We start from the raw sequence: 55,318 nt of genomic DNA, 5'->3' as shown, positions 1-55,318 counted from the left end.
CCGCGCCGAAGCTCTTCTGGTAGTCGGCGAACGCGTCGGCGGCGCCGTCACCCGCGTTGGGGTTGTTGTCGTTCGTGTCCGCGGCCTTGGTGGCCTCGAAACACCCCAGGTCGGTCGGGTGGATGTTGGCGAAGTCGTAGATCAGGTAGTCCAGCTTCCCGGCGACGCCGGTGTCCTGGATCGTCTTGGGGTAGTACGCGTTCGCGTAGACCGACCACTGGTCGTAGTAGGCGACCTTGATGCCGCCACTGGTGGCGGGCGCGCCGGTGGAGTTGGTGGTCGCGGCGTTGGCCGCGGCACCGCCGGTCAGCGCGAGACCGGCGCCGAGCAGCAGGGAGGCGGTGGTGCCGGCCGCGATGGCGGCCAGGCTCTTGGGACGGCGTCGGCGGCCGCCCTGCGGAGCCGGGGTCCCGGCCCTTTCAATGCGTGAGCGCAGCATGGGTGCGTGACTCCTGGTTGTGGGGGTACCCGCCGTCCCGGGGGCGCGCGTCCGGGGTGGGGCCGGACGACCGGGACATGACAGGCATGGGTGGGGAATCGAGCGGATCAGACCATGACGGACTACCGGGATGTGCCGAACCGGCGCCGGCAGCACGAGGCCGCCGACGCCGGTTCAGGGGCTCCCTGCACCTGGGCAATAAAAATGGACTAGACCAACTCGCCCGTCAAGGGGTGCTGTTGGGCCTTGAGCCCCGCTTAAGGTTCCGCACCCGCGCTGAGCTGGGCGGCCGGGTCCCGACTCAATAGCGGACGGCGTTGGCCACCTCGGCCTTGACCGTGCCGGACAGGTCCCGGTTGGCGTGCCCGGTGGCCTGGGCACTCTGCCCGGCGGCCACGTCCTGGACGGTCACCGCGGTCGCGTCCAGCACCTTGCCGGACTCGTCCGTGAAGTCCAGCTGGATCACGTACCGGTACGACTGCTGCCCGTGGTTGGTGACGGTCAGCGACACCTGCGGCTTGCCGTCCGAACCGGTGCTCACCGCCCCGACCGCGACGTCCCCCTTGGCGTCCAGCCCGCCCTTGATCCCGGCGACGGCCGAGGAGGCCGCCGACACCGCCGCCGAGGCCTGCGCCTCCGCCGAGGCGATCGCCGCACCCGCCCCGCCGGCCACCGAGGCCAGCGCCGAGGCGGCGGAGGCGGCGGCGCTCGCACCCCGCACCACCGCGGCCGCCGCCCCGGAGGCCACACTGCTCGCACTCTGGCCGGAGGAGCAGCCCGCGAGCACCGCCGCGCCGACCACCGCGGCGACCAACACCCCTGCCACCGCCCGCCGTTGGCGGCGCAGCGGCGGTGCGTCCAGGTCCTGGGCGGTGGCCCTCGGCGGGGTACAGGCCCTCGCGCGGGTGAGCGGCTGGCGGTCCATGCGGTCCCTCGTTTCCGGTCGGCGCCGGGCTGCCCGGCACACCTCCCGGCCCACCCTCCGAGGGCGGGCGGGCCTCCGCCAGCAGGGCTGCTGCCTCCGGGTGAACCGGCCTGCGGGACCCGCCCCCGCGAGGGGCCCTACGAGAGCCCCGAGCCCTCCTGCTCGTCCGCCTCCACCGCGGCCCGCTCCTCGCGCAGCCGCACCTGGTGCCGGCGCCGGGCGACCGCGCCGTACGCCCCGGCGGCACTCGCCACGAAGGCCACCAGCCCGACCCACGGCCGGTCGAAGACGTGGCCGGTCAGGTGGTCCAGCGAGTACCGGCCGGCACCGGCCAGGCCGATCGCCAGCCCGGTCGCGCCGAGGAAGGCCGGGTACTCGTAGCCGCCGGACATCGCGAAGAAGCCGGCCGGGGCGTGCACCGACACCGCGCCCGCCATCGTCCCGGCCACCACCGCGCCGGCCGCCGGGGTGGCCAGCCCGGCCACCAGCAGCGCCCCGCCGCCCGCCTCGCCGAGGCCGGCCGCGAGCGCGCTCTCCCGGGCCGGGTGGAAGCCCATGTGCTCCATGGCCTGGGTGGTGCCCTCCAGGCCGCCGCCCCCGAACCAGCCGAACAGCTTCTGGGTGCCGTGCGCGATCAGCACCCCGCCGACCGCGCCGCGCAGGGCCAGCAGGCCCAGGTCCTTACGGTTCAGGCACATGTCGCATCCTCGCTTCCGCGGCGGGCTGGTCCCGCTCGCTGGCAGTCCTGCCTCCATAGCAACCGAGAGCGCCCGTCCCTTCGAGCCGGGACCGCCATCCGGGCGAATTCGCCCCTGACCAGGAATGGAACGGCCGCCGGGGAGATTCACGCCACGCCCGGCCGCGGGGCGTGGCGCCCCGGCCGCCCGGGGCCGCGCGGTCATGCTGGGCCCATGTTCGTCTTCAACCTGGGCAGCGCCTTCATCACCTTCTTCGCCGTGGTCGGTCCGCCGAAGACCCTGCTGGCCTTCGCCCGGCTGGCCGGGACCAGGAGCAACCTGGAGCTGCGGCGGCTGGCGGCGCTGAGCACGGCCATCTCGGCGGTGATCGGCCTGGTGCTCGGCTTCGGGGCCGACGAGCTGACCACCCTGTTCCACATCAGCGACCAGTCGCTGCAGCTCGCGGGCGGGGCGATCTTCTTCGTGTACGCCGTCGCACTGGTCTTCGGCGTCCACCTCGGCTCGGACGGCGAGGAGGACGAGCACCTCGCGAACCCGCTGGTGGACGGCATCCGCGAACTGCTGCTGCCGTACATCGCCAGCCCGCTCGCCATCACGGCCGTCCTGGTCGCCTCGCTCAACCAGGACAACTGGGGCTGGAAGGCCGCCGTCTCCGGGGCGTACGTGGCCGTCGCGGTGATCAACTACCTCTGCGTGGCGGTGCTCGCCCCGCTGATGCGGCGCACCCACCGCACCTCGCTGGAGGTGCTGTCCCGGCTGCTCGGGCTGCTGCTGGCGGCGGTCGGCGTCGAGCTGTTCCTGGAGGGCCTGGCCGGGCTCGGGGTGCACCTGCCGACGGGGCACTGAACCCGGCCAGACCCTCAGCCCCCTCCCCCTGCTGAGCCCCCGCTCAGCCCGCCGCGAGCCGGGACAGCACCCCGCCGATCCGCTCGCGCACCAGCGGGTCGGCGACCAGCCCGTCCGGGCCGACCGCGCCGCGCTCCAGCGGCAGCCGGACGCAGGCCTCGTCCAGCACCGCCGCACCGGTGTAGCCGAGGACGGTGCGCAGGGTGGCCTCGGCCCCCAGGCCGCGGCCCGGGCCGGCGGCGTTGATCCAGCCGGTCGGCTTGTCCGAGATCTCGACCCCGCCGACCGTCCAATCCAGCAGGTTCTTGAACGCGCCCGGCAGCGTCCCGGCGTACTCAGGGGTGCAGACCAGCAGCGCGTCGGCCGCCCCGATCGCGGCCCGCAGCCCGGCCACCGGCTCCGGCAGCGGGTCGGTGTCGTGGTCCGGGTTGAAGTGCGGCAGCCCGGCCAGGCCCTCGTAGTAGGCGGCCCGCAGGCCCGGGGTGGCGGCCGCCACCGCGGCCGCGGTGCGCAGCACCGTCTCGTTGGTGGAACCGGCCCGCAGGCTCCCGGGCAGCAGCAGGATGTGGCGCTCGTTCGGCATGCCGGGCAACCTACCCCTTGACGTCCGCGTCAGGGCCGGCCGGCCACGGTGCCGCGACCCGACCGCAGCCCGACCGCGGCCCGGCGGCGCTCAGTGCGGCACCACCGGCCGCCAGGGCACCGGGCTGGAGAGGATCATCGAGCTGGACGGCTGGCCGTAGCCGCCGAGCCGGTCGCACACCGCCTCGAACTCGGCCATCGTCGACACCGCGACCAGCAGCACGCAGCACGCCCCGCCGGTGACCCGGTGCAGCTGGACCACCTCCGGCCAGGTCGGCACCTCCGGGTCGCGCAGCACGCAGCGCGGGCCGTAGCACTGGATCTGGACCAGCGCGGTGATCGGCAGCCCGGCCCGGGTGAGGTCCACGTGGGCGTGGTAGCCGCTGATCACGCCCTCGGACTCCAGCCGGCGGACCCGTTCGGCCACCGCGGGTGCGGACAGGCTCACCCGGCGGGAGAGTTCGTTGTACGAGAGCCGGGCGTCGGCCTGGAGCTCGGCGAGCAGACGGCGGTCGACGGCGTCCAAGGCGGCCTCCCGGGTGGTCGGGATCAAGGGATTTCCATTCGTAAAGCGAATCGGCGGAACGCCTCGCGAACGACAGCTCCGAAGGCGGTTGTGATGCCCGTCGACCATTCAAGCGGGGGGCACCGCCGCCGCACAATGGGCACCCGGTGGAACCCGGCAGTCCGGCTGGTCCACCGGACCGGGCGACGCGGCCCGGAGGATCTGGAGGGATCGGGATGGGGCACGACACGGTGGAGACGCCCAACCTGTCGTTCGGCCGGGGCGGAGCGCCCGGCCGGGGCACCCCGTACGCCGAGTACGTACGCCTGGAGGAACTGCACGGCCTGCAGCACCCGCGCAGCAAGGAGCCGGCCGAGCTGTCGTTCATCGTCACCACCCAGGTGATGGAGCTGCTGTTCGACCTGCTGCGGCACGAGTGGACGCTCGCCCGGCAGGCGCTGCGCGAGGACGACCTGGCCGCCGCCCTGGCCGCGCTGCGCCGGGGCACCCACGTCCAGGACGTGCTGGTGGAGTCCTGGGACCTGCTGGCCACCATGACCCCGCACGAGTTCAACTCCTTCCGCTCGCTGTTCGGCGAGGCCTCCGGCTTCCAGTCCGCCGCCTTCCTGCGGCTGGAGTTCCTGCTCGGCAACAAGAACGCCGCGCTGCTGGCGATGTACGACGGGATGCCCGACACCCGGGCCGAGCTGACCGAGGCACTGCGCTCCCCCGGCCTTTACGACGAGGCGCTGGCGCTGCTGGCGCGCCGCGGCCTGGCCCCGCACCCGGCCCCCTCCGAGCAGCGCTACCAGCCGTCCGCGGAGGTCGAGGCGGCCTGGCGGCGGGTGTACACGGAGCCGGAGCTCGCCGCGCTCCGGCCGCTCGGCGAGGCCCTGCTGGACGTGGCCGAACGGGTCACCCGGTGGCGCCAGCGCCACCTCTCGGCGGTCAAGCGGACCATGGGCGGCAAGCCCGGCTCGGGCGGCTCCAGCGGGCTGACCTGGCTGCGCAAGTCGGCCGAGCAGGACGTCTTCCCGGAGCTGTGGACGATCCGGGACGGGCTGTGACGGGCACAACGGGTACGGAACGGGACGGGCAGAGGATGACGAGGGAGGGACGGGCAATGACCACGCGCGAGGACTGCGCGGCGCTGGACGCCGCCGACCCGCTGGCGGCGTTCCGCAAGGAGTTCGCCCTGCCGGACGGGGTGGTCTACCTGGACGGCAACTCGCTGGGCGCGCTGCCGGCGCGCACGCCCGAGCGGGTGCGCCGGGTGGTCGAGGAGGAGTGGGGCCGGGAGCTGATCCGCAGCTGGAACGACGCCGGCTGGTTCGAGCAGCCGTACCGGCTGGGGCGGCGGATCGCGCCGCTGGTCGGCGCCGCTCCGGCGGAGGTGGTCGTCTGCGACACCACCTCGGTCAACCTGTTCAAGGTGCTGTCGGCCGCACTGCGGCTGCGCCCGGGCCGGCGCACGGTGCTCGGCGACGCCGAGGCCTTCCCGACCGACCTGTACATCGCCGAGGGCGTGACCGGCCTGGTCGAGGGCGCGCGCAGCGCGCTGATCCGCCCCGAGGAGCTGGACCGGCACCTGGACGGGGACGTCGCCGCGGTCGTCCTCTCGCACGTCGACTACCGCACCGGCGAGCTGCTGGACATGCCCGGGATCACCGCCCGGGTGCACGCCGCGGGCGCCCTGATGATCTGGGACGTGTGCCACTCCGTGGGCGCGCTGCCGGTCGGACTCGACGCCGCCGGCGCCGACTTCGCGATCGGCTGCACCTACAAGTACCTGAACGGCGGCCCCGGCTCGCCGGCCTTCCTGTACGTCGCCGAGCGGCACCTGGCGGCCGGCCCGCTCCAACCGCTCAGCGGCTGGTTCGGCCACGCCCGGCCGTTCGCCTTCGAGCCCGGGTACGAGCCGAGGCCGGGCATCGGCCGGTTCCTGACCAGCTCGCCCTCGCTGCTCGGCCAGGCCGCCCTCGGCGCCTCGCTGGACATCTGGGAGCGGGTCGACCTGGCGGAGGTGCGGGCGAAGAGCCTGGCACTGACCGACCTGTTCGTCTCGCTGACCGAGGACCTGGACGGCGTCGAGGTGGCGACCCCGCGCGAGCACGCCCGGCGCGGCAGCCAGGTCGCGCTGCGGCACGCCGACGGCTACCCGGTGGTGCAGGCGCTGATCGAGCGCGGGGTGATCGGCGACTTCCGCGCGCCGGACCTGATGCGCTTCGGCTTCACGCCGCTCTACCTGTCGTACACCGAGGTCTGGGACGCGGCCCGGCAGTTGGCCGAGGTGCTGGAGAGCGGCGAGTGGCGGGCGGAGCGCTTCTCCCGCCGGGGCGAGGTGACGTAGCCGGCCGGGAGGACCGGCCCCCGGAGCGGCGGCACGACCCGGGGGCCGCCGTGACGCAGCTCATGCCCGGGCCGAGTTCGACCTCCGTCGTCCTTGGGGATGCTCAAGACTGACGGACGTCACACCCTGGGGAGGCGTGCGTGAACCTCGAACTCGGCCCGCTCAAGCCCGAACCGGCCCCGCTGCTGCTGGGCCTGGCACTGCTCTTCCTGCTGATGTGGGCGCTCGGCCGCCGTCTGCTCCCGCGGATCGAACGGGTGCAGTCCGAACGCTGGGAGGCCACCGAGGGCCGCGCCGAACGCGCCGAGGCCCTGCTCGCCGAGGCCGAGGCCACCCGGGAGGCCCGGCTGCTGGAGCTGGCCGAGGCACGGCACGAGGCGGCCCGGATCCGGGAGGAGTACGCCGAGCGCGGCGCGGCGGCGATGGTCGCGGCCCGCGCGGAGGGCATCCGCGCCCGGGACGAACTGCTCACCGCCGGCCGCGCCCGGATCGCCGCCGACCGGGCCGAGGCGGCCCGCGTGCTGCGGCAGGACGTCGGCGAGCTGGCCGTCGCCCTGGCCGGCCGGGTGATCGGCGAACCGGTGCACGCCGTCGCCGCGCGACGTCGGACGGTGGAGCGCTTCTTCGAGGCGAACTAGCCTTGCCGGAGCGTCAGTTCGTCATCTCCTGGACCAGCCCGCGGTAGACCGCGTAGGCCGGCTTGGGCGTGTAGTCGTCGCGCAGCAGGCCGAAGCGCGGGAACAGCCCGGCACCCGCGCTGTCCGCGTCGCGCAGCGCGAAGAACGCGTAACCGGTGACGTGGAGTTCGGCGGCGAGCCCGGCGACCGTCCGGACCACCTCCGCCACCACCTCGGCCTGCCGCGCCTCGCTCCGCCCGGGGCCGGTGGGCCAGCCGTTCTCGCAGATCCGCAGCGGGACGTCCGGCCCGATCCCGGCCCGGGGCAGCGCGTCCCGGCGGAAGCCGGTGAGCACCGCCCGTACCGCGTCGGCGAGTTGGGACGGCTGGACGGGGCGGAAGACGTCCGGGAAGAAGTCCAGGCCGACGTAGTCCAGGGCGCGGTGGAAGCGCTCGTCGGCGAGCTCCCCGAGCTCGGTCCAGAAGGTGTCCGCGGGGTCGAAGGAGGGCACCGCGTTGAAGCCGACGGCCAGCCGGTCGAATCCGTGGGCCAGCGCCTCCTCCTTGGCCGCGACCACGCCCTCGACCAGCGCCCGGCGGACGTTCGGGATGCTGCCGTCCACGGGCGGGAGGTCCAGGTTGGGCTCCTCGCAGATCTGGAGCAGGGCGAGGCGGTGCCCCTCGGTCCGGACCGTCCGCCGGACGAAGTCCAGCCAGCCCGCCAACTCCCCGCTCCGCTCCCGGTACTGGACCACCAGGTCGAGCCGGCGGCCCTCGACGGCGTACCGCTCGGGCCGCTCGGGGGTGTGCTCGCCGCCCGGGTATGAGCGGTAGGCGCGGACCAGGAACTCCCCCGCACCGCCCTGGAGTTCGCGCAGGGCGGCGGTGATCAGGGCCGGGTCGTCGGGGCGGGCGGGGGTGATCACGCCGGTGTCGTCGCCCGCCAGCCCGCCGGGATAGATGCCGAAGGTGAAGGTCATGCCGCCACCGTAGCGGATATTTTTGGTGTCACCACAAGTTTTCAGTGACACCATGATTGGCGGATAGGATCCGGCCATGGGACTTCGCGAACTCAAGAAGCAGCAGACCCGGGATCTGCTCTCCGACACCGCCATGGGCCTGTTCGCCGAGCGCGGCTTCGACCGGGTCACGGTGGTCGAGGTGGCCCGGGCCGCCGGGGTCTCGCCGAACACGGTCTTCAACTACTTCCCGACCAAGGAGGACCTGTTCTTCGACCGCCAGGAGGAGGTGGTCGCCCACCTGGCCGAGGTGGTCCGGCACCGCCCCCCGGGCAGTTCGGCCGTGGACGCCGTCCGGGCCGACCTGCTGGCGGCCTTCGCGAGCGGCGAGCCGACGGTCGGGCTGAACCCGGGGATCGCGGCGTTCTGGCGGATCGTCGAGGACAGCGCCGCCCTGCGGGCCCGACTGCTGGAGCTCGGCGAACGGGCCGAGGCGGCGCTGGCGGCCGCCCTGGCCGAGGAATCGGGCGCCGCACCGGAGGACCCGCTCCCCCGGGTCGTGGCCGGAGCCGTCGCGGGGGCCCACCGGGCGGTGCTCGGCGAGATCCGGCGGGCCATGGTGGCCGGGGAGCCGGCCGAGGCGGTACGGACCCGGGTCGAGGCGGCGGTGCGGCACGCCTTCGGCCTGCTCGCCTCAGGCCTCGCCCACTACCCGGCCGAGCGGTAGGCGGGCGGACCGGGGGAACGCCCGCGGCGCCGGGGACGGGAACGGCGCAGGCCGCCCGGTCGGGGTCGACTCGGGCGGCCTGCGCCGCTGTCCGGCTGATCAGTTCGTCAGTTCGTCAGTTCGCCAGCCGTACGGTCCGTCAGCTGTGGCGGCCGCGGCGGCGGGCGGCCAGTACGGCCAGACCGCCGAGGCCGAGCAGGCCGACGCCCGCCAGGCCGAAGACCACCGGAGCGTTGCCCGCACCGGTGGAGGGCAGCTCACCGCCACCGGGGTGCTGGCTGGTCGGCGCCTTGGTCGGGTGGTGACTGGTCGGGCCCGGACCGGCGCTCGACGTCGTCGCACTGGCCGACGGCGAGGTCGGCGCCGGAGAGGTCGGCGCGGGGGACGTCGGGCTCGGCGAGGTCGGGGACGGGGACGTCGGCGACGGTGATGTGGGAGACGGCGAGGTCGGCGACGGAGACGTCGGGCTCGGCGAGGTCGGCGAGGTCGGCGAGGGGGACGTGGGCGAGGGGGACGGCGTCGGCGAGGTCGGCGACGGGCTGGGCGTCACGGCGCAGTCCGGCAGGTCGCCGTCGAACGGGTAGCTGTGGATCTCGTAGCCGCCGGTACCGGTGTGGACCAGGTTGCCCGCCAGGTACACCCGGCCGTTCATGCCCGGCTGGGCGATGGTCGTGGTGCCGCCCGGGTTGCCGGCCATGACCGAGCCCTGGAACTGGGCGCTGCCGAGGATCTGCGCCGAGGTCGCGGTCGGGAAGTTGTACATCAGCTTCGAGCGCATGTCGGTGGTCTGGTCCCCGGCCAGGCCGGTACCGGTGTAGGTGTTGATGATCGGACTGTCCCCGAGCATGTTCACCACGACGGTGGCGCCGGCCGGGATGTTGTTGAAGACCAGGCCGATCTGCCCGCCGGACGGCGAGGCGAGGTTCTGGGTGACGTTGAAGACCTGCTTCATGCTGGTCCCGTCACCGGTGAAGGTCGCCTGGCTCGGGGAGATGTCGACGGTGCCGGTCGCGGTGGCCCGGCCGACGCAGTCGGAGACCTCCTCGATCTGGGTCAGCACCGACTGGTAGGGCGCGGCCGCGTTCGGGTCCTGGATCGACTCGCCGGTGGGGTCGATGTTCACGGTGCCGGTGACGGAGCCCGCGTGGCGCAGGTTGCCGAAGGCCGGGCCGTGCGAGTCGCTGCCGCCGATCAGGATCGCGTTGCCGGTCAGCACGTCGACGTTGCCGCCGGTGGTCACGAAGTCGCTGCCGTTCGGCGGCACCACGCGCGAGCCGACGCCGACGACGCCCATGTTGTAGATGCCGCCGCCGTTCTTGTCGACGGTCAGGTTCCCCAGCGTGACGATCTTGCCCTCGGCCTCCGCGGCGCGGCCGGTCACCGTGTAGTCGCCGCCGGTGAAGACGTTGATGGTGGCGTCGCGGCCGGGGAAGTCGCCGTTGTTGGGCGGCGGCCAGGTGGCGGGGCAGTCGGGCCCCGAGCAGGCGCCCAGCGGCGGGGCCAGCGGAGCGGCGGAACCGACCGTCAGCACCGCGGCCAGCGGCAGCGCGGTGAGGGCGGTCGCCACCGCCACCCGGACGGCCCGGCGCCGTCGTGTGGCCGGTGTTCTCACGGCGGTCGTTCTGTGATCCGGCGAACCGGTGGCCTGACCCATCGACAATTCCTCCGTGCATGAGAAAAGGACAGGCCAGGACGACCTGCCATGTTCCGTGCCATCTGCTGGCGATCTCACAGATCCGGGACATCCAACCCCAAAACGGACCATCCGCACTTTACAGACCCTCAGATCGGATCCGAAATTCATCCGTACGGAGCAGCGCTTCCTCGGGCGGGTGCCGACGGACGGCAAGGCCCTAGGTTGGAGGCATGACCACCGAGGCCCAGGAACAGAGCGCGCCGCTCGTCGCCGTCGCGTCCGCCGACGCCGTACTGCGGCACCCCGAGGCGGGCGAGCACCTGCTGACCGCCATGGAGCGGGAGCGCGCCGCGCGCTTCCGGCACGAGTCCGGGCGGACCGACTTCACCGCCGGCCACGTCCTGGTCCGGCTCTGCGCCGCCCGGCTGCTCGACGTGCCGGTGGCCGGCCTCGTCCTCGCCCAGCAGTGCCCGGACTGCGGGCTCGCCGACCACGGCAAGCCCTACCTGCCGGACCACCCCGGGGTGCACGTGAGCCTGTCGCACACCCGGGGCGTGGTCGCGGCCGGCGCCGGGTTCCAGCCGGTCGGGGTCGACGTCGAGCTGTCCACCCGGGGCGGCTCTCTGCGCTCGGTCGCCCGCCGGGTGCTCGCCCCGGCCGAGCTCGCCCTGGTCGAGGCCGACCCGGAGCCGGAGCGGGCGTTCCTGCGGCTCTGGGTGCGCAAGGAGTCGCTGATCAAGATCGGGCGGGCCACCCTGGACACCCTCGGCCGGGTCGACCTCTCCGCCCTGCCGCTGGCCGTCCCGCCGGGCGCCCCGCTGCGCAGCCGGTACGAGGACCTGCACCTGCTCGACTGGACCGACCCTGAGCACGCCGCCGCCGTCGCGGCCGTCAGCACCGCCCCGCCCCGGATCGTGGAGCTCACGGCGGCCGGCTGAGCGAACGGGGCTGGACGCCGGCGGCGGGCTCCGGCGCCCACCCGCACGGTGGGCCGGTGAATAAGCGGTGTTAGCGTGCCTGGTCGTGGGCCCGCCGATCGCGTGCGCCCCGCCCCCAGCCGACCAGCTGCCCACCGGAATTCAAGAGGGTGCCCCGCCATGGCCAAGTTCCTGCTGAGCCTGCACGTCCTCGTGTCGGTCCTGTTCATAGGCCCGGTCGCGGTGGCCGTCAGCATGTTCCCGCGCCGGGCGAAGGCCGCGCTGGCGGGCGGACCGGACCGGGCCTCCGACGCCGGCGTGCTGCGGGTGCTGCATCGGATCACCCAGGTCTACGCGCTGCTCGGGGTCGCGGTGCCGGTGCTGGGCATCGGCCTGGCCCAGGTGATGGACGTGCTCGGGCAGTCCTGGGTGATCGTCTCGATGGTGCTGACCGCGATCGCCGCGCTCTCCCTCCTGCTCTTCGTGCTGCCCGGCCAGCAGGCCGCCGTGGACGCGCTCGAACTCGACCCGTCGGACGAGCGGCACGCCAAGGCCGTCGGCGGCCTGAAGCTGCTGCCGATGACCGCCGGGGTGTTCAACCTGCTGTGGGCCGTGGTCGTGGTGCTCATGGTCATCCGCCCGGGGTCCAGCACCGGCGTCTGAGCCCCGGATCCCTTGGGCTCTGATCCCCCAGCCCTGATCCCCCGGGCCCCGGGCTCCTTGTCGCCTGGTCCCCCGCGCCCCCTCCCGCCGACCGTGGTGGTTCGAGTACCGTCCTGGGCCATGACGATCATGGCGGGCATGGGCAGCCCGACGGGAACCGGCGTCGGTCCGCTGCTGCGCGGCTGGCGGGTACGACGGCAACTCAGCCAGCTGCAACTGGCACTGCGGGCGGACTCCTCGGCCCGCCACCTCAGCTTCGTCGAGAACGGCCGCTCCCGCCCCAGCCGGGAGCTGGTGCTGCGGCTGGCCGAGGAGCTGGACGTCCCGGTGCGCGAGCGCAACGCCCTGCTGCTGGCGGCCGGTTACGCCCCGCACTACCCCGAGACACCGCTGGACGACCCGTCGATGGCCGCGCTGCGCGGCGGGCTGGAGCGGCTGCTGGCCGCCCACGACCCGTACCCGGCGGTCGTGGTCGACGGGTCCTTCCGGGTGCTGGCGGCCAACCGCTCGCTCGGACTGCTCCTGGACGGCGTCGCCCCGCACCTGCTGGAGCCGCCGTTCAACGCGATCCGGATCACCCTGCACCCCGACGGGCTCGCGCCGCGCATCGTCAACCTGCGGCAGTGGCGGCGGCACCTGCTGGAGCGGATGGAGCGGCAGCTGGAGCTGGTCCGCGCCGAGCCGCTGCGCCGGCTGTACGAGGAGGTCCGCGGCTACCCCGAACCGGCCGGCGACCCGGCGGACGAGCCGGCCGACGGCCGGGTGGACGGGCCGGCCGCGTACGGGTCCCCGTTCGCGCTGCCGCTGCGGATCCGGTACGAGGAGCGGGTGCTCTCCTTCCTCTCCACCATCGCGACCTTCAACACGCCGCTGGACGTCACCGTCTCCGAGCTGGCCATGGAGACCTTCCTGCCGGCCGACGCGGAGACGGTGCGGTTCCTGCAGTCCGTGGTCGGCCCCGAGCGTCAGGTCGTGCCCGACACGCCTTAGCCCTGCTGCCTGGCCCGGCGCCGCAGGGCGGTGAACTGGAGGACGGCGAACAGGGCCACCGCCGCGGCCTGCACCGGGATCCAGACGAACCCGGCGGTGGTCGGCTCCAGCCACACCTCCATCGCGACCAGGCTGAGCACCACCCAGGCCAGGTTGACGCCGATCACCGCCCGCACCCCCGGCCCCGGCGGCTGCCGCCGGGCGGCCAGCGCGCCGACCGCGAGGGCGTACCCGAGGAGGAGCAGCCCGACCTCGACCAGGGTGGTGCGGCCCGCGCCGAGCAGCTCGCCGAGCGGACCGGAGAAGGCCAGGTAGGCCAGGCCGTTGCCGCCGGTCACCAGGGCGTCCAGGGTCAGGGCGCCGCGCACCGTCCACGGGGAGAGAGCGGAACCTGGCCGGGCGGGGCTGAGGGTGTTCGCGTGGGCGGACATGGCGGATCGCCTCCTGTCGGGGGTGGGCCCCGGGACCGTGGCGGCCGCACCGGGTGCCCCCACCCTGCCCGGCCCGGCGGCGGGCGTCGATTACCCCGCAGGTAAGGGCGGGCGCCCGCACGGGCACGGTCGTCGGGCTACGGCCGCCGGGCCACGGGCAACGCGGGCTACGGCCGCTGGGCCACGAGCAGTCGGGCTACGGCCGCCGGGGCGGCTGCCGGAGCAGGACGCCCGCCCGCTTCACCGCGCGGGCGGTGATGGTGGTCTCCGCCCTGGTGACGCCGAGCGGTCCGAGGGTGTCGGTGAGGAAGCGGTACAGCTCGCCGTGGTCCGGGCAGAACACCGTGGCCAGCAGGTTGGCCGGGCCGCTGGTGGCGAACACCCCGTGCACCCGCGGGTGGCGGGCCAGCACCGTGCCGACCTCGGCGATCCGGCCGGGCGGTACGTCCAGCCAGAGGTTGGCGTCCACGGCCAGGCCGAGCAGCCGCGGGTCCACGGTGGCATGGGTGCGCAGCAGCCCGGCCCCGTCCAGCCGGTGCAGCCGGCGGCGCACCGTGGACTCGGGCGCGCCCACGGCCGCGGCCAATACGGCGTGGGACTGCCGGGCGTCCTCGCCGAGCCGCTCCAGCAGCGTGCGGTCGAGATCGTCCAGCGGCGGGGGCGCGGCGGGGCGCGGGACGGCGGACCGGGCGAGCGCGGCGGCCTCCTCCCCGGTCAGGTACCCGGCCCGCCACTGCCCGGCGTCGGCGAAGGCGTGCAGCACCGCGTGGGTGGTGGTCTCGGTGACGGCGCCGGTCGCGGGCAGCTGCCCGTACAGCAGCCGGTCGCGGGAGCCGGCGTCGGTGAGCACCACGGCCCCGACCTCGTGGCCGCCGAGCATCACGTCGACGAACGGCACGTCGGGGCGGTCGGCGAGGGCCCGCGCGATGGCGTCCACCCGGCCGCTCAGCACCCGGACCCGCAGCAGCAGCGCGCCCACGGCGGCGTCCTCGACGTCCGGCAGCCGGACCACCCGCAGCACCCCGGCCTGCCGCATCCGGCCCAGCCGGCGGGTGACCGTCCGGGCGGAGACGCCCAGCACCTCGGCGATCCGGCCGGGCTCGGCCCGTCCGTCCACCTGGAGGGCGCACACCAGGCGGCGGTCGAGGGCGTCCAGCACGCTGTCCGGATCGGCGGTGGAGAGGTCCATGGTGTCCGATCCCCGCCACTTCCGGCGGCTGCTGCGTCCTCTTCGGCAGCCCCGACGGTACTCCTTGTCCCGGGCGGCCGGAGCGGACACCGGCCCGGAGCGAGGAGGAGTCACCGTGACGGACGGGCTGTGGAGGCTGGCGGAGGGCGTGGAGGCCGCAGTGCGCGAGGTCGGTGCGGGGCTGGCGGCACGCCGGTCCGCCGAGCCGGTCACGGCGCGGACCGTCGAGGAGGCGGCGGCCCGCTTCGCCGAGCTGGACGGCCCGGCGGCCGCCGCCCTGCGGGAGCGGCTGACGGCGCTGCGCCCCCGGGCCGGCTGGGTGTCCGAGGAACTGGACGGCCCGGTGCCCGCCGAAGGCGAGTGGTGGCTGTGCGACGCGACCGACGGCGCGGTGCAGTACCTGCTCGGGCAGCCGCACTGGGCGGTGACCGCCACGCTGGTGCGGGACGGCGCGGCGGTGCTGGCCGTGGTGCACGCCCCGGAGCAGGACGGCCGCACCTACCGGGCGGTGCTCGGCGGCGGGGCCGAGCTGGACGGGCGGCCGATCGCGCCCCTGGAACGGGAGTTGGCCGTCACCGTCGCCGCCACCAGCCAGCCGCCCCGGGTGGCCGCCGACCCGGTGGCGCTGCGCCGGGCCGGCGAGTCGCTGTCCGCGATGGCGGGCGCCGTCCTGGCGGTGCGCAACCTCGGCCCGACCGCGCTCCAGGTGGCCCAGGTCGGCTCCGGGCACCTGGCGCTGTTCTGGGAGTACGGCCTGGACGCGGGCAACCTGCTGCCCGGCGCGCTGATCGCGCGCGAGGCGGGCGCCACGGTGACGGACGCCGCCGGGGCGGCCTGGACGGCCGGCTCCGACGGCTTCCTCGCCGCCGCGCCCGGGCTGCACGCCAGGGCGCTGGAGGTGCTGCGGACGGTGCGGTGATCAGCCCCTCGGCTCGGGCCCCGCTTCGGACCCCGGTTCGGACCCCGGTTCGGGTCGCGGTTCCGGTCGCGGTTCCGGTCGCGGTTCGGGGCCCGGTCCGAGTCCGAAGAGGGCGGCCGCGTTGTCGTGGCAGACCGCCCGCAGCCACTCCTCCCCCAGCCCCAGCCCGGCCAGCGCCTCCAGCTGGTGGACGTACCGGTAGGGGATGTTGGGGAAGTCGCTGCCGAGCAGGACGCGCTCCCGCAGCCCGCGCAGGCGCGGCAGTTCCGCGCGCGGGAACGGGACGTCGGCCTCGGCGAAGTCGGTGAACGCGATGGTGGTGTCCAGCCGGACGGCCGGGTGGCGCTCGGCCAGGTCGAGGAAGTCGCGGTACTCGGGCATCCCGAGGTGGGCGACCACCAGGACCAGGCCGGGGTGCCGCTCCAGCACCGCGCCGATCGGGCCGGGGCCGGTGAACTTGCCCGGCACCGGCCCGGACCCGCAGTGGGTGACCACCGGGGTGCCGGTCTCGGCGAGCAGCCCCCAGACCCCGTCCAGCAGCGGGTCCGCCGGGTCGTAGCCGCCGACCTGGAGGTGCGCCTTGAACACCCGGGCGCCGTCCTCGATCGCCCGGGCCACGTAGCCGGGCGCCCCGGGCTCGGGGAAGAAGGTCGCGGTGTGCAGGCACTCCGGGGTGCGGGCGGCGAAGTCGGCGGCCCAGCCGTTCAGCCAGCCGGCCATGCCGGGCTTGTGCGGGTAGAGCATGGACGTGAACGCCCGGACGCCGAAGTCCCGCAGCCGCCGGACCCGTTGCTCCTCGGCCTCGCGGTAGGTGATCGGCCACGGGCGGTTCACCAGCGGACCGGCCGCGTCGAAGTACGCCCACACCTTGTCGAGGACGTTCTTCGGCATGAAGTGGGTGTGCACGTCGATCAGCCCCGGCAGGCCGAGGCCCTGCCAGAACGCCCGGACGCCCTCCGCCTCCCGGTCGCTCACGCGATCACCGGGCGGGCGCGGTCGATGATCGCCCCGGTGTCGACGCCGGACGGCAGGGTGCCGAAGGCCGCGCCGTGGTCGCCGCCGAGCCGGCTCGCGCAGAACGCGTCGGCGACCGCCGGGCTGCCGTACCGGACCAGCAGCGAGCCCTGGAGGGCCAGCGCCATCGACTCGACCAGCCGGCGGGTGCGGTACTCCAGGTCCCCCGGGTCGGTCAGCTCCTTGCGCAGCGCGGCGACGGCCGCGTCCAGCCGGCGGTCCGCGCCGGCGGCGGCGTCGAGTTCGCCGAGGAAGGCCTCGACGGTCTCCGGGCGCTTGGCCATGGCGCGCAGCGCGTCCAGGGCGGCGACGTTGCCGGAGCCCTCCCAGATCGACACCAGCGGCGCCTCCCGGTAGAGCCGGGGCATCCCGGACTCCTCCACGTAGCCGTTGCCGCCCAGGCACTCCAGCGCCTCGGCGGCGTGCGCCGGACCGCGCTTGCACACCCAGTACTTGGCCACCGCGAGGCCCAACCGCCGGACCAGCGCGTCGGTTTCGTCGCCGGCCAGGGCGCGGTCGGTGGCCCGGGCGAGCCGCATCGCGACGATCGTGGCCGCCTCGGACTCCACCACCAGGTCGGCGAGCACGTTGCGCATCAGCGGCTGGTCGACCAGCGCCTTGCCGAACGCCCGCCGGTGCAGGGCGTGGTGCACCGCCCGGGTGGCGCCGTAGCGCATGCCGGAGGCCGCGCCGACGGTGCAGTCCAAGCGGGTCATGTTGACCATCTCGATGATGGTCGGGACGCCCCGGCCCTCCTCGCCGACCAGCCAGCCGACCGCGCCGTCGTACTCCAGCTCGGCGGAGGCGTTGGACTTGTTGCCGAGCTTGTCCTTGAGCCGCATCAGCTGCAGGCGGTTGCGGCCGCCGTCCGGCAGGACGCGCGGCAGCGCGAAGCAGCTGAGGCCGCCCGGGGCCTGGGCGAGGGTCAGGAAGAGGTCGGACATCGGCGCCGAGGTGAACCACTTGTGGCCGGTGAGCCGGTAGGTGCCGTCGGCCTGCGGGGTGGCGGTGGTGGTGTTGGTGCGGACGTCCGAGCCGCCCTGCTTCTCGGTCATCGACATGCCGGCGATCAGCCCGCGCTTGGTACGCGGCTCGCGCAGCCCGTAGTCGTACTCCCGGGCGGCCAGCAGCGGCTCCAACTCGGCGGCCAGGGCAGGGTTGGCGCGCAGGGCCGGGACGGCGGCGTAGGTCATCGAGATCGGGCAGGTGTGGCCGGCCTCGACCTGGCCCCAGACGAAGAACCGGGCGGCGCGGGCGGAGTGGGCGCCGGGGCGCTCGTCGCGCCAGGGGGCGGCGTGCAGGCCGTACCCGACGGCGGTGCGCATCAGCTCGTGCCAGGCCGGGTGGAACTCGACCTCGTCGATCCGGTGGCCGAAGCGGTCGTGGGTGCGCAGCACCGGCGGGTTCTCGTTGGCCAGCCGGGCCCACTCGGCGGCCTGCTCGGAGCCGGCCAGCCGGCCCAGCTCGCGCAGCTCGGGCTCGGCCCAGCCGGCGTCGGCCCGCTGGAGGGCGGCGAGCAGGGTGGGGTCGGCGGCGGTGTCGTGTCCGTACGGCAGGGGCACCTGGTTGGTGACCTCATGCGTCGCTGTCATCGCGTCCTCCCAGGGCACGCAGGGTGAAGGAGACCAGGGCGGGGACCACCGTGGTCTTGTCGCTCTGTTCGGGCTCGGCGGCTCCGGTCCCGGCGGCTCCGGTCTCGGCCGCTCCGGGTGTGGCAGCTGCCCCGGACGCGACTGTTCCGGGTACGGCTGTTCCGGGTGCGGCGGCGAGCGGGCCGGCCAGGGCCTCGCCGACCGCGCCGACCAGGGCGGCGGCGGTCAGCACCGGATCCTGCTCGGGGAGTTCGCCGCTCGCCACGGCGGCGGCGATCTCGGTGGCGATCACGTCCCGGAACGCCCGCCGGAACACCAGTCGCTCCTCGTCCACGACCGCGTCGGCCGGCTCGACCAGCAGCGCGTACGCCAGCCGGGGCGCGCGCAGGGCGCGGGCGGCGAAGGTCTCGACCACGGCGGCGATCCGCCGCCTCGGGGTGTCCTGGCGGGCGACGGCGGCGTTGACCGCGTCGATCTCGTGCGTGACCACCCGGCGGAACAGCTGCACCGAGAGCTCGGCCTTGCCGCTGAAGTGCTGGTAGAGGCTGCCGGTGGCGATCCCGGCGCGGTCCGCCACGGCGGCCATCGTGCAGCCGCCGTAGCCGCGCTCGGCGAGCAGGCCGACCGCCGACTGGAGCACCGCTTCGCGCTGGGCGTCCAGGCGGGCTTGTACGGCGGGCGTGCGTCGGTAGGCCATGCAAGCATTGAAGCACTGATTCACTGCTTCGGGGAGGAGCTGGGGCGGCCCGACCTTCCCGCCGGCGGGGCGCGGGGGACGTGCGGGCGCGGGAGGCGCGGGACGACGCGAGGAGGCCGCCCCGGGTTCCGGGACGGCCTCCTCCTCGTGCGTGGTGGTGCGGCTTGCCGCGCGCGAGCGCTACAGCGGGCGGCGCTCCTGCTCCAGCCGCTGGCCCTCGACGTCCAGCGGGCCGAAGTCCGAGCCCGGCTGCGGCGTCTTGGCGAGCGAGCGGGCGGCGTTCGCGTCGCCCAGACCGGCCCACTCCAGCACCTTGGCGGTGGCCTCCGCCGACTGCGCGGCGGGCAGCTGCTCGATCTTCGAGCCGTGGTTGCCGCCGGGCACGGTGTAGACGTAGCTGTCCTCGCTGCCCCGGCCGAGGTGGAACGGCTTGGCACCCCACGGGTCGTTGCCGCCGTAGACGTACATGATCCGCTCACCCTCGCGCTTCACCCAGCGGTCGATGTCGGGCATCGCGTTCGGGTTGAAGACGGTCGGGATCTCCTTCGGCACGTAGCTGCGGACCGAGTAGAGCTCCTTGTAGTCGTAGTGCAGCACGTCCTTCAGGTGCGAGACGTCGAAGAACGGCGCACCCAGCTCGGTCGCGGCCTGGTAGTAGTACGCGGTGTACTTCGCCAGCGACTGGTCGCTGTTGCCGGTGATGCCGGACTGCGAGTCGAACCAGGTGTACAGCTCGTCGTCGGTCGCGGTCGCGGCGACCGGGACCTTGGCGCAGTCGGCCTCCAGGCTGTACTGCCAGAAGCCCCAGACCACGTCCAGCACGCCGGCCTCGTACGCGCGGTCCGGGGAGCCGAGGGTGTTGAAGGTGGAGCCGGACGCCTTGTTGTCGGCGACGTAGCGGGGCACCAGGCGGTCACGGCGCACCAGCAGCTCGCGCTGGGCCGCGTTCAGCCTCGCCCGGCACTCGGGGGTGCCGACGGTCCGGAAGAAGTCGCTGTACGCCTGGTAGTCGTTGACGTTCGTGTTGTTCGGCGCGACGTAGGCGATCGTGCCGGCCACGTCGTCCGGGTAGAAGCGGCGGAAGTAGGTGGAGGACATGCCGCCCTTGCTGGCGCCGGTGGACAGCCACTCCTCCTGGTAGATCCGCTTGAGCGCGGTCACCAGCCGGTGCGAGTCCGCGGCGCCCTGGCGGATGCCGGCCTTCGACCAGTCCGCCGGCTCCGGGCGGGAGGGGGTGAAGAACCGGTACTCGATGGACACCTGGTTGCCGTCCACCAGCCGGGTCGGCTCGGTGCGGGACGGGTTGGTGCCCAGCGTGTAGCCGTTGGTGTAGAAGACGGTCGGGCGGTCGTAGCCGCGGTGCAGCAGGCTGAAGCGCTGCTGGAAGGTGCCCAGCCAGGGCCGGAAGTGGTCGATCGGCTGGGTGTACGTGGCGACGAAGTAGCGGTGACCGGTGGTGGTCGGCTTCTCCTCGGTGATCGTCACGCCGGGGATCGCCGCCAGGCGGTCCTTGATGTCGGCGGTCGGGTCGTCGGCGGGGCTCCGGCCGTGGCGGGACCCCTTGCCCTGGTCACCCTGCGCCCCCTGGGCACCCTGCGCGCCCTGGCCGTCGGCGGCGGACGCCGGGCTCGCCAGGCCGCCGAGCGCGAGCAGCGGTATCAGCAGGGCGGAAGCCAGCAGCCTTCTCACGGTGGTGGTCATCAACTCTCCATCTGTTCAGCTGACATGATCGCCGCCCGCCGGTACGGCCGCGCGGCGCGGGTGGAGCGGATGGTGCGGGTGGAGCGCGGTGGAACTGGTGGAGCGGTGGCCGACCGTCGGACGGCCGGGTGGAGCCGGGTGGAGCGGTGGCCGGCCGATGGACGGCCGAATGGGCCACCCGCCGTTCGCGGATGGCCCATCGGGGGAAAAGTGCTGGTCAGCGCGGTTGCCCTGGTGGCTTACGGGCGGGGCAGGGTGCAGCCGGCGAGGGTGAGGTCGAAGCGGTTGCCGGCGGCGAAGCAGGCCGGGATCCCGTAGGTCTCCTGGGCGTAGCCGATGCCCGGACGGACCGTCACCGCGCCGTTCTGGTCCACCTCGCAGGGGTTGTCCAGGGTGCAGGTCTCGCCGCTCTCGTTGATCGTGTTGTTGACGGCGACCACCTGGCCGGTCGAGGCGTCGACCACCGGCGAGCCGGAGGTGCCGCCGATCACGTTGCAGGTGGAGGTGTAGCGGACCGAGTCCTTGAAGGTCCAGTCGGCTTCCTTCAGCCGGTAGGCGAAGCCGTCCACCGAGCAGGAGTAGATCTTCTTCCAGTAGCCGGAGACGACCTTGATCGAGGTGCCCTGGACCGGGTGGGTGGCGGCGATGGTCAACGGGGCTATGCCGTACCGGGACTGGATCGAGGCGTAGGTGGTGTTCAGCTGGTAGATCGACACGTCGGTGTCGGTCATCGCGCCGTAGACGATCTTGTTCGCGCGCAGCGTGGCGACACCGCTGCCGCTCCCGTTGAGCAGGGTGAAGGTCCGGCTGGAGGACCGGTTGAGGACCACCTCGCCCGGACCGGGCATGCCGGTCTCCAGGCAGTGGCCGTTGGAGAGTATGAGGGCCGGGTCGTTCGCGGTCGAGCCGGGCATCCGCACCAGCGAACCGGAGCAGTTGCTGAGGGCGACCGTCCCGGCGAAGTTGACGGCGGTGACGGGCTTGGCTGCGGACTTGTCGGCGGAGGCTGCGGCCTGGGCCGGAGCGGCTCCGCCGAGGGCGGTGGCCCCGGCGACCAGGAACGCGGCGACCGTGCCTATGAGCGGCTTGAGCGGCTTCTTCATGAGAGACCTCTCGGTGTGGGGGGATCCACTGGTGGGGGTGCACCAAAGCTGTCGCGGACATGACCCACTGTCAAGAGTCAAAGCAACACCAAGAACCGCCCAAGCCGCAATGACCGGTTATCGTCGCCACCCGGCCAACGCCCGGACGGTCAACCCGCCTGCCAGTGCTCCCGACCGAGACTGATCAGGCGCAGTTGGAGGCGCGCGGTGGCGGCGATCCGCCGCTCCCGGGCCGGGTCCGTCTCCAGCGCCTCCAGGAAGGCGGCGGCCGTGGAGACCATGTGGTCGACGTACAGCTCGGCGAGCATCCGCAGGTCCTGCTCGCTCCACCCCCGCGACTGCGGCTGCAGCGCCAGGGCGGCTCCCACCTCGGCGGCGAAGCGGCCGAGTTCGGCGTCGATCGCCTCGCGCACCCGCCGCACCCCGCCGTGCCGCTCGCGCGCCAGGAAGCGGACGTGCGGCCGGTGTTCGCGGACGTGCCGCTCGATCACGTCCACCGCGCGGTCGATCAGCTCCTCGGCGTCGCCGGCCTCGGCGAGCACCGAACGGATCATGATGTGCAGGCTGGCCAGCGACTCCTCGACCAGCGCCACCCCGAGGGCGGCGAGGTCCGGGAAGTGCCGGTAGAAGGCGGCCGGGGAGAGCCCCGCCTCGCGGGTGACCTCGCGGACGCCCAGGCTCGCCAGGTTCTGATCGGCCAACAGGTGCAGCCCGGCATCCAGCAAGGCCCGCCGACTCTGCTGCTTCTGGGCCTGCCTGGCCCCAACGGTGTGACTCACGCCATTCAGTAAACATTCGTTTGCCGAACTTGGCCAGCCGAGCGTAGAGTGGGGCCGAAGTCAGTGAACACTTGTCAACCGAAATCGGCGCAGTCCCAGCCGCAGCCGAAGGAGTCAGCCGTGATCCTGCTCTCCGCCCTGGTCGCCATGGGCATCCTGATCGGCACCGCCGCCCACACCTCGCTCCCGGTCTTCCTCGCCGCTTCCGCCGGCATCACCGCCTGGCTGCTCGCCTTCGGCGCCCGCGAGGGCATCGCCCGCCTCCGGCACCGCTGACCCGGCCGCTCCGCGGACCGCACCCGCGGCCACTCTCCAGAGAGGACCCGCACCACCATGAGCACCGTCACCGACCGTGTCACCACCGGCCGCCTCGCCATCGGCCGCCAGAACATTGACCGCCCGGAGCGCCAGGCCCAGCAGACTGCTCGTCAGGCGACCGGCCGTCAGGGCACCGCCGAGGCCGACGGACTCGCTGTCGCCTCCTTCCTCCTCGGCCTGCCCGGCCTGCTGCTGTTCAACATCGTCCTCGGGCCGATCGCCATCACCCTGGCCACCCTGGCCCTGGTCCGCGGCACCAACCGGCGCGGCCGCGCCGTCCTCGGCCTGACCCTCGGCATCGCCTCGCTGGCGATCCTCGCCGTCACCACCGCCACCTCCCACGGGGTGCTCATCGACATCAGCTCCTGAACCGGCCCGACCCCAACTCCCCTTCCACTCCCACTTCCTGATCCCGCCTCCTGTCCTCAGCCCGCCTTCCGCTCGGCTCCCGATCCACCGTCCCGGCCCTGACCCGCCGGTGAACCACCGGTGAATCGCCGGGCTGACCTCGGCTCCTGAACCGACGGTTCGAACGACTGATCCCGTCAACCCGCCCCACTCCCCCCGCCCGCCACGTAGGGTGGGCCCCATTGGCCGGGCGACCTCAGGGGGCAGGAGTGACTACGGAGAACCGCAGCGAGGCACAGCCGGAACGGACCACCCCGACGGGTGGACGGCTGCTCGCCGTGAGCGATCTGCACATCTCCTACCAGGAGAACCGCGACCTGGTGGAGAAGCTCCAGCCCTCCCACCCCGGGGACTGGCTGCTCGTCGCCGGTGACGTCGCCGAGATCACCACCAGCATCGAGTGGGCCCTCGGCCTGCTCGCCGAACGCTTCGCCCGCGTGGTGTGGGTGCCCGGCAACCACGAGCTGTGGACCCACCCCGAGGACCCGGTCCAGCTGCGCGGAGTGGCCCGCTACGAGCACCTGGTGGAACGCTGCCGCCGGCTCGGCGTGGTGACCCCCGAGGACCCGTACCCGGTCTGGGAGGGCCCCGGCGGACCCGTCCGCATCGCCCCGCTCTTCCTCCTCTACGACTACACCTTCCGCGCGCCGGGCACGACCACCAAGGAGGCCTCCCTGGCGGCCGCCTACGAGAGCGGCATCGTCTGCGCGGACGAGCGGATGCTCTACCCGGACCCGTTCCCGGACCGCGACTCCTGGTGCCGCGAGCGCGTCCGGCTGACCGAGAAGCGACTGGCGGCCTGCGACCCGGACGTCCCGCTCGTCCTGGTCAACCACTACCCGCTGGTCCGTCAGCCCACCGAGATCCTCTGGTATCCCGAGTTCGCCCAGTGGTGCGGGACCGAGCTGACCGCCGACTGGCACACCCGGTTCAACACCGCGGCGATGATCTACGGCCACCTCCACATCCCGCGCCGGACCACCTACGACGGCGTCCCGTTCACGGAGGTCTCGCTCGGCTACCCGCGCGAGTGGCGCAAGCGCGGACTGCCGGACCCGCTGCTGCGGGAGGTCTTCCCGCAGCAGGCGGGCTGAGCCTCCGGCCCACCGTCACGCGGCCGGGTTGCCGGCCCCCGGCGCCGCCGACGCCGTGGACCTCCACGGCGTCGGCGACCCGGTCGTCGGCCACCCGGGCGGCGGCGCCCCGTACGACGCCCGGGGCGGTCACTTGGCGCCGCCTCCTCCCGGGTCGCCCCGCGGCGGTTCGCTGAGCACGGCCCGCTTGGCGCGGTACTCCTCGGCGTCGATGTCGCCCTCGGCGTAGCGGCGGCCCAGGACGGCCAGCGGATGCTCCACGACGGCCCCGGCTCCCGATCCGGGCCCGAACCCGGCCCTGGCGCCGTACCCGCAGCCGTGCCGCCGCCAGACCGTGCGGCGCAGGACCGCGATCACCAGGACCACCACGGCGATCCAGACCAGGGGGATCAGCAGGATCCACGGGCCCGGGCCGTGCCAGTCGGCCAGCTGGGTGTACATGGTGGTTCAACTCCTCGGTGGTGGGCTTCCAGCGCCTCGGGCGGTCCCCGAGACACCTGAAGCGTCCCGCCGAAGACCCTCATCGCGCGTCCTACCAGCAGCGGCAGTTGGGATACTCCCGGGAGAGTACGAACCACCCGCGACGCTCCGGCCCGGGAGCAGCCCTCAGCCCAGCCAGCCCGGCCGCACCAGCCCCGACTCGTAGGCCAGCACCACCAGTTGCGCCCGGTCCCGCACCCCGAGCTTCACCATCGCCCGGCTGACGTGCGTCTTCGCCGTCAGCGGGCTGACCACCAGCCGCCGGGCGATCTCCTCGTTGGACAGCCCCATCCCGACCAGCGCCAGCACCTCGCGCTCCCGCTCGGTCAGCATCGAGATGTCCGGGAGCCCCTGCGGCACGGTCTCGGGCCGCTTCGACCGGGCGGCGAACTCGCCGATCAGCCGCCGGGTGACCCCCGGTGAGAGCAGCGCGTCCCCCGCGACGGCGACCCGGACCGCCCGCAGCAGGTCGGCCGGCTCGGTGTCCTTGACCAGGAAGCCCGCCGCCCCGGAGCGCAGCGCCTCGAAGACGTACTCGTCCAGCTCGAAGGTGGTCAGCACGACCACCCGCACGGAGGACAGCGCCGGGTCCTCGGCGATCCTCCTGGTCGCCTCCAGCCCGTCCATCCGCGGCATCCGGATGTCCATCAGCACGACGTCCGGCACGAGTTCGCGGGCGAGCCGGACCGCGGCCTCGCCGTCGTCCGCCTCGCCGACCACCGTGAGGTCGTCCTGGAGGTCCAGCAGGGCCCGGAAGCCCGCCCTGACCAGCAGTTGGTCATCCGCCAGCAGTACCCGAATCAATCGCTCTCCGCCTTCGGTGTCGGCAGCTCCGCCCGGACCCGGAAGCCGCCGTCGGGCAGCGGCCCCGCCGTGATGGTGCCACCGAACGCCGCCGCGCGTTCCCGCATCCCGACCAGCCCGCTGCCCGACCCGCCCGCGTCGCCGGGCACCGCGGGCCCCGGGTCCTCCACCCGGACCACCAGCACGGCCCGGTCCGTCCAGTCCAGCACCACGACCGCCTGCCGGGCCGCCGAGTGCCGGACCACGTTGGTGAGCGCCTCCTGGACGATCCGGAAGGCGGTGAGGTCGACGGCGGCGGACAGCGCGCGCCGCTCGCCGCGCTCCTGCACCTCCGCCTCCAGGCCCACCCGGTCCGCCTGCTCGGTGAGTTCGTCCAGCCGGTCCAGCCCCGGGGCCGGCCCGCGCGGCGGCGCGCCGGGCCCGCGCAGCGTCGCGAGCACCTGGCGGACCTCGCCGAGCGCTTCCTTGCTGGTCGACTTGATGGTGACCAGCGCGCCGCGCGCCTCCTCCGGCCGCCGGTCGAGCAGCGCGAGCGCGACCCCGGCCTGGATGTTGATCAGCGACAGGCTGTGCGCCAGGATGTCGTGCAACTCCCGGGCCATCTTGAGCCGTTCCTCGTTGGCCCGGCGCTCCTCCAGCTGCTGCCGGTAGGCCCGGTGGGCGGCGATCCGCTCGCGCCGGAACCGGACCAGCTCGCCGCCCGCCATCACCAGCAGCAGCCAGGCCAGCAGCCCGAGCTCCTGCGGCCAGACGCTGCCGGACGGCGGGGCGGCGCGCTGCCAGCTCGCCGGCAGCACGAAGGCGCCCAGCAGGTGCACCAGGTAGACCCCGGCCGCGCCCGTCCAGGCCGCCCGGCGGTGCCCGGAGCCGATCGCCGCGCAGCAGGCGATCAGCCAGCTCACGAAGACCGGCCCGTACGGGTACCCGGCGGCCAGGTACCCGGCGGTGACCACCGAGGTGCCGGCCGCCACCGCGACCGGCCGGCGGCCGCGCAGCACCAGCAGGGCAGGCCCGAGCAGCAGCAGGAGGTAGCCGAGGGCGTCCAGCGGGACCCGCCCGTGCTGGCCGTGCGCGGCGACGGTCGAGCCGACCACCTGGATCGCCGCGACCGCCACCGCCGGCCCCAGTGCGTGGCCCGCCGCGGCCGCGCGCGCCCACGGCGGGCGCGGCGGCTCGGACGGCTCCCCCGGCGGCTGCTCCGCCACGGGCGGCTCGGTCGGCGGGGAGGTGGGCGGCATCATGCCCACAAGCTAGACCCGCGCCGCGCCCGTACGCGTCCTCCAGCAGTGGCGTTCGGGCGTACTCCCCCTGGAGTACGCCCGAACCAGGCCCGCCGCGACCGGATCAGCCCTCGGCGGCAGCGGCGGCGGCCTTCGCCTCCGCCTCCTCGAAGGTGGCCGAGGCCTCCGGCCGCGCCAGCGTGACCACCAGCTCCCCGTCGCTGACCTCCGCGATCAGGGTGTCCCCCTCCCGCACCGAACCGTCCAGCAGCAGGTTGGAGATCCGGTTGTCCAGCTCCGACTGGATCGTCCGGCGCAGCGGCCGGGCCCCGAACTCCGGCTGGTAGCCCCGGTTGACCAGGTACTCCTTGGCCGCCTCGGTGACCTCCAGCCGGACGTCCTGGGCCCGCAGCCGCCGCCGGCTGCGCTCCAGCAGCAGGTCCACCACCGACAGCAGGTCCTTCCGGGTGAGCGCGTGGAAGACGATCACCTCGTCGATCCGGTTGAGGAACTCCGGCCGGAAGTGCTGCCGCAGGTCCCGCATCAGGTCGTCCCTGATCTCGTCCACGTTGCCCGCGTGGTCGAGGATCCGCTGCGAGCCGATGTTGCTGGTCATGATCACCACGGTGTTGCGGAAGTCGACCGTACGCCCCTGGGAGTCGGTCAGCCGCCCGTCGTCCAGCACCTGGAGCAGCAGGTTGAAGACGTCTGGGTGGGCCTTCTCCACCTCGTCGAAGAGCAGCACGCTGTACGGCTTGCGGCGCACCGCCTCGGTCAGCTGCCCGGCCTCCTCGTAGCCGACGTACCCGGGCGGGGAGCCGACCAGCCGGGAGACGGTGTGCTTCTCCTGGAACTCGCTCATGTCGAAGCGGATCATCCGGTCCGGGTCGCCGAACAGCAGTGCCGCCAGCGCCTTCGCCAGCTCGGTCTTGCCGACGCCGGTCGGCCCGAGGAAGAGGAAGGAGCCGGTCGGGCGCTCCGGGTCGCCCATCCCGGCCCGGCCGCGGCGCACCGCCTGGGAGACGGCGGTGACCGCCTCGTCCTGGCCGATCACCTTCTGGTGCAGGTGGTCCTCCAGCTTGAGCAGCCGCTCCTTCTCCGTCGCGTTCAGCTCCGCGACCGGGATGCCGGTCCGGGAGGAGAGCACCTGCGCGATGTCGTCGGCCGTCACGTCGACGACCTCCTCGCGGGACTCGGCGACCGCCGCCAGCTCGTCCTCGGTCTGCCGCAGCTCGGTCTTCAGGTTGGCGGCCCGGACGAACTCCTCGTCCGCGACGGCCTCGTCCAGCTCCCGCTTCAGCTTGGTGATCCGGTCCCGCACCCCGGTCGCCTCGGTGGAGCCGCTCAGGCTGCGCAGCCGGACCCGCGCACCCGCCTGGTCCAGCAGGTCGATCGCCTTGTCGGGCAGGAAGCGGTCGCTGACGTACCGGTCGGAGAGCGTCGCCGCGGCGTCCAGCGCCTCGTCGGTGAACCGCACCTGGTGGTGCGCCTCGTACGCGTCGCGCAGCCCCTGGAGGATCTCGATCGTCTCCTCGACGCTCGGCTCGGGCACCAGCACCGGCTGGAAGCGGCGCTCCAGCGCGGCGTCCTTCTCCACGTGCTTGCGGTACTCGTCCAGCGTGGTCGCGCCGACCACGCTCAACTCACCGCGCGCGAGCGCCGGTTTGAGGATGTTGCCGGCGTCCATCGACCCCTCGCCGCCACCGCCCGCGCCGACCACGGTGTGCAGCTCGTCCAGGAACAGGATCACGCTCTTCTCGGCCGCGGTGACCTCGTCGATCACGTTCTTCAGCCGCTCCTCGAACTCGCCCCGGTACTTGGAGCCGGCCACCAGCGCGGTCAGGTCGAGGGTGACCACCCGCTTCTCCCTGAGGCTCTGCGGCACGTCCCCGGAGACGATCCGCTGGGCCAGGCCCTCGACGATCGCGGTCTTGCCGACGCCCGGCTCACCGATCAGCACCGGGTTGTTCTTGGTCCGCCGGGAGAGGATCTCGACGGTCTGCTCGATCTCCTCGGCCCGGCCCACCACCGGGTCCAGCCGGCCCGAGCGCGCCTCCTCGGTGAGGTCGCGCCCGTACTCGTCCAGCGTCGGCGTCTCGCTCGGGTGGGCGCCCGTACTGCTGCGCTCGCCGCCGGTGCCGCGGCCCTCCAGCACCGACTTCAGCGCCTCCTGCGAGGGCGCCGCGTTGCGCAGCGCCACCCCGGCGCCCGAGCGCTCCTGGTCGAGCAGCGCGCCGAGGATGTGCTCCGGGCCGATGTACGAGGCCCCGGCCTCCTGCGAGCGGGCGTGCGCGGCGAGCAGCGCGCGCTTGGCCGAGGGGGTGAGCGCCGGCCGGCCGTCCACCGTCTCGGGGTTGCCGGACGGCAGGGCGTGCTCCAGGTCGCCGGAGAGCCGGTCCGGGTCGATCCCGGCCCGTTCCAGCATCCGGCGCGAGGGGTCCACCCGGGTGGCCGCCCAGGCCAGGTGCGCGGTGTCGAGGTCGCTGGAGCCGTCCTCGGCCGCCCGCTGCGCGGCCAGCGCGAGCAGCTCCTGCGAGGACTCGCTGAGCAGCCGCCCGATCGGCACCCGCTGTACGGCGGGCGGGGAGGCCAGCGGGCTCATCCCGAAGAACCGGCTGAGCAGGTCGGAGAACGGATCGTTCGATCCGAACGGGGGCATGGTCACGGCAAGTCACCTCTCCCAAGCGGTTTGCAGCCACACAAACACAGGCCGGACCGGCCCGCCCGTCGAGCCGACCGGGGCCGTCACCCGGCGTGCCCGGGCCCCGCCGCCACGGTCCGGTGGTCCGCCCGTCCGCCCGTCCGCCCGTCCGCTCGTACGGCCGGGGGTTCGCGGTCACCCGGTGACCTGGTCCAGCAGCACGCCGCCGCTGTACGTCACCGCCATCGCCAGCAACCCGCCCACGACGTTGCGCAGGACCGCCCGGGCCGGACCGGCACCCCCCAACCGGGCGCTCGCCCAGCCCGACAGGGTCAGCGCGGCCACCACCGCCACCACCGTCACCACCAGCCGCCACGACTCCGGCGGCAGCAGCACCGCCAGCAGCGGCACCAGCGCGCCCAGCGTGAACGCCGCCGCGCTGGCCAGTGCCGCCTCCCAGGGGTTGGTCAACACGTCGGGGTCGATGCCGAGTTCGGTCTGCGCGTGGGCGGCCAGCGCGTCCCGCTCGGTCAGCGCCGTCGCCACCTCCCGGGCCAGGCCGTCCGCCAGCCCGCTGCCCCGGTAGTAGTCGGTCAGCTCGTCGAGCTCCCCCTCCGGGTCCTCCGCGAGCTCCCGCCGCTCCCGCGCCAACGCGGCCCGCTCGGTGTCCCGTTGGGTGCTGACCGAGACGTACTCGCCGGCCGCCATCGACATCGCCCCGGCCAGCAGTCCGGCCACCCCGGCCGCGAGCAGCGCCGTCCGGGAGCCCGCCGCACCCGCCACGCCGGTCAGGATGCCCGCCGTCGACACCACGCCGTCGTTGGCCCCCAGCACGGCCGCGCGCAGCCAGTTCAGGCGCGAGGACAGCTCCGCCCGCGACCCCCCGGCCTGCGCCCCGACCTGCTCCCCGACCTGCTCAGCCATCCGCCCACCGCTCCCAGGGGTCCGACCGGTCCCCCCGATCCTCGCCCGGCGCCCCCGGCCCCGCCACCCGCCGCCGAGCACGGCCCGCCGACCCGAGCCCCCTCAGCCCGAGCACCGCCCGCCGACCCGAGCCCCCTCAGCCCGAGCACCGCCCGCCGGCCCGAGCCCCCTCAGCCCGAGCACCCCGTCAGCCCGACACCCCCCGCCCGTCCAGCACCGCCGCCAGCGCCCGCCGCAGGTCCTCCGGCCCCCGGTAGCGCACCCCGGTCATGCCCAGCGCCACCGCCGCGTCCACGTTCTCCTGGCGGTCGTCGACGAACAGGCACCGCTCCGGTGCCGCCCCGGCCCGCTCGGCGGCGATCTCGTAGATCCGCCGGTCCGGCTTGGCACTGCCCACCCGGGAGCTGTTCACCACCTCGTCCGCCAGGTCCGTCAGCCCCAGCAGCGCCAGGTCCTCGTCCAGCCACGCCGTCGCGTTGGTCACCAGCACCACCCGGCAGTGCTCCCGGGCCCGCCGCAGCAGCCCCACCACCGCCGCGTCCGCCCGGAACGGCGAGTCCGCGAACGCCTGTGCCAGGGCGCGCGCCTGTGCGTCCGTCACCCGGCCGGCCAGCCCCCGCGCGATCGAGTCCACCCACTGCGCCTTCCCGATCCGCCCGAGCAGCAGCGGGAGGTCGTTCTCCGGCGCGAACCCGACCTCCGCCGTGCTCCCCTCCGCCAGTCCCGCCGCCCGCTCCAGCGCGGCCACCCGGCTCCCGTCGAAGAACCGGATCACGCCGTCCACATCGCACAGCACCGCGTCGAACGCCACCTCAGCCACCTCAGCCATCCCACCTCCCTATCACCCGGGATCACCGGCCCCCGTAGCGGGTGCGGCACGAGGACCGGGCGGCGGTCCTGGTCCGTTACCGGCCAGAAGGGGCGGAATCGGCCCGTCGGGCGGACCCGGGGGCCAAAACGGCACATTCCCGGCTGGCGTTCGAATAACAACCTCGACGTTCGATTGCAATGTTCGAAATGTGACAAGCCGCCCTACCGCCCTGGCCAGCATCGATGCCGGATGTCACACACCGGAGTCGTCCGGCGACGGGCCGCAATCGAACGCCGATAAAAAACGAAGATTCACCCGTTGGAGTGACCCAGCTGGACATGCACCGTTCCGGAAAGGGAAAGTCTCGATGTCCTCAACAAGGGCCATTGGGGGGCTCCTATGGTGGAATCTCGCTCGAATCAGAAGACGATCGAGCAAAAAAGCGGAGTCGGATCGCTGCTCGGCGCTCAGAAGCCGAGTCGCTCCGCAACTCCCGGGGTCGGAAAACCGTGCGACGGCGGAATGCCGGCGGACACGTTCGACCCCGAGCTGTTCCGGGAGAATTCCGAGACGGTACTGAACCGGCTCGAAAGCCATCTGGCCGATTCCTCGATCAGAGGGCTCGAACTCATCGACCCCGAAACGCTGACGCTGGCCGCCAGGGCCCTGATGACCTCCGAGCGCGAGAAGATCGCGGCCTTCGACGAGAAGCGGCTGGACGCGATCACCGACCTGTACATCAGGACGGGGATCCAGGTCCACTCGCCGGGGTACATGGGCCGGCAGTTCTCGGGCGTGGTGCCGCTGGGCGGGGTCGTCGACTTCGTCAGCTCGGTGGTCAACCAGCCGTCCTCGTTCTACGAGGCCGGCCAGCTGCCCAGCGTGGCGGAGCGCATCATGGCCGAGGAGCTGAACCGTTTCATCGGGTGGGAACCGGACTCCTTCGCCATGGTGACCACCTCGGGCGGGTCGCTGGCCAATCTGACCGCGCTGCTGGCGGCCAGGAACAAGATGTTCCCCGGCTTCTGGTCGGACGGCAGTCCGTCGGGGGACGGTCTGCCCCGCCCGGCCATCGCGGTCGGCGCGGACGTGCACTACAGCGTCTCGCGGGCGGCCGGGATCCTGGGGATCGGCGAGTCGCAGATCGTCCGCCTGCCGATCAACGCGGAGCAGCAGATCTGCCTGGAGCAGGTGCGGCCCGCCCTGGCGGCGGCCGAGCAGCGGGGGCTGAAGGTGTTCGCCCTGGTCGCCTCGGCCGGCACCACCTCGGTCGGCGCCTTCGACCCGCTCGACGGACTCGCCGACATCGCCCGGGAAGCCGGCATCTGGCTGCACGTGGACGGCGCCCACGGCGCCAGCCTGCTGGTCTCCGACCGGCTCCGGCACAAGCTGCGGGGCATCGAGAAGGTCGACTCGGTGGCCTGGGACGCGCACAAGATGATGTTCGTCCCGGCGCCCTGCACGCTGCTGTTCTACCGGAACAAGGAGGACAGCCTCGGGGCCTTCCAGCAGCGCGCCAGCTACGTCTTCGACGAGGAGCCGGACCGCTACACCGAGCTCGACAGCGGAGCCCGGAACTTCGAGTGCACCAAGCGGCCCATGATCATGCCGCTGTGGACCCTCTGGTCCGTCTACGGCCCGGCCCTGTTCGCCGAGAAGATCGAGTACCTCTGCGACCTGACCGGGGAAATCCACCGGATTCTCCTGGACGAGCCGGATTTCGAGACGCTGCACCGCCCGGAGGCCAACATCCTGTGCTTCCGCTACCGACCGGCAGAACTTCCGGACGACGGCGTGCACCGCCTCCAGGTGGCGATCAGGAACCGGATCAAAATCCGGGGGAATTTCTTCATCTCCAAGGTGAACATCGACGGGGTAGCCGCCCTGCGCGTGGTGATGATGAACCACCAGATCACCGCCGAACACTTCCGGATGCTGCTCGGTGAGATCAGGCGGGTCGGTACCGACCTCCTGGCCGACGCCCGCTGAGGGCCGCCGGAGAACCGTGCCCGAACAATCCCTGCCGAACGAACGACGGCACATGAACACGTGAACAACAGAAGGACGGGGAATTGACGATGAGTGCAGTGAGTGTCGCGCCCGACCGGCCGGCGGCACCCGGCGGCATCGACGAACTGGCGAGCTGGCTGATCCCCGAGTGGGAGCTGAATCCGGAGTCGGTCGACGCGGTGGAGAAGCTCCCCTCGTTCGCGAGCAAGCTCCGCGAGTGCGAGCGGGTCTGCCAGGCGCCGTACAGCGAGGTGTCGCACGAGCTCCAGGACGCCCTGGTGCTGCGCCGCCTGCAGCAGATGGTCAACACGGTGCGGCTCAACCCGCTCTGGCGCAGCCGCCTGTCGGGCGCCGGCGTCGACGCCGCCCCGCGGACGTACGAGGACTGGCAGCGGATCCCGCTGTCGGACAAGGAGACCCAGCGCGAGTTCTTCATGGGTTCGCGCCCGGGCATGGTGGTGCCGCTGGCGCGCGGCGGCTTCGAGATCGTGGCCAGCGGCGGCACCAGCGGCGGGAAGCCCCTGGAGTCGGTGTACTCGCTGCGGGAGCTGCGGGACACCTACGAGGTGGCCGGCCGCTTCATGGGCACCTACCAGCTCGCCAAGTACCTGCCCGGCACCGACCCCAAGTGGCTGTACACCACGCTGGCGGACTACCAGATGTGGAGCAGCGGCACCATGGTGGGCGGGGTGCTGGCCCAGGTGCCGGGGGTCAACTACATCGGCGCGGGGCCGGTCACCGCCCCGGTGCTGGAGCACATGTTCTCCTACCCCGGCCCGAAGGCGCTGATGGGGATCACCGCGGGCATCGCGATCCTCAGCGAGCTGGGCGCGGGCATGAGCCAGGAGGCCAAGGAGAGCTTCCGGGTGGCGCTGTACGGGAGCGGGGTGCTGCCGCAGCGCAAGCGGGCGGAGCTCAAGGCGATGTACCCGAACCTGTCGATCCTCAGCTACTTCGCCGCCACCCAGGCCGAGACCATCGGGCTGCAGCTGACGGAGGAGTCCCCCTGCCTGGCGGCCGTGCCCGGGCTGCACCTGGTGGAGATCGTCGACGAGAAGGGCCGCTGGGTCGCCGAGGGCGAGGAGGGCGAGCTGGTCGTCACCCGGCTGCACGGGCACGAGGCCCCGCTGCTGCGGCTGAAGCTGGGCGACCGGATGATCCGCCGCCCGCGGCTGGACGGGCCCGGGCTGAAGACCGGCCAGTTCGAGTTCGCCGGCCGCACCGGGGACATCCTGCACCTGAACGACAGCCAGTACTCGGCCCCGCGCGCGTACGAGGCGGTGCGGGACGACCTGCTCAAGGCCACCGCGATGGACCTGGACGTGGTGGCCCACGAGATCCAGTTCGTGAACCACCGCGAGGGCAAGACGATCACGCTGCTGGCCTCGGTCGACGACGTCGCCGGTCTGACGTACCGGATGGACGCCGCGCTCGGCCCGTACGGGGTCCAGCACGTCTTCGTCAACGCGCTGCCCCGCTCGCTCTCGCTGTTCAACCAGGGCGAGGCGAACCCCGCCTCGATCGAGAAGACCGGTTACCGGTTCCTGGTCAAGTTCGTGCCCCGGGCGTCCACGGAGATCGAGCGGACGTCGGTCGGCAAGGTGCCGCTGGTGCGCGACCGGGGCTGACCGGGACTGACCAAGCCGGCGGGGCGGTACGACCGCCGCTCCGGAACGTTGGTTCGAGGAATGGAGTGAGGATGAAACCGCAAGTGAACATCGCCGTCGTGGTGGACGTGATCGGCGCGCTCTCGGACAAGTCGCTGCTCAACGGCAACCTCTGCCTGATCGACGACGGGTCGTTCGACAGCAAGAACCAGGGGACTCCCGACCTGGTCACCGTGGTGGTCCCCGGCCAGGTGGTCCAGTGGTCCGCCCTGGCGGTGGACCTGCAGACGCCCGTCGAGATCCGGAGCATCAGCTTCGTGCCGGCGGACGGGACCGCGGGCGCGGACGCGTACGGCGTCGACCCCGCCGCCGTGGCCGGCTCCGCGGTCGAGGGCGTGGACGCCGGTGCGGCGGACGGCGCGGACGGCGCTGCGCCCGCCGACCACCGGGTGGCGGCCGGCCAGCTGGACCTCAACGTCTGGTCCGGCGTGGTCCCGCCGTACCTGGTGCCCGGGGTGCCGTACCGGTACCGGCTGGAGCTCCAGATGTACGAGGGCGAGCACAGCGTGCTGCACATCGACTCGCCCGCACTGATGTGCCTGTAGGCGGAACACCGACAAGGAGGGTGGGCGCATGGCCCAACAACTGGCGATCATCGTGCTCGTGGACGTCGGCAACGCGCTGGAGTCCCGGACGCTGACCGGCAACACCTATCTGTTCGACAACATGAAGCTCCACGGCTCCCTGAACCAGGGCACCGGCGAGCTGGTCACCGCGATCAACGGGAGCTACTGGAGCGACGGCTCGCAGGCCGGCGAGCAGGTGCTCAACTGGCTCCCGTACAGCCTCGGTTCGATCCCCCCGACGGTGCCCCGCGGCTACCACACCACCCGGGCGCGGGCGGCCGAGAAGGAGGCGCTGGCGGAGCTCGCGAACCTGAGCGAGAAGGCCGGGGTCGCGAACGGCGACACCGAGGCCGCGCTCACCCGGATCCGGCAGACCGTCGGCACCAGGGTCAACGGCGCCTCGCGCACCGCGGCCCTCTCCGGGCAGCGGGTCCTGGACGTCACCGGCCGGGTGGTCTCCGACCACGGCCAGGACACCCACAGCTACCCGGCGCCGGTGATCACCGACATCTTCGGCGAGGCGGTGGACGAGAAGATCATCTACCCGGCCGAGTACGGCTCCCCGGACCTGGTCACCGACGGCTGGTACTGGTCGGCGACGATCGACACCTCCCGGCCCGGCACGTACAGCTACAAGATGCGGATCCAGCTCCACGAGCTGATCCAGCGGGCGGGGGAGTGGACCTGGGAGCCGGTCAACCTCACCTGCGAGTCGAAGCTCCGGATCACCGCGGAGCCCAAGCGGAACGGCTTCACCGGGGCGGGCGTGGGCTACCTGCCGATCGCCCCGGCCGCCTTCGGCTGAACCGCTGTCCCAGGAAGTCCCCGTAAGGACGAGGAGGAGTAGATGACCACCAAGCCACGGCTGAAGACCACGCCGAAGCGCCCGATCTCGATCACCGCGGTGGTGGACTGCGTGGGCATGCTGGCGTCCCAGAGCACCCACGGCCACCTGTACCTGTACGACACCAACAAGGCCGGCGGGTCCGCCGACTTCGGCACCGAGGAGCTGCGGACCAAGGTCAAGGCCGGCGACCAGCTGCTCTGGAACGTGCTGGCGCTCGAGTGCGAGGCCTACGTGGCCATCGACGGGATCGAGATCGACCACGAGGTGTGCGAGCCGGTCCGGAAGGTGTACCCCGGCACCGACGTCGCCTACTGGACCGGGACGGTGAAGAAGGACGCCGCGTCCCCCGTGCCGTACCGGATCCGGTTCCGGCTGGGCACCCAGGCCGAGCCGATCACCACCACCGTGTCGCCCGTCCTGGTCGGCCGGGCCACCTGACCGCTCCGCGCAACGGACGGCTCCGGGCGGGTGGACCGCCCGGAGCGGCGCGCTCGAAGGAGGAACCTTGACAACCACGGCAAGCAGCGCCACCGAGGGGAAGCAGAACCCCGGGCAGCTGAACTCGGTCCAGCTCAACGTCGTCACGCTCGTGAACATGGAGCGGGCCACGGCCAACCGCTCGCTGGGCGACGCGATGTACATGATGGACAACAGCGTCGGCGGGTCCGGCCAGGGCACCCGGCAGCTGGAGACGGTCTGCAAGCAGGGCCAGGTGATCAACTGGATCATCCGCCCGCTCGACATGGAGCGGCGGCTGGACGGCACCTGGCCGCCCATGCCCAAGATCAACAACATCGTGGTCCTCGACACCGAACTGGGTGACGAGGAGGACGTGGCCGAGCGGAAGCTCTTCACCGAGCTCAAGATCTACGGCATGCCCGACCGCATGCGCTCCCCGCTGACCCCGGTCTACTACTACTGGGCCGGCACCGTGCTCAGCACCGCCAAGCCCGGCCTGTACCGCTACCGGCTGGTCGTCGAGCTGGAGCAGGAGGGCACCAAGGAGAAGCTCTACCTCAACACGGTCGACCACCCCGCCCTGCGGGTCCTCGAGGTCTGACCCGGCCCCGGCGCCGACACCACGAGAGCCCGGTGCCCCCGACCATCCCGGTCGGGGGCACCGGGCTCCCTGCTGTGGGCGCGGACGGTTTCGAACCGCCGACATCTGCTTTGTAAGAGCAGCGCTCTACCACTGAGCTACGCGCCCCTGCCGTGGCCCGAGGGGCGCACGACGAGAGCCTAGGGTACCTGGTCCCGGGAGGTGGTGGGGGACGGGCGCCCGGTGAGGGGCGGGGCCGTGCGGCGGGCGGGGTGGGAGGGGGTGCCGGGCCGGCGGGGGGATCGGGGAGAATGGGGGCCGGATCAGCGGGTCGGAGCAGGGAGCGCGCAGTGACGGTGGCCGGCGGGAGCGGGCGGGGGCGGCGTCGGGCGGGGGCGGCACTGGCCGACGCGTTGGTGGTGCCGGTGGCGCTGGCGGGTGCGCTGGCCGCAGTCGGGCTGGCCTCCGCCGGAACCGGCGGCTGGTGGGGCCGGCGGGGCGGCGGCGAGGGCGGACGGGCGCAGGCCCGGGAGGCCCGGGCGGCGGCCCAGGAGGCGTTCTACGAGCTGGAGGAGACCCAGCGCGAGGTGCAGCTCGCGGTGGAGACCGTCCGAGCGGCCGAGGAGGGCCCGACGGCGCAGCGCGCGCTGGCCGACCTGGCGGCGATCTCCGGCCGGGTCGAGCAGGTCACCGTGAACTACCTCGCCGCGCTCGACGCCCACAACCTGGACAGCGAGACCCTGGACGCCGGCACGGCCGCGCAGGCCAGGCGCCGGCTGGAGGACGTGAAGAGCCAGCTCGGCTCGGCCCGGGCGGAGCTGAACGACTTCCTGCGCCGCCTGCAGCCGACCGTCGAGCACGCCGAGCAGCAGCTGATGCGGGTCACCCCGGCGGTCGAGCAGGCCAAGCGCGCGCTGCTCGCGGCCACCACCGCGCTGGACGGGGCGCGCGGCGCCGGCCTGCGGGCGGACGACCTGGCGGCCCGGCTCGCCGAACTGGCGCCCGAGCTCGGCCGGCTGAACGAGGGCCCGGCCCGGCACGGGGTCGCGGACACCCTGCGGCGCGCGGAGGACGTGAAGCAGCGCGCCGAGGCGATCGCCGCCGACGCCGGACAACTGCCGGAGCGGGCGCGGGAGATCGACCGGCGGGTGGCGAGCCTGCGGACCCGCATCCAGGCGCTGGAGACCAAGGCCGAGACGGTCGAGCCCGCCCTGAGCGAGCTGCGCCGCCGGTTCAGCACCTCCTGCTGGCAGGACCTCCAGCGGGTGCCGGACCAGGTCGCGGAGGCCGGGCGGGCCGCCGAGCGCAAGCTCGCCGAGGCCGCCCGGGCCCGGGACGAGCAGCGCTGGGCCGACGCCACCGCCGCGATCGGGACGGTCCGCGCGCTGCTGGAGACCGCCGACGGCTCGGTGCTCGCGGCGAACGACCGGCTGCGGCAGCTGAACGAGGTGCAGCACGACCCCAACCGGGAGATCGAGCGCGCCCGCTTCGCCATCCGGGACGCGCAGCGGCTGGCGATGGCCGGGCGCAGCGCGCCGGACCCGCGGCACGCCGCCCCGCTGGACGAGGCGGTGGCCCGGCTGGACCGCGCCGTGGCCACGCTGGAGGCGGCCGGCCGGCACCCCGACTACTGGCACTTCCTGACCGAGCTCGCGGCGGTACGGGACACGGCGGCACGGGTGATCGAGCTGATCCGCGGGGACCTCGGCGGCCACCGGTAGCACCGGGAGCGCCAAGGCATCGGTAGCACCGAAGCAGCCGGAAGCCCTGGAAGCACCCGAAGCGGGCTGCCGGCGGGGACCCCGCTCGGTACCCTGCCGGTATGCCTCGCTACGACTTCCGCTGCCGCTCCTGCGGCGCCACCTTCGAGCTCCGCCGCCCGATGGCCCAGGCCAACGACCCCGCCGTCTGCCCGCAGGGCCACCAGGACACCGTGAAGCTGCTGTCCACCGTCGCCGTCACGGGCGGCGCGGCCGCCGCCCCGCAGGCCCCCGCCGGGGGCGGGGGCGGTTGCTGCGGCGGCGGCTGCTGCGGCTGACCCACCCGCAGCCGAACCCGGACCCGAACCCGGACCCGGACCCGGGGGTCAGCCCCCGACCGGCAGGGCCGACGCCCCCGCCAGGAACCGCCGGACGATCTCCTCCCCCGCCGTCACCCCCACCTCCGTCAGGGCGGTGACGCCGGGGGCCGTCCAGCCGCTGTCCGCGAGTTCGCCGTGCCCCGGGCGCCAGCCCGCGTCCGCCGCGAGCAGCAGGTCGGCGTCGAGCAGTGAGTCCCCGGCCGCCAGCACGGTGTCCGCGCCGCGGCGCCGGACGACCTCGGCCAGCGCGGCGCTCTTGGTGAGCGGCGCGGGCACCGCGTACACCTTGCGGCCCTGCAGGGAGACCGTCCAGCCGCGCTCGGCGCACCAGCCGGTCAGCTCCGCCAGCCAGCCCTCCGGCAGCGCGGCGCGCTCGACCACCAGGTAGGCGAACAGCTCGTCGGCGACCCGCCGCTTGTGCGTCCACTCCGGGTCGGCGCACAGGGCGAGCCGCCGGACGACCTCCTCCAGCGGGGCCGAGCCGGCGGCTATCCGCGCGGTGATCTCGGCCCGCCAGTCACCGTCCGGCACGCCGTCCACCAGCAGTTGCCCGCCGTTGGCGCAGATCGCGTACGCGGGGACCCAGTCCGGCGTCGGGCCGGGCAGGTTGACCCGCCCGTACTGCTCCGGCGTGCGGGTGGTGGCCGGGACGAAGCAGGCCTCCCGGGCGAGTTCGGCGAGCAGCCCGGCGGCCCGCTCGGTCATGAAGGACAGCGGCCGCCCCTGGTACACCTCGACGCAGAGCAGCCTCGGCGCCAGCCGGTCGGGCCCGGCCAGGGCCATGGCCCGCTCGGAGTAGATCAGCGTCCGGTCGAGGTCGCTGGCCACCAGGACACCCATCAGGATTCCCTCCCCGTCGTCTCGGTCACGGTGCCCCCGTCGGCCACCGCGCGCCCGTCTCCCCCGGTCGCCCCGCGGCTGTAGCGGGGGTGGATCAGGCCGACGCAGGTGTACGGCAGGCCGTCCACCTCCTCGACCTCGACGCCGCGCTGGGCGGCGAGCAGCCGGACGTGGTCGAGGTCCGCCCCGGCGCCGCGCCGGGCGAGGATCCGCCAGGGGACGCGGCGCAGCAGCACCCGGGTGGTCTCGCCGACACCGGGCTTGACCAGGTTGACGTTGTCGATGCCGTACTCGGCGCTGATCCGCTCGACGGCGGCCCAGCCGGCCCGGTCGGGCTCCCGGTGCGGGTCGGCGGCGAGCCGGTCGGCGCCCTCGACCGCCGCGGCGCGGACCTCGCCGAAGCGGGCGGCCACCGCGTCCAGGAAGAGCGCCGAGACGTCGTTCCCGGCCAGCTCGGCGTAGTGCTTGGCCCCGTGGAAGTCGTCCGGCCCGATCAGCCCGGCGCGCAGCACGGTGCGCGAAACCAGCCCGGAGACCGTGGAGTTGAGGCAGGCGGACGGGATCAGGAAGTCGTCCCTGGTGCCGTACGTCCGCACGCAGCGGCCCGGGTCGGCGAGCACCGCGAGGTCCGGGTCGAAGCCGGTGCCGGCCAGCGCGTCGGCCAGTTCGCGGGTGATCGCGCCCTTGCCCGTCCAGCCGTCCACGAACACCACGTCCCGCGCCCGGTGGTGGGCCGCCAGGTACCGCAGTGCGACCGGGTCGATGCCGCGGCCGCGCACGATCGAGACCGCGTAGTGCGGCACCGACAGGCCGTGGGCGAAGGCCAGCCAGCGGCGGACCAGGATGCCGACGGGCGTGCCGGCCCGGGCCAGCGAGGCCAGCACCAGCCCGGGGCCACGCTCGCGCAGCAGCGTCTCGGCGACGGTGCCGACGGCGAGCGCGATCCGGCCGGCGGAGCCGCGCAGCGCCTGGTGGAACAGCTCCTGGTACTCGGGGCTGGGCTGGTACTCGACCGGCAGCGACTCGGCGTAGTGGGCGCCACCGTTCTGGACGGCCTCCTCGCGCTCCTCGGTGGGGGCTTCGAGCGCGACCCCGGAGAGGTCCTTGAGCAGCCAGGCCACCTCCTCGGCCGGGTACGAGGAGAACGCCGGCCCGTACAGGGGCGCGGGCAACTCCGAAGACCCGGGCAGCTTCGAAGACCCGGGCGGCGACAGGGGCACGGCGAGCGGAGCGGGCACGACGGGCACCGGCCGGTGCGAGGGCAGCACGGCGAGCACCACCCGGTCGGTCACCCGCCGCAGCTGGCCGAGCAGCGCGTGCTCACCCTCGTGCAGCGCCGGGGTGTCGGCCACGTCGTCCACCACCAGCACCACGGCCTCGAAGCGCCGCGCCGGGTCGCTGCCGGGGGCGACGTTGTACGCGTAGCGCTCGGACGAGCCACCGTCCCGCGGGTCGTCGTGGGCGGGGAAGGCGAGCCGGGTGCGGATGGCGTAGCCGGGGTCGTCCACCGCCAGGACGGGCGAGCGGGTGGTGGTGGAGAACCGGACGCGGTCGCCGCCGAGCCGCTCGGCGAGGGCGTCGGCCAGGCGCAGCGGCGCGTACATCAGCTCCTCGAAGCCGAGTACCAGCACCCGCCGCGCGCCGGCGGGCAGGGCCTCGGCGAGCTGCCCGGCCAGCCGGGGCAGTGCGGCGTCCAGCCGGGCGCGGTCGCGGGCGGTGAAGCCGTGCCGGCCGCCGTCCGGGAGCCCGGCGGGCCAGTCCAGTTCGACCCGGTCCAGCGGCGCGGGGCCGGCCGACGGCGGCTCCCCGGCCGGGGGCGCGGCGGCCGGCGCCGCCTCGGCGATCAGCCGCTCGGCCCGGGCCACGACGTCCTCCGGCAACTCGACGCCGCCGCTCGCGGTGGCCACCAGGTCCAGCCGGACGCCGAGTTCGGCGGCGGCCTCATCGAGCCGGCGCCGGTCGGCCGCGGAGCGCAGGTCCACCAGGGCGACCACCACGTAGTGCCCGCGCGGGTGGCGGGCGTGCAGGTCGCGGATGGTGTTGAGCACCGTCCGTCCGGTCGAGAACTCGTCGTCCACCAGCACCAGCGGCCCGTCCCCGGCGAGGAGTCCGGGGTCGGCGGGGAGCAGCAGGTGCGAGGTGGCGTGCGAGTGCTCCTCCTCGAAGCCGCCGACCGGGTCCAGGCCGGGCACCGGCCGGCGGGTGGAGTGCAGGTAGGGGGCGTCCAGGCCGTCGGCGACGCTGTGGCCCAGGCCGGTGGCCGTCTCCGCGTAGCCGAGTACGACGGCCCGCCCGGCCGCCTCCGCGCCGAGCAGGTCGCGGACCCGGCGGCCGAGTTCGAGCCCGGCGCCGTGGACCACCGAGGGCCGCTGCGGCACGTGCTTGCCGAGCACGGTGGAGACCAGCAGGTGGGCGCGCTTGGGGTTCCCCGAGCGCAGCGCCAGGCCGACGAGTTCGGGGAGGCGCTCGGAGCCGGTCAGGGCGATCCCGGCCCGGTCGGCGACCCAACGGCCGGTCCACGTCTGCGGTGTTGCTGTCACTGCTGGTCCTGCCTTCGGTGGTGCGATGGTGCGTTCGTCGGTGCGTTCGTAGCCGGCGTTCACGGGTGCGTTCGTCATGTCCGTCGGTGTGTCCGTCGTGTCCGTCCGGGCGCCGTCAGCCGCACAGGCAGGCCGACAGCAGTTCGGCGAAGCTCACGTCCTCCCGGGCCACCCCGAACACCTCCGCCCGCAGCAGCACCCGCTCCGCCCAGGCCCGGTGCGGCCGGGCCTCGTTCATCTTGTTGGTGTACGCCGAGCGCAGTACCCCGCCGCCGTCCTGCTCCTGCCGGAGGATGTCGCGGGCGTCGCAGTACTCCTCGTGCGTGACCACGGAGAGGGCGTGCACGGCCGGTACGTGGCTGGGGTGGATGCAGGTCTTGCCGAGCAGGCCGTTGGCCCGGTCGAGTTCGACCTCCCGGATCAGCCCGTCCAGGTCGTGTTCGATGATCCGCCGGCGGACCTCCTCGCCGGAGGCCCGGAGCACCCCGGCCGCGGCCGGGACGGAGGCCCCGGCGAACGGGGTCCGGCGCAGCTGCGGCTTGAACATCCGCTCCTGCACCGGGAAGTACTCCCAGACCGGTCCGGTGACGGTGTACCCGGTGCCGTCCGCCCGGCCGAGCACGTTGACCACGTCCCCGATCACCGAGGCGACCAGCGCCACGTCGTACGCGGTGAGGTCGGGCGAGCGCCGCAGGCCGTACGCGGAGCAGAGGTCGGTGACCCCGAGCCGGACGGCGAGCACCCGTTCGCGGTGGGCGGCGAGCAGCTCGGCGATGCCGAACAGCTGCTCCCGCCTGGTCTCCAGGTGGGCGAGTTCGGGCGACTCCAGGACGGGCATGGCGAACAGCCGCCGCCCGGTCGCGGCCTCGGCGGCGGCCAGCGCGGCCAGGTACCCGCCGCCGTTCGCCGGGGTGAACTTCGGCAGCACGAAGCCGCTGAGCAGTTCGACGGCCGGGCCGAGACGCTCGGCCAGGTCGAGGATCTGGGCGGCGCTGCGGACCCTGATGAAGAGCAGGGGGTGGCTCTGTGCACAGTCGGTGAAGTCCTTGACCAGGTCATTCAACTGCTCGACCAGGTTCCGCTCGCCCGCGTCCACCTCGTGGTCGGCGATCGCGTCCTCCAGGCAGAGCACCATCGACACCACGCCCCGACCAGCGAGTTTGCGGATGTCGGCGGCCAGGGCGGGCCTGGTGGCCGGGCTGTAGAGGGTGCCGCCGAGGGCGGTGGCGATCACCTCCGGCCCGCTCCGCGCGCTGAACGGGCGCGGCTGTTCCAGGAAGAGCCGGCCGCGTACGTCCTCGGCGAGGTGGCCGAAATGGCGCAAGGTGCTCTCCTCCAGGAAGTGGACCGGCCCCCGGCCCGTTGCCGACGACACCCTGGTCAACCGGCCGACCGGGCGCCAAGGTTCCCGGGCACGCCGCCGCCGGACGCCCCTCCGCCGAACCCCCGGAGACCTTTCGACCGCCCATCGTACGGACGGGATCCGGCCGGTCCCGGTTCCCCGGCACTGAACTCCCGGAACATCCCGGTCCACTTGGACGATCATGGGCGCATCGATGCCCCATCCCGGAAACGACGGCGGCAAACCTCGGAAAGCGCAAGTCTTGGCAAAGTCCGACTCCGCGCGGACCGGTCCGGTCACGTTGTCCGAAGGGGTGGCGAACAGGCAGGATGGTCGGCTATGACGCACGTGATGGCCAAGGGCGCCAACATCGCACTGCCGGCGGCGGCGGTCCGCGCCGTGCTGCGCTGGAGCGCCACGCCCGGTGCGCCGGACGTGGACGCGTCCGCGCTGCTGCTCGGCGCCTCCGGAAAGGTCCGCTCGGACGCCGACTTCGTCTTCTACAACCAGCCCCGCCACCCCTCCGGCCTGGTCCGCCACCTGCCCAAGCAGCAGACCTCCGGCGGCGCCGAGATCATCGACACGGTCGAGGTCGAACTGGGCAAGCTGCCCGCCGAGGTGGACCGCGTGGTGCTGGCCGGCTCCTCCGAGGGCGGACCGTTCCGCGCCGTGCCGGGGCTGCGCCTGCTGCTCTTCGACGCCACGGCCGGCGAGGGCGTCCCCGCGCTCGCCGAGTTCGCGATCGACGACGCCGAGAACGTCACCGCCCTCGTCGCGGGCGAGCTGTACCGCCGGTCCGGGGCTTGGAAGTTCCGGGCGATCGGCCAGGGCTACACCTCCGGGCTGATCGGCCTCGCCACCGACTTCGGCATCACCGTGGACGACGAGGCGGAGGCCGACCAGGCCCCCGGCGCCACCCCCGGCGCGTCCGGCGCGTTCGACCCGCGCAGCACCCCGCTGCCGGACCCGCGCTCGACCACCCCCGAGCCGGGCACCTTCACCCTGGCCCCGGCCGTCCCGCAGTCACCGCCCACCCCGGCCCCGGCCACCGCACCGGCCCCGGCCACCGCCGCGAACGCCTCGCCCGCGCCGGCGACCCCGCCGCCGCCCACCGCCCCGCCGACCGTGCCCCCGCCGCCCACCGCTCCCCCGAGCAACCGACCCGGCACCGGCTACGGCTACCCCCAGCAGCCCGGCACGGGGTACGGCTACCCCCAGCAGCAGCCCGCACCGCCGCAGCAGCCCACCGGCGGCTACGGCTACCCGCAACCGGGCACCGGCCAGCAGCCCTACCAGCAGCAGCCGGGCGGTTACGGCTACCCCCAGCAGAACCAGCCCGCGCCGCCGCAGCAGCGCCCCGCCGGCTACGGCTACCCGCAGCCCGGCACCGGCCAGCAGCCGCCCGTCCCGCCGCAGCCGCCGACGGCCCAGCCCCCGGCGCCCACCGGCGAGGAGTTCGCGCTGCCCCCGCAGGGCCCGCAGTTCCAGCCCCGATGACACCCCCGGCGGGGCCGCCGGACGACCCCGGCCCCGCCGCGCGCACCGCCCTCCGCCGTGGAACCGCCGCCCGCACCGCCCTCCGCCGTGGAACCGCCGCGCCCGCCGGCGTCAGTCGCCCTTGTACCCGCGCTGCCACTGCATCCCGAACCCGTACAGCCGGTCGATGTCCGCCTGGAACCCGTTGACGTACCGCACCTCGCGCCGCACCGTCAGCTGGTTGTCCCCCGCGTTCTCGATCAGCACCACCGCGCAGGAGCGCGCCGCCCGGGCCCGCTCCTCCAGCTTGATCTCGATCCGCGGCCCGGTCTGCGGCACGATCGTGACCACCGCGTGCGACTGCTCGAAGGCCGGCGTGCCGTCGTAGATGTAGACGAAGATCAGCAGCCGCTTGAACTTGTCCTTCTTCTCCAGGTTGACGTACATCGTCTCGCCGGACGGCGCCCCGTACTGGTCGTCGCCGCTGAGCTTGATGTACGGCGCGTTCTGGAGGTCGCCGAAGAGCCCGCCGAGCGGCTGCACCACACCGGTGCTCCCGTCGGAGAGCTCGTACATGCAGGCCAGGTCGAGGTCGACGTTCATCGGCTCGCTGTTCTGCGGCGAGTCCGGGTCCTGCGGCCGCAGGATCCGCGGGCTGAAGAACCGTTTGACGGACTCCCGGGCGCTCGGCCGGCGGGAGCCCCCGGCGCTCATCGTCCAGTGCAGGTTGACGTAGAGGTAGCCGGTGGTGGCGGCCGACCCGGTGATCGCGTGCTGCGGAGTCGACTTGGTGAGTATGACCTTGTGCTGACCGCCGGGGTTGTCGAAGGTGTAGCTCTTGTCCCCGCGCAGGTACTCCCAGATCGAGACCATGCCGTCCTCTCCCCCTGCTCCCGCCAGGCGTTCTGACGGTCCGCCGACCAATGATCGGGCATCGGCCCGGCCGTCGGATACCCCGTCCACCCCTCCCCTATCCAACCGGCGGGTCGATTGGCAGGAGGAAGCCGCCCTCCCGTAACATGCCGCCCCTTCGGACGCGATATCGTCTAGCCGCACAGGCGTCCCGTCCGCCCCTGCGCGGGTGCGGCGGGCATGCCGTGCGGCGACGAACCGACCGTCAGGCGGTGCCCGTACAGCGGGCCCTGACCACCTGTGTCGCGCTGTGATCCTGTCCCCTGCGGAAACCCGAGGCCCGACCCGCAATGAACCTGACCTCCATACAGCTGGTCTGGACCGTCATCGGCGGCGCAGCCCTGCTGTTCGTCGCCGTCCTGCTGGCGACGCTGCGTTTCAAGAGCTCGAAGAAGGACGAGTCCGGCGACTCCTGGGAGCGCAGCGAGGAGCGCCGCCGGCGCAAGGAGATGATCTACGGCATCTCCTCGTACACGCTGCTGTTCTGCTGCGCCGGCGTCGCCGCGGCCCTCTCCTTCCACGGCCTGGTCGGCTTCGGCAAGGAGAACCTGGGCCTGTCCGGCGGCTGGGAGTACCTCGTCCCGTTCGGCCTGGACGGCGCCGCGATGTTCTGCTCGGTGCTCGCCGTCCGCGAGGCCAGCCACGGTGACGCCGCGCTCGGCTCGCGCCTGCTGGTCTGGGTGTTCGCGATCGCCTCGGCCTGGTTCAACTGGGTGCACGCCCCGCGCGGCGTGTCGCACGACGGCGCCCCGCAGTTCTTCTCCGGCATGTCGATCTCGGCGGCGATCCTGTTCGACCGCGCGCTGAAGCAGACCCGCAAGGCCGCGCTGCGCGAGCAGGGCCTGGTGCCGCGCCCGCTGCCGCAGATCCGCATCGTCCGCTGGCTGCGCGCCCCGCGCGAGACCTACGCGGCCTGGTCGCTGATGCTGCTGGAGAACGTCCGCAGCCTGGACGAGGCGGTCGAGGAGGTGCGCGAGGAGCGCCAGGCGAAGCTGGACGCCAAGGCCCGCGCCCGCACCGCCGACCGCCGCGAGCGGGCCGAGCTGAAGGCCATCTCGCGCCAGGGCGGCATGCTCGCCCGGGGCCGCGGCGGCCGCCAGGTTCCCGCCCTCACGGCTGCCGGAGACGGCCCGAGCGCTACGGAGCCTGCCCTAGCCGCGGAAACCGACGCCACCACCTCGACCTCCCCGGCCTCGTCGTACGCGGACTCGCACCGGTCCGCCGACTCCTTCGAGCCGGCCGCCCTGGACGCCGGCCGCCGGCCGCGCGCCGCCGTCGGCTCCTCGTACGCGTCCTCCTCGTACGCGTCCTCCGGCACCGGGTCGTCCCGCAGCGACTCGACCATCGACCTGACGGCCGACGACGACACCCTGTCGATGCCGAAGCTGGACTCGCTGGAGCGCAAGCTGCGCGCGATCGAGCAGCAGCTCGGCTGACCGGGCGTCCCCCGGGGACAACCAGGAAGCACGGGAAAGGCCGCCCCCGGGAGACCCCGGGGGCGGCCTTTCCGCTTGTCCTGCGGACCGCGTGGGCGGCTACTTGCCGCTGCCCACCAGCTCCGGTTCCTCGTCCTCGCCGGCGCCCTCGCGCCGGTTGCGCAGGATCGACGAACCGAGTGCCAGTCCGATGAAGGCGACGCCGATCAGGCCGGTGACGATCTCCGGGATGTGGAACTTGATGCCGACCAGCAGGATCGCCGCCAGCGCGCCGATCGCGTAGTGCGCGCCGTGCTCCAGGTAGACGTAGTCGTCCAGGGTGCCCTTGCGGACCAGGAAGACGGTCAGCGAGCGGATGTACATCGCGCCGATGCCGAGGCCCAGGGTGATCTGGAAGATGTCGCTGGAGATGGCGAACGCGCCGACCACGCCGTCGAAGGAGAACGAGGCGTCCAGGACCTCCAGGTAGAGGAAGAGGAAGAACGCGGCCTTGCCGCCGACCTGCATGATCGACTTGCCGGACTTCTCCGCCTCCTCCTCCCGCTCCTCCTCGGCCTCCAGGCCGGACTCGAAGATCGACGAGAGGCCGTTGACCGCGAGGTAGGTCACCAGGCCGAGGACGCCGGCGAGCAGAACGGTTTCCGCGTGCTCCCCGGCGAAGAAGTTGGAGGCCAGCAGCAGGGCGACCAGGGCGACGACGGTGGAGAAGGCCTCCAGCTTGCCGACCTTCTCCAGCGGGCGCTCGATCCAGGACAGCCAGTTGTAGTCCTTCTCCCCGAGAATGAAGTCGAGGAAGATCATCAGCAGGAAGACGCCGCCGAAGGCCGCGATGGCCGGGTTGGCCGCCTCCAGGTACTGGCCGTAGGTGAGGCCGTCGTGGGTCTTGTCGGAGTGCAGCGCCAGGTCGATGACCGTCGTGGGGTTGAGCTTCGCGGTGAGGCCGACGACCAGCAGCGGGAAGACCAGGCGCATGCCGAAGACCGCGATGAGCACACCGACGGTCAGGAAGATCTTCTGCCAGTACGGGTTCATCCGCTTCAACACCGTGGCGTTGACCACCGCGTTGTCGAACGACAGGGAGATCTCCAGGATGGAGAGGATCAGCACGATGCCGAAGCCTTGGGCTCCCCAGAGCAGTCCGGCCGCGACCAGGCCGATGGCGGTGATCGCGAGCGACCAGCCGAATGTGCGGAGGAACACGGGAGTTGGCTACCTTTCGGGTTTTGGCCGTGCCGGGGTCGGCCTCGTACCCGAGACGCCCTGACCGGGCCGGGCCCGGTCAGGCCACCCCCGCACTGCCCTCTGTTCTCATGATCGGGTCGGGTGCGATAAGTCCGATTTCCGCCCTTACTGTACGTTCACGCCGAAGTCGAGCGCGATGCCACGCAGGCCGGAGGCGTACCCCTGGCCCACCGCGCGGAACTTCCACTCGCCCGCGTAGCGGTACAGCTCGCCGAAGATCATCGCGGTCTCGCTGGACGCGTCCTCGGACAGGTCGTACCGGGCGATCTCCTGGCCGTCGACCGAGTTGACGACCCGGATGTAGGCGTTGCGGACCTGACCGAAGTTCTGGAGCCGCGCCTCGGCCTCGTAGATCGAGACCGCGAAGATCACCTTGTCGGCCTGCACCGGGACGAGGTCCAGGTTGACCTCGACCACCTCGTCGTCACCCGTGTCGTCGCCGCCGGTGAGGTTGTCGCCCTGGTGCTCCACCGAGCCCTCGGGGCTCTTGAGGTTGTTGTAGAAGACGAAGTACTCGTCACCGAGCACTCGCCCGCCACCGCAGATCAGGGCGCTCGCGTCGAGGTCGAACGGGGCGCCCGTGGTTGAACGGGCGGACCAGCCGAGGCCGATCCGAACCTGCGTCAGGTTCGGCGCGGCCTTGGTGAGCGAGACGTTGCCACCCTTGGCAAGCGTGACCACCATGACGTTCTTCCTCCCTTGCTTCTCCCGGGGCGCCATCCAGGTGTAGTCCCCCGCGGCCCCGGCCGACCGGCTTTGGTCGGCTGAACTTCCTGAACTCACATCCTCGCAGCGCCGCGGACCAGCGCGGCACCGGGTCGGACGAAGCCGGGGCGGCCCCCGGACCACGGAGGTCCGGGGCCGCCCCGGGAGAACGGCGCGCAGCCCGCGCCGCAGGGCGCCGGCGACGGCTCAGACGTTGACGCCGAAGTCCTGCGCGATGCCGCGCAGGCCGGAGGCGTAGCCCTGGCCGATGGCGCGGAACTTCCACTCGCTGCCGTTGCGGTACAGCTCGCCGAAGACCATCGCGGTCTCGGTGGAGGCGTCCTCGGAGAGGTCGTAGCGGGCCAGCTCCGAGTTGTCGGCCTGGTTCACCACGCGGATGAACGCGTTGCGCACCTGGCCGAAGTTCTGGCTGCGGGTCTCGGCGTCGTAGATCGACACCGGGAAGACGATCTTCTCCACGTCCGCCGGGACACCGGCCAGGTTGACCTTGATCGCCTCGTCGTCGCCCTCGCCCTCGCCGGTCAGGTTGTCACCGGTGTGCTCGACCGAGCCGTCCGGGCTCTTCAGGTTGTTGAAGAACACGAAGTTGCCGTCCGAGGCGACCTTGCCCTGGGCGTTGCACAGCAGGGCGCTGGCGTCCAGGTCGAAGTCCGCACCGGTGGTGGTCCGGACGTCCCAGCCCAGGCCGACGACCACGGCCGTGAGGCCGGGTGCCTCCTTGGTGAGCGAGACGTTGCCGCCCTTGCTGAGGCTGACTCCCACTAGTCCTCCAAGAATCGGGAGGCACGTCCAGTGGTGCCCCCGGTGGTGCGGTCCGGGGCGGCGGGAGGCCGATCGGCCCCCGCGTCCCACCCCGCCAACGGCCCGAGCGTAGTACGGGGTTCCCGCCCGCACCCCTGATCAGGCCGGACACGGCCCCACGGCACCCGGCCGGCGGGCGCCGAAGGGGCCCGGCGGGCGCGCCCGGGACGCGTCCGGGGCCCCCGGCGGGGCCTCAGAGCGCCGCGAGCACCTTCAGGTACTCCTGCTCGTCCCGGGCGTCCGGGAGGCCGTTGACGACGCTCCAGCGCACCGCGCCGGCGGTGTCGACCACGAAGGTGCCGCGCAGCGGGCAGCCCCGCTCCTCGTCGAGGACGCCGTACGCGCGGGCGACCTCGCCGTGCGGCCAGAAGTCGGCCAGCAGCGGGAACCCCAGGCCCTCCCGGTCGGCGAAGACCCGCTGGGAGAACTGGGAGTCGCAGGAGAGCCCGAGCACCTGCACGGTGTCGTTCTGCAGGCCCGCCAGCTCCCGCTGGATCGCGCCCAGCTCGCCGGTGCAGACGCCGGTGAAGGCGAACGGGTAGAAGACCAGGACGACGTTCTTCCGGCCGCGGAAGTCGGAGAGCCGGACGGACTCGCCGTGCTGGTTGCGGAGCTCGAAGTCCGGAGCCTGGGTGCCGACCTCGATGGCCATGAACGGGACCTTTCTGACGCGAGCGCGCCGCGCGGCGGGCGCGGCAGGCCACATCCTCGCATTCGTTTACGGCCGTTCCGCCGAACGGATGAGGCGGGCGGCCGCGGCCCGCCGCGTTCGCCGTCCGCGAACGGGCCGGTCCGGAGCGCCGGCCGGGCCCCGGGCGGGCGGCGGGCATGCAGCGGGCCCCGCCGGAGGGGGTTCCTCCGGCGGGGCCCGGTGCGGGGACTTCAGAGCCCGCTCAGCGCTTTCCGCCGCTCTGCTTCGCCGTGGACTTGGTCGCGAGCCGGGTGGCCGCCCAGTCCTTGACGATGTTGATCGAGCTGGTCTGGGAGAGACCGGCGGTCTTGGCCGAGTCGTTGATGTCGGACGCCTCGATGTGGCCGTCCCGCCCGGTCTTGGGCGTCATCAGCCAGATGAGGCCGCCCTCCGCCAGGTACTCCAGCGCGTCGACGAGGGCGTCGGTGAGGTCCCCGTCGTCGTCGCGGTGCCACAGCAGGACGGCGTCGGCGACGTCGTCGTAGTCCTCGTCGACGAGATCCGTCCCGGTGAGCTCCTCGATGCCTTCGCGGAGGTCCTGGTCAGTGTCTTCGTCGTACCCCAGCTCCTGGATGATCTGGCCCTCTTCGAAGCCGAGACGGGTCGCCGGGTTGGACTTGTCCGCGGGGTCCGCGGTCGCGCTCACGGGAATAACCTCCAGTATTCGGCTCGGCATCCATGCCGAGGCTGTGGCCGTAGTCCACACGGGCGCGGCGGTTCGCGCAAGTACCCGACCCCCGATCCCCTCCAAAGGTTGACGTGTCGCACCGGAACACGCCGTGGGACGTGTCGGGAATCACACCGATTTGCCCTTTTCTGCATGGTCCGAGGATGCTTCGGGTGGTCCCGGCCCACAGGCCGTACGTGTGCCCGAGATGCGAACGGCATTCGGGGTCCGCGCGTGCGCGGGCGTAGAGTCTCCTGTTGGCCCTCACCCCGGCCGCCCGCCATCGGGCGGACGGGACACCAGGTCGGACCACCTCTTTTCGTAACACCCGGGGGTGTGCGGAGCGGACGGAGACGCCCGCATCGCGCACCACCAGACCGGACCGCCCACCGGGCGCGACGGTTACCGATCGGTAGAGATGACGGATCTCCGAGCGCGGTAGCACGATGGAGGCGGCGCGACACACCTCAGTTTCGACCGACAGTGAAGGAACAGCGTGGCTTCCGGATCCGATCGCAACCCGATCATCATTGGCGGCCTTCCGAGTCAGGTCCCGGACTTCGATCCCGAGGAGACCGCGGAATGGCTGGAGTCGCTCGATGCGGCCATCGACGAGCGGGGGCGTGAGCGTGCCCGTTACCTGATGCTGCGGCTGATCGAGCGCGCCCGCGAGAAGCGTGTCGCCGTGCCCGAGATGCGCAGCACGGACTACGTCAACACCATCGCGACCAAGGACGAGCCGTTCTTCCCCGGCAACGAGGAGATCGAGCGGAAGATCCTCAACGCGACCCGGTGGAACGCGGCCGTCATGGTCTCCCGGGCGCAGCGCCCCGGCATCGGCGTCGGTGGCCACATCGCCACCTTCGCCTCCTCCGCGTCGCTCTACGACGTCGGCTTCAACTACTTCTTCCGCGGCAAGGACGCCGAGGGCGAGTCGGGCGACCAGATCTTCTTCCAGGGTCACGCCTCCCCCGGCATCTACGCCCGCGCCTTCCTGCTGGACCGGCTCACCGAGCAGCAGCTCGACGCCTTCCGCCAGGAGAAGTCGAAGGCCCCGTACGGCCTCTCCAGCTACCCGCACCCGCGGCTGATGCCGGACTTCTGGGAGTTCCCGACCGTCTCGATGGGCCTCGGCCCGCTCGGCGCGATCTACCAGGCGCGGATGAACCGCTACCTGGAGCACCGCGGCATCAAGGACACCTCGGACTCGCAGGTCTACGCCTTCCTCGGCGACGGCGAGATGGACGAGCCCGAGTCGCTCGGCCAGCTCTCGCTGGCCGCCCGCGAGGGCCTGGACAACCTGACCTTCGTGGTCAACTGCAACCTGCAGCGCCTGGACGGCCCGGTCCGCGGCAACGGCAAGATCATCCAGGAGCTGGAGTCCCAGTTCCGGGGCGCCGGCTGGAACGTGATCAAGCTGGTCTGGGACCGCTCCTGGGACCCGCTGCTCGCGCAGGACCGCGACGGCGTCCTGGTCAACAAGCTGAACACCACGGTGGACGGCCAGTTCCAGACCTACGCCACCGAGACCGGCCAGTACATCCGCGAGCACTTCTTCGGCGGCGACCTGCGCCTGCGCGCCATGGTCGAGAACATGACCGACCAGCAGATCCAGCACCTGGGTCGCGGCGGCCACGACCACAAGAAGATCTACGCGGCGTTCAAGGCGGCCCGCGAGCACAAGGGCCAGCCGACGGTCATCCTGGCGCAGACGGTCAAGGGCTGGACGCTGGGCCCCAACTTCGAGGGCCGCAACGCCACCCACCAGATGAAGAAGCTGACGGTCGAGGACCTGAAGCGCTTCCGCGACCGGCTGCACCTGCCGATCACCGACAAGCAGCTGGACGAGGGCTACCCGCCCTACTACCACCCGGGCCGCGACTCGGAGGAGATCCAGTACATGCACGACCGCCGGGAGGAGCTCGGCGGCTACGTGCCGACCCGCAAGGTCCGCCCGCGGAAGCTGGAGCTGCCCGGCGACGACGCCTACAAGGCGGTCAAGAAGGGCTCCGGCAACCAGACCATCGCCACCACCATGGCGTTCGTCCGGGTGCTCAAGGACCTCATGCGGGACAAGGGCATCGGCAACCGCTTCGTGCCGATCGCGCCGGACGAGTACCGCACCTTCGGCATGGACTCGCTCTTCCCGTCGGCGAAGATCTACAACCCGCTCGGCCAGACCTACGAGTCGGTCGACCGGGACCTGCTCCTCGCCTACAAGGAGTCGCCGACCGGCCAGATGCTGCACGACGGCATCTCCGAGGCCGGCTGTACCGCCTCGCTGATCGCCGCCGGCTCGTCCTACGCCACCCACGGCGAGCCGCTGATCCCGGTGTACGTCTTCTACTCGATGTTCGGGTTCCAGCGCACCGGCGACCAGTTCTGGCAGATGGCCGACCAGCTGGCCCGCGGCTTCGTGATCGGCGCCACCGCCGGCCGCACCACGCTGACCGGTGAGGGCCTGCAGCACGCCGACGGCCACTCGCACCTGCTGGCCTCGACCAACCCCGGCGTCGTCGCGTACGACCCGGCGTACGGCTTCGAGATCGCGCACATCGTCCAGGACGGTCTGCGGCGGATGTACGGCTCCAGCGCCGAGCACCCGCACGGCGAGGACGTGTTCTACTACATGACCGTCTACAACGAGCCGATCAAGATGCCGGCCGAGCCGGAGAACGTGGACGTCGAGGGCATCCTCAAGGGTCTGCACAGGTACGCGCCGGGCACCGCGGGCCAGATCCCGGCCCAGATCCTCGCCTCCGGCGTGGCCGTGCCGTGGGCCCTGGAGGCCCAGCGCATCCTCGCCGAGGAGTGGAACGTCAAGGCCGACGTCTGGTCCGCGACCTCCTGGAACGAGCTGCGCCGCGACGCGGTGGAGGCCGAGGAGTTCAACCTGCTGCACCCCGAGGAGCAGCAGCGCGTGCCGTACGTCACCCAGAAGCTCCAGGGTGCCGAGGGCCCGGTCGTCGCGGTGTCCGACTGGATGCGCGCGGTGCCGGACCAGATCGCCCGCTGGGTGCCGGGTCAGTACCAGTCGCTGGGCGCCGACGGCTTCGGCTTCGCCGACACCCGTGGCGCGGCCCGTCGCTTCTTCCACATCGACGCGCAGTCGGTCGTCCTGGGTGTGCTCACCGAGCTCGCCAAGCAGGGCAAGATCGACCGCTCGGCGCTGAAGGACGCGATCGACCGCTACCAGCTGCTCGACGTGACCGCGGCCGACCCGGGCGCCGCCGGCGGCGACGCCTGACCGGCCGGTAGGCCCTGAGGCACCGAGGGGCCGGACCTCCCGCACGGGGGGTCCGGCCCTTCGCCGTCCGTCGTGTTCTTGACCCTCACACCGGTGTGAGGTCCTGGGCCTGTCGTCGAACTCCCGTCGTCCGCCCGGAGGGCGGGCGGGGCGGCGTTGGGGTGCGTGCATCGCAAGGCGGAGGAGGGAGCCACTGCGGAGCATTGGCGAC

53 protein-coding genes and 1 tRNA gene (1 of these 54 cut by a window edge) are annotated in these 55,318 nt (G+C 73.1%); 23 read left to right on the top strand and 31 right to left on the bottom strand.

From position 1 onward, the window contains the following. The 3 genes from ACWDCZ_RS20670 to ACWDCZ_RS20660 all read right to left on the bottom strand — a co-directional run. Nucleotides 1-439, bottom strand: partial view of a glycosyl hydrolase family 18 protein gene (locus ACWDCZ_RS20670; RefSeq protein ID WP_079271742.1) — the 5' end (the start) only. The gene continues 1,385 nt to the left of window position 1, outside the view; 439 of the gene's 1,824 nt are visible here — the first part of the coding sequence; the start codon lies at nt 437-439; its stop codon lies off the left edge, out of view. A gap of 301 nt (nt 440-740) precedes the next feature. Next, nucleotides 741-1,364: an FxLYD domain-containing protein gene (locus ACWDCZ_RS20665; protein ID WP_449816601.1), complete on the bottom strand. Its 624-nt coding sequence runs from the start codon at nt 1,362-1,364 to the stop codon at nt 741-743. Between the two features lie 137 nt (nt 1,365-1,501). Further along, complete coding sequence (locus ACWDCZ_RS20660) at nt 1,502-2,062, bottom strand: DoxX family protein (protein ID WP_049660922.1); 561 nt, start codon at nt 2,060-2,062, stop codon at nt 1,502-1,504. 213 nt (nt 2,063-2,275) lie between these two features. Here ACWDCZ_RS20660 and ACWDCZ_RS20655 point away from each other — a divergent pair, with 213 nt between their 5' ends. Further along, a complete protein-coding gene (locus ACWDCZ_RS20655; protein WP_049660921.1) occupies nt 2,276-2,908 on the top strand; it encodes a MarC family protein in 633 nt (210 codons plus the stop codon). A gap of 43 nt (nt 2,909-2,951) precedes the next feature. Here ACWDCZ_RS20655 and ACWDCZ_RS20650 read toward each other — a convergent pair whose 3' ends face one another. Beyond that, the gene (locus ACWDCZ_RS20650) at nt 2,952-3,491 is read right to left on the bottom strand and encodes an NADPH-dependent FMN reductase (protein WP_449816600.1); all 540 of its coding nucleotides are present in this window, start codon (nt 3,489-3,491) and stop codon (nt 2,952-2,954) included. Between the two features lie 90 nt (nt 3,492-3,581). Then, nucleotides 3,582-4,043: an Lrp/AsnC family transcriptional regulator gene (locus tag ACWDCZ_RS20645; RefSeq protein WP_234348510.1), complete on the bottom strand. Its 462-nt coding sequence runs from the start codon at nt 4,041-4,043 to the stop codon at nt 3,582-3,584. Between the two features lie 188 nt (nt 4,044-4,231). Here ACWDCZ_RS20645 and ACWDCZ_RS20640 point away from each other — a divergent pair, with 188 nt between their 5' ends. The 3 genes from ACWDCZ_RS20640 (at nt 4,232) to ACWDCZ_RS20630 (ending at nt 6,983) form a co-directional block, all read left to right on the top strand. Further along, complete coding sequence (locus ACWDCZ_RS20640; RefSeq protein WP_375874089.1) at nt 4,232-5,062, top strand: tryptophan 2,3-dioxygenase; 831 nt, start codon at nt 4,232-4,234, stop codon at nt 5,060-5,062. 56 nt (nt 5,063-5,118) lie between these two features. Beyond that, the gene (gene kynU, locus ACWDCZ_RS20635; RefSeq protein WP_449816599.1) at nt 5,119-6,345 is read left to right on the top strand and encodes a kynureninase; all 1,227 of its coding nucleotides are present in this window, start codon (nt 5,119-5,121) and stop codon (nt 6,343-6,345) included. Between the two features lie 140 nt (nt 6,346-6,485). Further along, on the top strand, nt 6,486-6,983 hold the full coding sequence (locus ACWDCZ_RS20630; RefSeq protein ID WP_449816598.1) for a F0F1 ATP synthase subunit B family protein: 498 nt from the start codon (nt 6,486-6,488) through the stop codon (nt 6,981-6,983). Nucleotides 6,984-6,996: 13 nt separating this feature from the next. Here ACWDCZ_RS20630 and ACWDCZ_RS20625 read toward each other — a convergent pair whose 3' ends face one another. Further along, complete coding sequence (locus ACWDCZ_RS20625) at nt 6,997-7,941, bottom strand: hypothetical protein (protein WP_449816597.1); 945 nt, start codon at nt 7,939-7,941, stop codon at nt 6,997-6,999. 76 nt (nt 7,942-8,017) lie between these two features. On the opposite strand from ACWDCZ_RS20625, the gene ACWDCZ_RS20620 reads away from it, so the two are divergent. Beyond that, complete coding sequence (locus ACWDCZ_RS20620; RefSeq protein WP_449816596.1) at nt 8,018-8,647, top strand: TetR/AcrR family transcriptional regulator; 630 nt, start codon at nt 8,018-8,020, stop codon at nt 8,645-8,647. A gap of 139 nt (nt 8,648-8,786) precedes the next feature. Here ACWDCZ_RS20620 and ACWDCZ_RS20615 read toward each other — a convergent pair whose 3' ends face one another. After that, the gene (locus ACWDCZ_RS20615; protein ID WP_449816595.1) at nt 8,787-10,259 is read right to left on the bottom strand and encodes a choice-of-anchor A family protein; all 1,473 of its coding nucleotides are present in this window, start codon (nt 10,257-10,259) and stop codon (nt 8,787-8,789) included. Nucleotides 10,260-10,513: 254 nt separating this feature from the next. On the opposite strand from ACWDCZ_RS20615, the gene ACWDCZ_RS20610 reads away from it, so the two are divergent. The 3 genes from ACWDCZ_RS20610 (at nt 10,514) to ACWDCZ_RS20600 (ending at nt 12,853) form a co-directional block, all read left to right on the top strand. Next, the gene (locus tag ACWDCZ_RS20610; protein WP_416873366.1) at nt 10,514-11,221 is read left to right on the top strand and encodes a 4'-phosphopantetheinyl transferase family protein; all 708 of its coding nucleotides are present in this window, start codon (nt 10,514-10,516) and stop codon (nt 11,219-11,221) included. 159 nt (nt 11,222-11,380) lie between these two features. After that, nucleotides 11,381-11,863 carry a membrane protein gene (locus ACWDCZ_RS20605; protein ID WP_049654835.1) on the top strand — a complete coding sequence of 161 codons (483 nt, stop codon included), beginning with the start codon at nt 11,381-11,383 and terminating at the stop codon, nt 11,861-11,863. 120 nt (nt 11,864-11,983) lie between these two features. Next, complete coding sequence (locus ACWDCZ_RS20600) at nt 11,984-12,853, top strand: helix-turn-helix domain-containing protein (protein ID WP_449816594.1); 870 nt, start codon at nt 11,984-11,986, stop codon at nt 12,851-12,853. Here ACWDCZ_RS20600 and ACWDCZ_RS20595 read toward each other — a convergent pair. Together ACWDCZ_RS20595 and ACWDCZ_RS20590 are read right to left on the bottom strand one after the other, a co-directional pair. After that, nucleotides 12,850-13,284, bottom strand: coding sequence for a hypothetical protein (locus tag ACWDCZ_RS20595; protein ID WP_387819828.1), 435 nt, complete (start codon nt 13,282-13,284; stop codon nt 12,850-12,852). The genes ACWDCZ_RS20600 and ACWDCZ_RS20595 overlap by 4 nt on opposite strands. Before the next feature lie 196 nt (nt 13,285-13,480). Next, the gene (locus tag ACWDCZ_RS20590; protein WP_380781727.1) at nt 13,481-14,473 is read right to left on the bottom strand and encodes an Lrp/AsnC family transcriptional regulator; all 993 of its coding nucleotides are present in this window, start codon (nt 14,471-14,473) and stop codon (nt 13,481-13,483) included. Nucleotides 14,474-14,588: 115 nt separating this feature from the next. Here ACWDCZ_RS20590 and ACWDCZ_RS20585 point away from each other — a divergent pair, with 115 nt between their 5' ends. Next, a complete protein-coding gene (locus ACWDCZ_RS20585; RefSeq protein ID WP_449816593.1) occupies nt 14,589-15,392 on the top strand; it encodes an inositol monophosphatase family protein in 804 nt (267 codons plus the stop codon). On the opposite strand, the gene ACWDCZ_RS20580 is transcribed toward ACWDCZ_RS20585, so the two are convergent. From ACWDCZ_RS20580 to ACWDCZ_RS20555, 6 genes are all read right to left on the bottom strand, one after another. After that, complete coding sequence (locus tag ACWDCZ_RS20580) at nt 15,393-16,367, bottom strand: amidohydrolase family protein (RefSeq protein ID WP_387966205.1); 975 nt, start codon at nt 16,365-16,367, stop codon at nt 15,393-15,395. After that, complete coding sequence (locus ACWDCZ_RS20575; RefSeq protein ID WP_449816592.1) at nt 16,364-17,998, bottom strand: acyl-CoA dehydrogenase family protein; 1,635 nt, start codon at nt 17,996-17,998, stop codon at nt 16,364-16,366. Before ACWDCZ_RS20575 ends, ACWDCZ_RS20580 begins: the two co-directional genes overlap by 4 nt. Beyond that, entirely contained in the window at nt 17,982-18,695 is a 714-nt protein-coding gene (locus ACWDCZ_RS20570) for a TetR/AcrR family transcriptional regulator (protein WP_449816591.1), read from the bottom strand. Before ACWDCZ_RS20570 ends, ACWDCZ_RS20575 begins: the two co-directional genes overlap by 17 nt. 180 nt (nt 18,696-18,875) lie before the next feature. Continuing rightward, entirely contained in the window at nt 18,876-20,396 is a 1,521-nt protein-coding gene (locus ACWDCZ_RS20565; protein WP_117487543.1) for a S28 family serine protease, read from the bottom strand. A 239-nt stretch (nt 20,397-20,635) separates the two neighbouring features. After that, nucleotides 20,636-21,499 carry a S1 family peptidase gene (locus tag ACWDCZ_RS20560; RefSeq protein ID WP_387819837.1) on the bottom strand — a complete coding sequence of 288 codons (864 nt, stop codon included), beginning with the start codon at nt 21,497-21,499 and terminating at the stop codon, nt 20,636-20,638. 149 nt (nt 21,500-21,648) lie between these two features. Further along, on the bottom strand, nt 21,649-22,278 hold the full coding sequence (locus ACWDCZ_RS20555; protein ID WP_449816590.1) for a TetR family transcriptional regulator: 630 nt from the start codon (nt 22,276-22,278) through the stop codon (nt 21,649-21,651). 120 nt (nt 22,279-22,398) lie between these two features. Here ACWDCZ_RS20555 and ACWDCZ_RS20550 point away from each other — a divergent pair, with 120 nt between their 5' ends. From ACWDCZ_RS20550 to ACWDCZ_RS20540, 3 genes are all read left to right on the top strand, one after another. Next, nucleotides 22,399-22,554, top strand: a complete 156-nt coding sequence (locus tag ACWDCZ_RS20550; protein WP_158077657.1) for a hypothetical protein — start codon at nt 22,399-22,401, stop codon at nt 22,552-22,554. Nucleotides 22,555-22,611: 57 nt separating this feature from the next. Further along, nucleotides 22,612-22,965: a DUF4190 domain-containing protein gene (locus ACWDCZ_RS20545; protein WP_416873358.1), complete on the top strand. Its 354-nt coding sequence runs from the start codon at nt 22,612-22,614 to the stop codon at nt 22,963-22,965. Nucleotides 22,966-23,213: 248 nt separating this feature from the next. Beyond that, nucleotides 23,214-24,098, top strand: coding sequence for a metallophosphoesterase family protein (locus tag ACWDCZ_RS20540; protein WP_074000793.1), 885 nt, complete (start codon nt 23,214-23,216; stop codon nt 24,096-24,098). A 129-nt stretch (nt 24,099-24,227) separates the two neighbouring features. Here the strand turns inward: ACWDCZ_RS20540 and ACWDCZ_RS20535 are convergent, their stop codons facing one another. From ACWDCZ_RS20535 to ACWDCZ_RS20510, 6 genes are all read right to left on the bottom strand, one after another. Continuing rightward, nucleotides 24,228-24,539 (bottom strand): SHOCT domain-containing protein, encoded by a 312-nt coding sequence (locus tag ACWDCZ_RS20535; RefSeq protein WP_380742242.1) that lies wholly within the window; start codon nt 24,537-24,539, stop codon nt 24,228-24,230. Between the two features lie 165 nt (nt 24,540-24,704). Next, nucleotides 24,705-25,382: a response regulator gene (locus ACWDCZ_RS20530; RefSeq protein WP_049654512.1), complete on the bottom strand. Its 678-nt coding sequence runs from the start codon at nt 25,380-25,382 to the stop codon at nt 24,705-24,707. Continuing rightward, complete coding sequence (locus ACWDCZ_RS20525; protein ID WP_449816589.1) at nt 25,379-26,623, bottom strand: sensor histidine kinase; 1,245 nt, start codon at nt 26,621-26,623, stop codon at nt 25,379-25,381. Before ACWDCZ_RS20525 ends, ACWDCZ_RS20530 begins: the two co-directional genes overlap by 4 nt. A gap of 103 nt (nt 26,624-26,726) precedes the next feature. Then, on the bottom strand, nt 26,727-29,261 hold the full coding sequence (locus ACWDCZ_RS20520) for an ATP-dependent Clp protease ATP-binding subunit (RefSeq protein ID WP_449816602.1): 2,535 nt from the start codon (nt 29,259-29,261) through the stop codon (nt 26,727-26,729). Nucleotides 29,262-29,438: 177 nt separating this feature from the next. Next, the gene (locus ACWDCZ_RS20515) at nt 29,439-30,167 is read right to left on the bottom strand and encodes a VIT1/CCC1 transporter family protein (protein ID WP_074000789.1); all 729 of its coding nucleotides are present in this window, start codon (nt 30,165-30,167) and stop codon (nt 29,439-29,441) included. Nucleotides 30,168-30,354: 187 nt separating this feature from the next. Next, complete coding sequence (locus ACWDCZ_RS20510; RefSeq protein WP_449816588.1) at nt 30,355-30,996, bottom strand: HAD family hydrolase; 642 nt, start codon at nt 30,994-30,996, stop codon at nt 30,355-30,357. Nucleotides 30,997-31,500: 504 nt separating this feature from the next. Between ACWDCZ_RS20510 and ACWDCZ_RS20505 the strand changes: the two genes are divergently transcribed. The 6 genes from ACWDCZ_RS20505 (at nt 31,501) to ACWDCZ_RS20480 (ending at nt 37,128) form a co-directional block, all read left to right on the top strand. Then, nucleotides 31,501-32,967: a pyridoxal phosphate-dependent decarboxylase family protein gene (locus ACWDCZ_RS20505; RefSeq protein WP_074000787.1), complete on the top strand. Its 1,467-nt coding sequence runs from the start codon at nt 31,501-31,503 to the stop codon at nt 32,965-32,967. 89 nt (nt 32,968-33,056) lie between these two features. After that, a complete protein-coding gene (locus ACWDCZ_RS20500; protein WP_449816587.1) occupies nt 33,057-34,616 on the top strand; it encodes a hypothetical protein in 1,560 nt (519 codons plus the stop codon). A 71-nt stretch (nt 34,617-34,687) separates the two neighbouring features. Beyond that, nucleotides 34,688-35,200, top strand: a complete 513-nt coding sequence (locus ACWDCZ_RS20495; protein WP_449816586.1) for a hypothetical protein — start codon at nt 34,688-34,690, stop codon at nt 35,198-35,200. Between the two features lie 28 nt (nt 35,201-35,228). Further along, nucleotides 35,229-36,026, top strand: a complete 798-nt coding sequence (locus tag ACWDCZ_RS20490) for a hypothetical protein (RefSeq protein ID WP_074000784.1) — start codon at nt 35,229-35,231, stop codon at nt 36,024-36,026. Between the two features lie 42 nt (nt 36,027-36,068). Beyond that, nucleotides 36,069-36,506: a hypothetical protein gene (locus ACWDCZ_RS20485; protein ID WP_074000783.1), complete on the top strand. Its 438-nt coding sequence runs from the start codon at nt 36,069-36,071 to the stop codon at nt 36,504-36,506. Between the two features lie 67 nt (nt 36,507-36,573). After that, complete coding sequence (locus tag ACWDCZ_RS20480; RefSeq protein ID WP_049654908.1) at nt 36,574-37,128, top strand: hypothetical protein; 555 nt, start codon at nt 36,574-36,576, stop codon at nt 37,126-37,128. Between the two features lie 75 nt (nt 37,129-37,203). Here ACWDCZ_RS20480 and ACWDCZ_RS20475 read toward each other — a convergent pair. Further along, a tRNA-Val gene (locus ACWDCZ_RS20475) sits at nt 37,204-37,275 on the bottom strand. A 143-nt stretch (nt 37,276-37,418) separates the two neighbouring features. Between ACWDCZ_RS20475 and ACWDCZ_RS20470 the strand changes: the two genes are divergently transcribed. Together ACWDCZ_RS20470 and ACWDCZ_RS20465 are read left to right on the top strand one after the other, a co-directional pair. Further along, nucleotides 37,419-38,828, top strand: coding sequence for a hypothetical protein (locus ACWDCZ_RS20470; RefSeq protein WP_449811423.1), 1,410 nt, complete (start codon nt 37,419-37,421; stop codon nt 38,826-38,828). Nucleotides 38,829-38,929: 101 nt separating this feature from the next. Further along, nucleotides 38,930-39,145, top strand: a complete 216-nt coding sequence (locus tag ACWDCZ_RS20465) for an FmdB family zinc ribbon protein (protein ID WP_049659427.1) — start codon at nt 38,930-38,932, stop codon at nt 39,143-39,145. A 48-nt stretch (nt 39,146-39,193) separates the two neighbouring features. On the opposite strand, the gene ACWDCZ_RS20460 is transcribed toward ACWDCZ_RS20465, so the two are convergent. From ACWDCZ_RS20460 to ACWDCZ_RS20450, 3 genes are read right to left on the bottom strand one after another with little or no spacing between them, the layout of a single operon-like run. Further along, on the bottom strand, nt 39,194-40,027 hold the full coding sequence (locus ACWDCZ_RS20460) for an HAD family hydrolase (RefSeq protein ID WP_074000779.1): 834 nt from the start codon (nt 40,025-40,027) through the stop codon (nt 39,194-39,196). After that, nucleotides 40,027-42,645, bottom strand: a complete 2,619-nt coding sequence (locus tag ACWDCZ_RS20455; protein ID WP_449816585.1) for a phosphoribosyltransferase — start codon at nt 42,643-42,645, stop codon at nt 40,027-40,029. The genes ACWDCZ_RS20460 and ACWDCZ_RS20455 overlap by 1 nt, the downstream gene beginning before the upstream one ends. A gap of 37 nt (nt 42,646-42,682) precedes the next feature. Continuing rightward, nucleotides 42,683-43,891 carry an HpcH/HpaI aldolase/citrate lyase family protein gene (locus ACWDCZ_RS20450; protein ID WP_416873349.1) on the bottom strand — a complete coding sequence of 403 codons (1,209 nt, stop codon included), beginning with the start codon at nt 43,889-43,891 and terminating at the stop codon, nt 42,683-42,685. 357 nt (nt 43,892-44,248) lie between these two features. Here ACWDCZ_RS20450 and ACWDCZ_RS20445 point away from each other — a divergent pair, with 357 nt between their 5' ends. Next, the gene (locus ACWDCZ_RS20445) at nt 44,249-45,406 is read left to right on the top strand and encodes a TerD family protein (RefSeq protein ID WP_449816584.1); all 1,158 of its coding nucleotides are present in this window, start codon (nt 44,249-44,251) and stop codon (nt 45,404-45,406) included. A 111-nt stretch (nt 45,407-45,517) separates the two neighbouring features. Here ACWDCZ_RS20445 and ACWDCZ_RS20440 read toward each other — a convergent pair whose 3' ends face one another. Next, on the bottom strand, nt 45,518-46,258 hold the full coding sequence (locus tag ACWDCZ_RS20440; protein ID WP_049652604.1) for a Tellurium resistance: 741 nt from the start codon (nt 46,256-46,258) through the stop codon (nt 45,518-45,520). 329 nt (nt 46,259-46,587) lie between these two features. Between ACWDCZ_RS20440 and ACWDCZ_RS20435 the strand changes: the two genes are divergently transcribed. Continuing rightward, the gene (locus tag ACWDCZ_RS20435; protein ID WP_049652606.1) at nt 46,588-47,733 is read left to right on the top strand and encodes a DUF2637 domain-containing protein; all 1,146 of its coding nucleotides are present in this window, start codon (nt 46,588-46,590) and stop codon (nt 47,731-47,733) included. Between the two features lie 99 nt (nt 47,734-47,832). Here ACWDCZ_RS20435 and ACWDCZ_RS20430 read toward each other — a convergent pair whose 3' ends face one another. The 5 genes from ACWDCZ_RS20430 to ACWDCZ_RS20410 all read right to left on the bottom strand — a co-directional run bounded on the left by ACWDCZ_RS20430 (nt 47,833) and on the right by ACWDCZ_RS20410 (nt 51,839). Then, a complete protein-coding gene (locus tag ACWDCZ_RS20430) occupies nt 47,833-48,933 on the bottom strand; it encodes a DUF475 domain-containing protein (RefSeq protein ID WP_049652607.1) in 1,101 nt (366 codons plus the stop codon). 147 nt (nt 48,934-49,080) lie between these two features. After that, entirely contained in the window at nt 49,081-49,659 is a 579-nt protein-coding gene (locus ACWDCZ_RS20425) for a TerD family protein (RefSeq protein WP_049652609.1), read from the bottom strand. 228 nt (nt 49,660-49,887) lie between these two features. Then, the gene (locus ACWDCZ_RS20420) at nt 49,888-50,463 is read right to left on the bottom strand and encodes a TerD family protein (RefSeq protein ID WP_074000774.1); all 576 of its coding nucleotides are present in this window, start codon (nt 50,461-50,463) and stop codon (nt 49,888-49,890) included. A gap of 232 nt (nt 50,464-50,695) precedes the next feature. Continuing rightward, nucleotides 50,696-51,154 (bottom strand): peroxiredoxin, encoded by a 459-nt coding sequence (locus ACWDCZ_RS20415; RefSeq protein ID WP_449816583.1) that lies wholly within the window; start codon nt 51,152-51,154, stop codon nt 50,696-50,698. 241 nt (nt 51,155-51,395) lie between these two features. After that, complete coding sequence (locus tag ACWDCZ_RS20410; protein WP_049652614.1) at nt 51,396-51,839, bottom strand: DUF3052 domain-containing protein; 444 nt, start codon at nt 51,837-51,839, stop codon at nt 51,396-51,398. A gap of 517 nt (nt 51,840-52,356) precedes the next feature. Here ACWDCZ_RS20410 and aceE point away from each other — a divergent pair. After that, on the top strand, nt 52,357-55,107 hold the full coding sequence (gene aceE, locus ACWDCZ_RS20405) for a pyruvate dehydrogenase (acetyl-transferring), homodimeric type (protein WP_074000772.1): 2,751 nt from the start codon (nt 52,357-52,359) through the stop codon (nt 55,105-55,107). Nucleotides 55,108-55,318 lie beyond the last annotated feature (211 nt).

It is taken from the genome of Kitasatospora sp. NPDC001225 (assembly GCF_053597855.1).
This window is presented reverse-complemented; position numbering and strand designations above follow the sequence as displayed.

Bases quoted from the DNA above. Each gene is read 5' to 3' on its own strand.
- ACWDCZ_RS20665 (WP_449816601.1), bottom strand. From the start codon at position 1,364: ATGGACCGCCAGCCGCTCACCCGCGCGAGGGCCTGTACCCCGCCGAGG.
- ACWDCZ_RS20660 (WP_049660922.1), bottom strand. From the start codon at position 2,062: ATGTGCCTGAACCGTAAGGACCTGGGCCTGCTGGCCCTGCGCGGCGCG.
- ACWDCZ_RS20655 (WP_049660921.1), top strand. From the start codon at position 2,276: ATGTTCGTCTTCAACCTGGGCAGCGCCTTCATCACCTTCTTCGCCGTG.
- ACWDCZ_RS20650 (WP_449816600.1), bottom strand. From the start codon at position 3,491: ATGCCGAACGAGCGCCACATCCTGCTGCTGCCCGGGAGCCTGCGGGCC.
- ACWDCZ_RS20640 (WP_375874089.1), top strand. From the start codon at position 4,232: ATGGGGCACGACACGGTGGAGACGCCCAACCTGTCGTTCGGCCGGGGC.
- kynU (WP_449816599.1), top strand. From the start codon at position 5,119: ATGACCACGCGCGAGGACTGCGCGGCGCTGGACGCCGCCGACCCGCTG.
- ACWDCZ_RS20625 (WP_449816597.1), bottom strand. From the start codon at position 7,941: ATGACCTTCACCTTCGGCATCTATCCCGGCGGGCTGGCGGGCGACGAC.
- ACWDCZ_RS20620 (WP_449816596.1), top strand. From the start codon at position 8,018: ATGGGACTTCGCGAACTCAAGAAGCAGCAGACCCGGGATCTGCTCTCC.
- ACWDCZ_RS20610 (WP_416873366.1), top strand. From the start codon at position 10,514: ATGACCACCGAGGCCCAGGAACAGAGCGCGCCGCTCGTCGCCGTCGCG.
- ACWDCZ_RS20605 (WP_049654835.1), top strand. From the start codon at position 11,381: ATGGCCAAGTTCCTGCTGAGCCTGCACGTCCTCGTGTCGGTCCTGTTC.
- ACWDCZ_RS20600 (WP_449816594.1), top strand. From the start codon at position 11,984: ATGACGATCATGGCGGGCATGGGCAGCCCGACGGGAACCGGCGTCGGT.
- ACWDCZ_RS20595 (WP_387819828.1), bottom strand. From the start codon at position 13,284: ATGTCCGCCCACGCGAACACCCTCAGCCCCGCCCGGCCAGGTTCCGCT.
- ACWDCZ_RS20590 (WP_380781727.1), bottom strand. From the start codon at position 14,473: ATGGACCTCTCCACCGCCGATCCGGACAGCGTGCTGGACGCCCTCGAC.
- ACWDCZ_RS20575 (WP_449816592.1), bottom strand. From the start codon at position 17,998: ATGACAGCGACGCATGAGGTCACCAACCAGGTGCCCCTGCCGTACGGA.
- ACWDCZ_RS20570 (WP_449816591.1), bottom strand. From the start codon at position 18,695: ATGGCCTACCGACGCACGCCCGCCGTACAAGCCCGCCTGGACGCCCAG.
- ACWDCZ_RS20565 (WP_117487543.1), bottom strand. From the start codon at position 20,396: ATGACCACCACCGTGAGAAGGCTGCTGGCTTCCGCCCTGCTGATACCG.
- ACWDCZ_RS20560 (WP_387819837.1), bottom strand. From the start codon at position 21,499: ATGAAGAAGCCGCTCAAGCCGCTCATAGGCACGGTCGCCGCGTTCCTG.
- ACWDCZ_RS20545 (WP_416873358.1), top strand. From the start codon at position 22,612: ATGAGCACCGTCACCGACCGTGTCACCACCGGCCGCCTCGCCATCGGC.
- ACWDCZ_RS20535 (WP_380742242.1), bottom strand. From the start codon at position 24,539: ATGTACACCCAGCTGGCCGACTGGCACGGCCCGGGCCCGTGGATCCTG.
- ACWDCZ_RS20525 (WP_449816589.1), bottom strand. From the start codon at position 26,623: ATGATGCCGCCCACCTCCCCGCCGACCGAGCCGCCCGTGGCGGAGCAG.
- ACWDCZ_RS20520 (WP_449816602.1), bottom strand. From the start codon at position 29,261: ATGCCCCCGTTCGGATCGAACGATCCGTTCTCCGACCTGCTCAGCCGG.
- ACWDCZ_RS20515 (WP_074000789.1), bottom strand. From the start codon at position 30,167: ATGGCTGAGCAGGTCGGGGAGCAGGTCGGGGCGCAGGCCGGGGGGTCG.
- ACWDCZ_RS20510 (WP_449816588.1), bottom strand. From the start codon at position 30,996: ATGGCTGAGGTGGCTGAGGTGGCGTTCGACGCGGTGCTGTGCGATGTG.
- ACWDCZ_RS20505 (WP_074000787.1), top strand. From the start codon at position 31,501: ATGCCGGCGGACACGTTCGACCCCGAGCTGTTCCGGGAGAATTCCGAG.
- ACWDCZ_RS20500 (WP_449816587.1), top strand. From the start codon at position 33,057: ATGAGTGCAGTGAGTGTCGCGCCCGACCGGCCGGCGGCACCCGGCGGC.
- ACWDCZ_RS20495 (WP_449816586.1), top strand. From the start codon at position 34,688: ATGAAACCGCAAGTGAACATCGCCGTCGTGGTGGACGTGATCGGCGCG.
- ACWDCZ_RS20490 (WP_074000784.1), top strand. From the start codon at position 35,229: ATGGCCCAACAACTGGCGATCATCGTGCTCGTGGACGTCGGCAACGCG.
- ACWDCZ_RS20485 (WP_074000783.1), top strand. From the start codon at position 36,069: ATGACCACCAAGCCACGGCTGAAGACCACGCCGAAGCGCCCGATCTCG.
- ACWDCZ_RS20470 (WP_449811423.1), top strand. From the start codon at position 37,419: ATGGGGGCCGGATCAGCGGGTCGGAGCAGGGAGCGCGCAGTGACGGTG.
- ACWDCZ_RS20465 (WP_049659427.1), top strand. From the start codon at position 38,930: ATGCCTCGCTACGACTTCCGCTGCCGCTCCTGCGGCGCCACCTTCGAG.
- ACWDCZ_RS20460 (WP_074000779.1), bottom strand. From the start codon at position 40,027: ATGGGTGTCCTGGTGGCCAGCGACCTCGACCGGACGCTGATCTACTCC.
- ACWDCZ_RS20455 (WP_449816585.1), bottom strand. From the start codon at position 42,645: ATGACGAACGCACCCGTGAACGCCGGCTACGAACGCACCGACGAACGC.
- ACWDCZ_RS20445 (WP_449816584.1), top strand. From the start codon at position 44,249: ATGACGCACGTGATGGCCAAGGGCGCCAACATCGCACTGCCGGCGGCG.
- ACWDCZ_RS20440 (WP_049652604.1), bottom strand. From the start codon at position 46,258: ATGGTCTCGATCTGGGAGTACCTGCGCGGGGACAAGAGCTACACCTTC.
- ACWDCZ_RS20435 (WP_049652606.1), top strand. From the start codon at position 46,588: ATGAACCTGACCTCCATACAGCTGGTCTGGACCGTCATCGGCGGCGCA.
- ACWDCZ_RS20425 (WP_049652609.1), bottom strand. From the start codon at position 49,659: ATGGTGGTCACGCTTGCCAAGGGTGGCAACGTCTCGCTCACCAAGGCC.
- ACWDCZ_RS20415 (WP_449816583.1), bottom strand. From the start codon at position 51,154: ATGGCCATCGAGGTCGGCACCCAGGCTCCGGACTTCGAGCTCCGCAAC.